The sequence below is a fragment of the Bacillus sp. 3255 genome, from assembly GCF_031456485.1.
Taxonomy (GTDB): Bacteria; Bacillota; Bacilli; order Paenibacillales; family NBRC-103111; genus Paenibacillus_E.
Genome location: NZ_JAVDUS010000035.1, coordinates 1 through 48998, shown reverse-complemented (window position 1 = coordinate 48998; position 48998 = coordinate 1). Strand labels below are relative to the sequence as shown.

The following is a 48998-nucleotide window of genomic DNA, read 5'->3' as shown; positions in this document are numbered from 1 at the left end:
GCTCGCTCAAGTTTACTCACTCGTTGTTCAGTTTTCAAAGATCAATGTCTTTCGTACACTGCCGCGTTTCCGAAGCAGCGAGAAGTAATATACCACAGCTCGTCCGTCCATTGCAAGAACTTTTTTCTCATCAATTTCTGGCGCGAAGTTCATACTATCATATGTTGCCGTTCCAAAGCAAGTCCGCTTGATTACTCAAGTTGTTCGCCGTTCAAAGCAACGAGGTATAATGTAACATGCCTTCAGACCAATTACAACCCCTTTAGAAATGTTCCGCAATTTCAATTGTTTCGAATGTTCTCGCAGGCACGGGAATACAATCCCTTAATGAAGAAGTTTATTTATGCATCGGGCTAAACGCAATCTTGGGCCCAGCCCGCTCACGGACACAGCGGCCCTTATTCAATGAATGGGCACGTCTTGGAATATCAAACGGACACCAGCGCCGTTATTTCGCCGATTCCAGCGGTACTTCGCCTCGAAATCAACAAGTTAACGTTCCATGTGTCCGTTAAAAGTGTAACGTCCTGGTATCCGCCGATCTAACGGCTGTGCAGTCCGTTAGCTTCCGGATGACAGAGGCGATTCGCCTGCATTGTCCCACGGCTTGCAAGGCTGCCCCGAATGAGGCACAACGCCAGCACCTATGCAGCAGCTCTCGCCTCAGCATCGAAGCGCTCACCGTCCATGCGCGCAACGGCACCTATATGCCCGGAAACTTAACGGGTTGACTGAAAGAACTCGATCCGCTCGCCATCCAGCCCATTGAAGAAAAAGTATCTGGAACCGTTAGGCAGCGTAGTAATTTCTTCGTCCAACTGCTCGACGGAAAGTCCCTTGATTCTCGCAAACTCAGCTTCAACATCATCTACGGTGAAAGCCAAATGATGCACTTTCCCCTCTTGCGGCAAACCGGCGTTATAGCCCTCAATCAGCTCGACTTCCGTCTCGTTCGCCGCTTCAAAGCCTAGGAACGCGAGCCGGATAACACCGTTCGTATGAAGCAAGCTGCCTTTATGCTTAAGACCGATAACCTCTTCATAGAAACGAATTGACGCTTCCAAATTTGCTACCATGACACCGACGTGCTCCATTTTCATAACTGCCATATATAGAAACCTCCTTCTCTCAACTGCCTATAATTGTAGCGGAAAGAAGAAGGGAGAGCCATATACAGTTTAGCTGTTTAAACTGCGACAGGGATACAAGACTTAACCCCAGCAGATCGTCTCAATCTCCCCGTCCAAAGAAAAGAGCGTAACTTCTTTATTCGTAATATTGACCAGACCCAGGTCATCGAAAATTTTCCGCACCTTGGCATTAGATAAGTGGCTCAGGATCGTCTCGACCGCTCTTTGCAAATAGGCCTGATGCCCGGACTCATAGAACATAAGGACCTCTTTGTCATTCACCCATAATTTCGTGTAATTCATGCCATATACCACCCCCAGCTCATATTAAATTAATTGTATATATTGGAAACTAGGAAAGTGTGAAGACATTATTAGATATCTGTTAGGAACGCAAAATTTGCCCACAAGGGCCCCAATCGTTGTATACTATGGCTAAGAATGTTAGACGGGAGGGTACAAACATGAGATTGTTAAAGCTTTTGCAAATCTATGAGGTGGATGGGATTACGCCCAAGCATCAGTCAGAACGGTTCAATTTTGACGAGATTCAAGGGCAAACTTTCCGTGAAATGAACCCAACGGAAGTCGGTTCCCCGATGATTCTATCCGGCATACATCGATATTTTCCATTCAAAACTACTAGAGTTCAAGCGATAGACCGGGATGGCGTGGATTTCCGGGTACTTACGCGTAATACAATCTATCATTTCGAGGTATACAAAGACCGCAAAGCCACTTAGCCTTGGAAGGCTGGCGGCTTTTTTTGTTCCTTTTTATAATAATAATTTCTTTACTTCTCAAAAACTACCAATCCCCTTTATACTAATAGATGGGTTATTAACCGACGTTCTATTATTATGGAGGAGGATTTCTTTACATGAAAAAAACTTTGACGACGCGTCTCACCGCACTCGCTCTTGTGGCCGCACTTACAAGCTCATTTGGAGGCAGTCTGGCTTTCGCGGAAAGCGCGGGAACAACCGCTGCAGCACCTGCATCGGCGCTGAAATCGGACATGCGGCTTGCCATTGAGAACGGCGCAGTAGAAGGTTATGGAGATAACAACTACCGGGAAGCCAACCCAGCAACTAGAGCGGAAGTCGTGACGATGATCAACCGGGCGGCCAAGCTGAAGAACGCTGATCTTACCTCCTTCGCATTCCCCGATCTGGCGAATTGGCAGAAACAAGCTGTCGCCAACGCCGTTGCAGCGAAACTGATCAGCGGCTTCGCGGACGGAACCTTCCATCCGGATGCAGTGGTAACCCGTCAAGAGTTGGCCGAGCTCATTGTGAAGACGGTTACAGGCGGACAGCTTCCGAACGTCAATGAGAAGGTATTGAACTATTTCAAAGACGCCTCTTCCATCGCTGAGCAATCCCGTCCTTATGTCGCCTATGCGGTGATTAGCGGTATTTTCTCCCCAACGCTCGATGGAAATTTCAATCCGACCGCCCCGGTAACGCGCGATGAAGTCGCCAAGGCGCTTAAGCCGATTCTGTTCAAAGTCGTCGACATTCTAACAACCAATGACATCCACGGCAAAATCGAAGTCGGCTTCGATAAGAAAAGGAATCAAGGGCAAGGCGGGATCGAAACGTTAGGCGGCATCGTGAACGATTTCCGCGCCGTGAATCCCGATGGCACTGTCGTCGTTGACGGCGGGGATGCTTGGCAGGGGACGCTGATCTCCAATACAACGAACGGTCAATCGGTTATGGATACGATGGCTCAAGTTCAATATGACGCCGCAGCTATCGGCAACCATGAATTCGATTTCGGTCGCGATGTGCTGATCTCCAATATTAAGAATGCCAAATTCCCTATTCTCGGCGCCAACATTATCGATGACAAAACAGGCAAACGCGTCGATTGGACACAGCCTTACACAGTGGTCGAGAAAGACGGTCTGAAGATCGGCATCATCGGCTTCGCTACTCCGCAAACGACGACGACAACCAAGTCAACGAACATCGAAGGCCTTTCCTTCGTGAATCCGGTGCCGTTAGCCAAAGATTTGTCCGAGGAGCTGCGCGCGAAAGGCGTTGACATCATCATGGTGACGTCCCACCTGCCTGGTGAACAAGATCAAAAGTCCAATGAGATCATCAGCGAGCTGGCGGACTTGGCCAAAGGAACTGGAAACGGCACATTGGATGCCATCGTTGGCGGCCACTCCCATATGCGCGTTTCCGGCATCGTGAACGGCATCCCGGTTGTAGAAGCGCAAAGCTGGCTGTACGCAGTCGGTCATATTCAGCTTTTCGTCGACAAAACAACGAAGCAAGTCGTATCTTCCAACGCAAGTCTGCTAGAAACATATACAAACCTGACGACAGCCGACGAGAGCATTCATAAAACCGTTCAGGATTACAAATCGAAGATTTCCGCGAAATCCGGCGAAGTCGAAGTCATCGTCGCAGAGCCGCTCACGCGCAAATCGTTCCGTTTCGCAACGAATGGCGGTGTAGACCGGGATGGTGCTTCGCAATTAGGCAACAGCATCACTGACGCTATGCGCGCTTCCGAGAAATCCGACATCGCCTTCACCAATATCGGCGGTATTCGCGCGGATGTAGATAAAGGCGAGCTGACCTACGGCGAGATGTTCGAAGTATTCCCGTTCGGCAACTACAATGTAACGGGCACCATGACCGCCGAACAAATCAAGAAGGCGCTCGAAGTGACGGATAAGTACTCCAACCTTCCGGCCATCCAATTCTCCGGTCTGAAGGTAGAATGGGATGCTACCAAGCCGGCAGGCGAGAAATATTCTAAAATTACACTCGTTGACGGGACGCCGGTCTACGTTGACGGCAAGTTCAATAAAGACCGTACGTTCAAAGTGACGACCAACGATTTCATGGCTACCGGCAGCGGCGACGGCTTCACCGTATTCGGCGAGGTGAAGGATTGGAAAGATGGAGCGATTATGCTTGATGCATGGGTCAATTACGCCAACTCCTTGAAAACGGCCGGCAAAGAGCTGTCTGTTGTTGACGATGGTCGCGATGTCCGTTTGGATCTGAAGAAATAGCACTTATCCCTAATTCATAGCTCAAAAACAAATAAAAAAAGCCTTTGCCTCTCCACCAGAGAGCCAAAGGCTTTTTCGATTATGCCAGCCAAACCCGCATCAGGGACAACAGCTGATTTAAGTTAAGCGGCTTGCTGATATAGTCGCTAGCCCCCGCCTGTAAGCAGATGTCCCGGTCCTGCTTCATCGCCTTAGCCGTGATCGCTATGATCGGCACCTGCGCATAGCGGGGATTCCTGCGGATCGTCCGCATCGCATCATAACCGTCCATGATTGGCATCATCATATCCATCAGGATCAGATCGATCTGCGGCTCCCGCTGCAAAATAGCGAGACATTCCTGTCCGTCATGGGCGACGCTGACGTTCATCCCTTCATTCTCAAAAGCGTTGGTTAACACGAATACGTTGCGGACGTCGTCGTCGACGATCAGCACGCTCCGCCCCTGCAAGAAGCAGGCATCAGTGAACGGCGCTGCCTGCTCCTCAAGAAGCGCATGCTCATGGCCTGCCGCCGCTTGCAGATGCGCACTCTTGATCTCGCTGACAGCAGGCTCCAATGACGGGATATACACTGTAAATGTGCTCCCGATCCCTATCTCGCTGCGCATTTCGATGCTGCCGCCCAGCAGCCCGGCGAGCTCCCGGGATATGGAAAGGCCTAGGCCCGTCCCGCCATACTTGCGATTCGTCGTGCCGTCCGCTTGCCGGAAGGGCTCGAAAATGAGCGTTTGCATATCCGGCGGGATGCCGATTCCCGTATCCGCAACGGTAATGGCCAGCACATGCACGTTCTTGGCATCGGGAAGCAGAGCTGCCGCTTTATCCGCATCGCACAAGCTTATATGAACCTCCACCCTGCCTTCATGTGTGAATTTAAACGCATTGGAAAGCAAGTTCTTAATAATTTGGCCGAGCCGCTGCTCATCCGTATAGAAAACTTCAGGTACTTGGGCATCCAATTCAACATTGAACAAAAGATTACGCTGCTCGGCTACCTTGGCAAACTGGCTGCGAATGAGCTTCGGAAGCTCTTGCACACGGAACTCCCCGATATGAATATCAAGCTTGCCCGCTTCCACTTTGGACAAGTCCAGGATATCATCAATGAGCAGCAGCAGATCTGTGCCCGATGATTGAATCACTCGGGCATATTCCAGCTCGTCGGGGCTTAAGTTCCCCCGGCTATTCTCCTGCAGCATCTGGGACAGAATGAGCACGCTGTTCAGCGGCGTGCGGAACTCGTGGGACATATTGGCCAGAAACTCGGATTTGTACTTCGAGCTTAACTGCAGCTGGACGGCTTGCTCCTCCAGGGTGGCTTTGATGCGCTCCAGCTCCCTAGACCTTTCCTCCGCAAAACGGCTATGTTCCTCCAGCTGTTCGTTCGTCATGTGCAGCTCCTCCTGCTGGCTTTGGAGCTCCTCGGTTTGAATTTGCAGCTCTTCGGTCATCAGCTGGTACTCCCGCAGCAGCCGTTCCACTTCCGCACGCGTTTGAACGCTATGGACTATCGTTCCCAGCACTTCCAGAATATCCTCCAACAACTCTAGCTGCTGCCCCGTGAATTTGTTCATGCTGGCCAGCTCCATAACGGCGATGACCTCATGATGATGTTTGATCGGTACGACGAGCACGCTCTGCGCTTTCACGGCACCGAGTCCGGACGTTATTCTGACGTAGTGGTCGGGAACGTTCATGAAATGGAACATCCGCTTCTCCAGCGCACATTGCCCGATCAGACCCTCACCAATTTGAAAGCGCCTAGTACCGATTTCGTCTTGGTCCTGCATCATGGCATAAGATGCTATTCGTTCCATCGTATCTTTGCCTTGATGAGCGGTTCTGAGGTAGAACAGCCCGAAGGATGCGCCGAAAAGCTCCGCCGCTTTGCTGATGAAAGTGGAACCGAGCGTCTCGAGATCGGATATGCCCTGCAGCATATGGATCACTTCGGCCAGCTTACGCTGCTGCCACTCGATCTCCGCCTGACTCTCCAGCAGCATATTGGTCGCCTCGGCAAGGTCCTTCACCTCATCGTTCATGGTGACATCGATGCGCTGCGAATAATCTCTTTTGAAGGAGCTCAGTTTCAGTATGCTTTTGGTCACCTGCTTGATCGTCCCGACAATCGAATGCGAAATGACAAGTGCAGCCGCCAACGAGAAAATCAGCAGAATCGTCAACATAACGAATAAAGAGTTCGTAAACATGCGATTTTGCTCATCCAGCAGCTTCGCTCTATCCTTCGTGAACCCAATCTCCATATTCCGGAAACGATCCAGTTGGGCGCGGATATCCTCGACGTTTTGCTTCCCGAGATAGAAATCATACGGATTGACCAAGCCGGCCCCGGCATCTACATTTCTCTTCATCATAGGTCCCGTCGGCCCGCCCAGCAGCATAATCCAGGATTCGATCGCCTCCTTAATGGCCCGGAGGCTTTGGACCTGCACCTCGTTCTCTTTGGTAAGCCCGACTAACCTCACGTAGGACTCCCGCCATTCCGTCTCCCCTTTATGATAAGGTACGAGATAGGACGGATCGCCGGTCAACAGATACCCGCGCTGTCCGCTTTCCATATCCATCACATACCTCTCGATTGCGTTGATTTCACTGTGGACGGCAAAGTCATGCTCGATAATGTAATTTCTATCCGTTTGCATAGACGTCACCTGATTGATCACTAACGTAAGTACAATTGAAATACAAGCGATATTGAATATGTAACCAAGCATGATTTTGGATCGGATACCGAATCTCTTCATTTTCCCCATCCCCGCTGAGTCCACTCCTTATGTCGAATCGAGCATTCTTTTGTATTATACTACGCTCCCAAAAGTTGGGATATGGGCTTTTTTTGCTTTACTACGTTACTGAGTTAATGTATTATTTAACTAAAGCATTTATTAAGACTAAGGAGTGATCCCTTTGAGCGATCGAATATCCGAGAACATTCGCCCACGCAGCGTTCTGACCCGTATGAAGCCCTATTCCCCCGGCAAACCCATCTGGGAGGTTCAGCGGGAATTAGGCATTGAGACTGTAACGAAGCTGGCCTCCAATGAAAATCCGATCGGCCCGTCACCGTTAGCTGTCGCAGCCATCCAAGCCTATCTGACCGACATTCACCGCTATCCCGATGCGGATACGGCCGACCTGAACCGTGCTATTGCCGGCAAGCTAGGCGTGGAACCGGATCAGGTGCTCGTTACGAACGGTGCCGACGAGCTTATTACGCTTCTCTCCGAAACGTTCCTGGAGCCCGGCGATGAGATCATCGTTCCCTCCCCGACCTTCAGCGAGTATGAATTCGGTGCTAACCTGATGGGAGCGGCGGTTGTCGAAGTCCCGCTTCGCGAAGATTACAGCTATGCGATCGGCGGCATTCTTGCGGCCGTAACCGAGCGAACGAAGCTGCTGTATATTTGCTCGCCTAATAATCCAACAGGCACCTACATGAGCAAACAAGATTTATATGCGCTTATGGATAAGCTGCCGCCGCATGTGCTCGTCATTTTCGACGGGGCCTACAGCCATTTCGTAACCGCGGAGGACTACTGCGACGGGATCGAGCTCGTTCGCCAGGGCTACCCCCTCATCGTGACGCAAACTTTCTCCAAAATCTATGGCTTGGCCGGCATTCGCGTCGGCTACGGCATCGCATCCGCAGCAGTCATACGCAGCATTCGTCAAGTGAAGGAGCCTTTCAATGTGAATGCGTTGGCTCAGGTCGGTGCGGCCGCGGCCATTCAGGACGATGCGCATCTTATGGCGACCCGGGACATGAATACACGCGGAAGAGAGCGTCTGTATGAAGCCCTGCAGGAGCTGGACTTGAGATTCACTCGCAGCATGAGCAACTTCGTGCTCGTCGAGCTCGGTCCGGATGCCAAAGCCATCTATGACGGCTTGATGCGCAGAGGCGTGATTCTCCGGTATGCGGGGGCATGGAATCTGCCTCATCATGTGCGGATCTCGATCGGCACCCCGGAAGAAATGGACGTGTTGATCCATGCGCTTAGCGCTGAGCTGCTCGTTTCGAAGAGCCAATAAGCTCTTCAAGCCCATCAGGGGTAAATTTTCGGCAAGCCGTCCGACTCATTGTTTGCCTGTGGCGAAATATGCTACAATGCACTAAATTGCAGTTTGTTGGAGGTTCGCTATGCTAAAGGAATTTAAAGATTTTGCTTTCAAAGGGAATATGGTCGATTTGGCTGTAGGGGTTATCATCGGAGGCGCTTTCGGGAAAGTCATTACATCGATCGTCAATGACGTCATCATGCCGCCAATCGGTTTATTGCTGGGCAGAGTGAACTTTAACGAGCTGTTCATCTCCCTGAACGGCAAACATTACAATACACTCGCTGAAGCCGCTGCCGATAAAGGTGCGCCGGTGTTGAAGTACGGTGTATTCATTTCCACGTTTTTGGACTTTTTGATCGTTTCAGCCGTCATTTTCATCGTTATTCGACAATTGGCCAAGTTCCGCAAGAAGGACGAGCCGAAGGAAAAGGCCCCGGCCACCAAGGAATGCCCGCACTGTTTGTCCGACATTCCGGCCAAAGCTACCCGCTGCAAATTTTGCACCTCGGAGCTGGCTTCCGCACCATCGGTTTCCGGCAGCATCCAATGAAGACCACAAAAGAGTTAAGCGCATAGCGCTTAACTCTTTTTATTTGGTGCGCAGATCGGCGATCTCTCCCTGCGCGAAAGCCCCCGCCTGCAGCAGGTCCAGCAGCCGCTTCGCCGCGCTCTCTGGCGGTTGCAGCTCGCCGTCCGCATGCAGCTTCACGAACCGGCTCAGCTGCGGGAAGTCCTCTTCGGATGCAGCGCGAATCTCCCGCTGCATATCCGTGTCCACCACACCCGGGGCTACGGAGTAAGCCTCCACCGGGTAGGGCTGGTTCGTCTGCTCGACGCCGATACAGCGCGTCAGCATATCGAGCCCGGCTTTGGCGGTGCAGTAGGCACCCCAGCCGGGGTAGGGCTTCTTGCCCGCGCCCGAGGAGATCTGGACGACACGCTTCACGACGGGCAGCGACTGCGTCTGCCGGATGAAGCTGTTCGTCAGCAGCGAGGGCGCGACGAGATTGACCTGCAGGTTCAGCTGCAGGTCCTCCTGGCCGGCTCGGCCGATGAGCGTCATCGGCTCGAGCTGGCCCGCGTTGTTGATGAGCGTGATGGCATCCGCTCGATCTACAGCGCCAAGGATTCGATCCAGGCGGTCCGTTTGCGCCAAGTCGCAAGCATGAAAGGTGTAGGCACCTTGCATGCTTGCCGCCGCTTGGCGGAGGGTTGCGTTATCGCTGCGGGACACACCGTGAACCGCTGCGCCCTGCGCTAGAAGCTGCCGAACCAACTCGGCGCCGAGCCCTCTGGAGCTGCCTGTGATGATATAAGTGGGCATGGGTTTGACTCCTTCTGTCTTCACTTAACGGGGACAACTTACGGAACCTTCACGACAAAAGGCACTGCGAACACTTGGCCGTCTCGCTGAAATTCGCCCCAAATTTTGTAGATGCCGCTTTGCGGAAAGGTCGTCATGAACTTGGCCGACGGCCCCGTCGATTTCTCATCCGTCGGATGAACATGCAAGTATTGCTCAGCGGCCGCATCGAGAATAACGACATGGCCGACAGCCCCTAAGTACGGCTGCAGATTCTGAACCGGAGCTTTCGTCGCAGCGTCCTTGAACGTATACGTCAAGTTCGCCTCTGCCCCTGCCTTCAGCCCGTCGATCGCTAATGCAACCTCGGTGCCGTTCACGGTTGCGGTCAGCTTGGCGTCCGGCTTCAAGCCGGCCGGCGAAGCGGCGTTCCCCTGCACCGTCAGCGCATGGCTGAGCACGGATTTCTCTTTCCCGCTCGGCGCGAAATCAGCGAACAGCTTATAGTCCCCGCCGGCCGGAAAGCGCGTCGTTACCGTGAATAACCCTTTCCCTTGATATTCCGGATGAATGTGATTGAAGTAGGAGAGATCTTTGCTAACGACGATCAAATGCATCATTTTCTCATGATTGAGATCGAACTCGTTAACCGGCTTGCCTGCGGCGTCTTGAATTTGGATGGTCAGAGGGGTGTCGTCCTGGGCCTTGGCGGCCGTCTGCCCTCCTGACGATTTCACGCCGAATACCGCCTGTACCTGCTCCTTGCCCCCCGCTTCATGGCTGCCGCCGTGCGCCCCGTGTTCGGCCGGCTGGGATTTGGCGCAGCCGCTCAGCAGCAGCGCTGCCGATAAGAGAAGAATACTCGCTATTCTCATTGCACGACATCATATCCTTGCTCTTCAATCGCTTCCTTGATCGCTTGCTCGCTCAGCTTGCTCTCATCGTACTCCACTTCGACCCGCTTGCCGGCGAGATCTACTTTCCCTTGGGCGCCAAGCTCTTTCATCGCCTTCTCGATGGTATTCACACAGTGGTTGCAAGACATTCCTTCTACTTTCAAAATCAAATTGGACATTTGCATTCTCTCCTTTACTTGTAGACAATTTCTTATTTCATCAAGGTGTTCATCGTTTTGAGCAGCTCGTCGACAACGTCCATGTCGCCCTCTTGAATGCGCTCGACCACACAGCTCTTGAGATGTCCGGCGAGCAGCAGCTTGCCGACGCCGTTGAGCGCCGACTGAATCGCCGCGATCTGGTGAAGCACGTCGTCACAATACGTATCCTTCTCGATCAGACCCTTAACTCCGCGGACTTGACCTTCAATGCGGTTCAACCGCTTCGTCAAATCGGCTTTGAGCTTATCGGAATGGTGGCTTTTGCGCTCATTCACATCCAAGCTGCAATGGCTCACTTCCATATCTTGTTCATTATTCATGGCGGTATTCTCCTTTGGGGGCAATTAAGTATTATCATTATCATACCCCCATCCCCTATATTGTCAATCATTTCGGATCCTCACTCCTAAAGTTTAACCCGCTGCAGCCTCAAGGCATTCAGTACGACTGAAACAGAGCTTAACGCCATCGCCGCACCTGCCACCCAAGGCTCCAACAAGCCTAATGCAGCGATTGGAATGCCGATCGTATTGTAGCCGAGAGCCCAGAATAAATTTTGCTTAATGTTCCGCATCGTTCTGCGGCTCATCTCCATGCTGTCCGCGATGGAGGTCAGCTCGCCGCGCATCAGCGTCACATCCGCGGCCTCCATCGCAATGTCGCTGCCTGTGCCCATGGCCATGCCGACATCCGCCATCGCCAGCGCCGGCGCATCGTTGATGCCGTCGCCGACCATCGCAACGCGCAAGCCTTGAGCTTGCAGCTTCTTCACCTCGGCCGCCTTGCCTTCGGGCAGCACTTCCGCCAGCACCTGCCGGATACCGGCTTGCCGGGCTATAGCTTCGGCGGTTCGCGTATTGTCGCCCGTAATCATCATGACCTTGATGCCCATCGCTTCCAAACGGGCTACCGCTTCCTGCGACGTTTCTTTGATCGTATCCGCTACGGCTACATACCCCGCATACGCACCGTCTACGGCGGCCAGCATAACCGTCTTGCCCTCGCTTTCCAAACGCTCCATATCTGACAGAGCTTCGGAAATGTTAATCGTATGCTGCGTGAGCAGGCGGCGTGTTCCTATCACCACAAGCTTCCCTTCCACTACGGCTTCTACGCCGAAGCCGGGGATCGCCTTGAAGCTGGAAGCTTCGGGCAAGGACGCAACCAGCGGCAGAATGCCCTGAACGATCGACTCGGCCAGCGGATGCTCCGAACTGCGTTCGGTGCCGCCGACGAGGCGAAGAAAGAGTGTTTCCTCCAGCTTCGTCCGATAGTCGGTGAGCTGCGGCTTGCCTTTCGTGACCGTCCCCGTCTTATCCAGGACGACGGCATCGATGCGGTGAGCGGCCTCCAGATGTTCTCCGCCTTTGAACAGTACGCCTAGCTCAGCCGCTCGGCCGGACCCCGCCATAATCGAAGTTGGTGTCGCCAAGCCCAGTGCACAAGGGCAGGCGATAACGAGAATGGCGATCGTCTTCTCCAGTGCCCCGGCGAAATCACCCGGGTCGAACCAGAAGTACCAGAGGACGAAGGCGACAAGCGCAATGCCCACGACGATCGGAACGAAAATACCCGATATGACGTCCGCCACCCGCTGAATCGGCGCCTTGGATCCTTGCGCTTCTTCTACGACTTTGATGATCTGGGCCAGCACGGTATCGCGGCCGACCTTGGTAGCCTCCATTCGGAGAACACCGTTCTGATTCTGCGTCGCACCGATCACCCGGTCCCCTTCCTGCTTGTGAACGGGCAAGCTTTCGCCGGTCAGCATGGACTCATCCACGGAGGAGCTGCCTTGCATGACGATACCGTCCACGGGTATCTTCTCGCCGGGCTTCACGATGATGAGGTCGCCGGTGACCACATCCTCCAACGGGATGCTGAGCTCTTCGCCGCCGCGAATGACCGTGGCCCTCTTGGCCTGCAAGCCCATCAACGATTTGATCGCTTCGGAGGTGCGTCCTTTGGCCAGAACTTCGAACCATTTGCCTAGAATGACTAACGTAATGAGAATAGCGCTTGTTTCGAAATAGAGCTCGGGCATATGGCTGTGACCGCCCTGACTGCTCTGTCCCGCCCATTGGATCGTTAAGATTAGGCTGTAAAAGTAAGCCGCCGACGTCCCCAGCGCAACGAGCACATCCATGTTGGCGCTCTTGTTGCTTAGCGCTTTGTACGCTCCGACGTAGAATTGGCGCCCGATGATGAATTGAACGGGGGTGGCCAGAGCCAGCTGGACCCACGGGTTCATCAACACTTCCGGCAGCCAAATCCATGAGGTAAAGGTAAAATGACTAACCATCGCCCATAGCAAGGGGAAGGACAAGATCGCGGACACCCACAGTTTCAGCTTCATCCTGCGAATTTCTTTCGCTCTATGCTCGCTTGTTTGAGCTTTTTCTCTTTTCAGCGCGGCCTCATACCCCAGCTTGGCGACCTTGGCTTGCATATCGTCAGGCGTTACTTCCGAGGGTTGGTAGACAATGCGCGCGGTTTCCATGGCCAAATTGACGGATGCTTGCGCGACGCCGGGCATTTTGTTCAACCCTTTCTCGATGCGGGTTGCGCAGGCGGCGCAGGTCATTCCGGTAATATCAAAATCAACCGTTGCAGTCGGTTGGCCCTCTGACTGCTTCAAGACGGAATCAGTGCTCATAGGAATTTCACCTCTCATGAATAGTTACATCGTTCATGTTTATATAGTATACCCCCCTACCCTATATTGTCAAGCGGAGGGAACATCATTTTTCCAAAAAAGTTCTTACTTGCTCCACGAGAGATCGGCAGCCAACTGCTATCACAGCGTCATAAACGCAAAAAAAGAAGAGGCGCCCCTCTCCTTTTCTTTACTGCCGCTTGCCGAACAGGCTCTCCATCTTTTTAAAAAACCACCTGTAGTACCCGTAGGAAATCAGCAGAGTGAACAAGATCGACAGGAAGCTCATAAACCAGTTCCAATTCAAATACGCAATGAGGTCGGTATGCGTCTCGAGCCATACTTCGCCTGCCGTCAGTACGGTAGGGAAGATTAGGGGGTACGCGATTTTCACCGGCCATGACTTCTCTTTAGGAAAATGAACGTTAAAGATGGCGCTGACTGCCGGATACACGAAAAATTCATAAGTAAAGCTAGCTTTATACACCATGCTCAGAAAACCGACCGGGTACTCGATAAGCCCGCCCTTCACGGCAAGCGATCTCAGCAACCAAGTCGGGACCTGCATGAACATGAAGCTTAACTGTGCTCTGATGTGGTGCCGTCTGCCAATGAAGACGATCAAGAGAAGAGCGGTAATGATCCAGACGCCATATAAGATTATCGTGTCCACGCGTGGCCAAGTCCTTCTTAGTTGTTTGATACCACCATTATGTTCAATGGGGCGTTTTTTTTAGTCTGTCTGCATCCCCATATCTCGGAACTCCGCTTCCATCTCCCGCCGCAGCAATAACTTCTCGCTTTCCTCCATAAAAGCAGCCTCCACCCCGTTCATAACAAGCCTTATCAGTTCAGGTTCCGTAAAGCCGAAACGGTCCGATAACACCCGGTACTCGTTCGTAATGTCCGTTCCCGACACACTTGGATTGTCCGTGTTAATTGTCACCAGAAGCCCTTGCTCCAAATACTCGCGAATCGGATAGGACTCCCAGCCAGGCACAGCCTTGGTTTGGATGTTGCTGATCGGGCACATCTCCAGCGGAATGCGGCGGTCTTTCACCATCGCCATAATCTCGCCGTCCTCCTTCAATCTGACGCCATGGCCGATGCGCACGGCACCGAGATTCGCTACAGCTTCATAGACATTCATCGCTCCCGCGGCCTCCCCGGCATGAATTGTCACTGGAATGCCGAGCCTTCGCGATTCGGCGAATACGTCCCTGAACCATTCCGGCGGGTAATTGGCTTCGTCTCCGGCCAAATCGACGGCAACTACGCCTCTGCCCACATACCCGGCAGCCGCGCGGATCACTTCCAGATTGGCTTCGCGGGAATGATTCCGCATGCAGATCGCGATGACGCCGGCCTTCACGCCGAAATCCCGTTGTCCGCGCTTCATCCCCTCTACGACATGGTAAATCGTTTCTTCGACGGTCAACCCGTTGGCACGGTGCAGTTGGGGCGCGAACCGAACCTCCACATACTTGCAATTATGCTCGGCCGATTGCTCCGCCACCTCATAGGCAACCCGCTCCAAAGCTTCTCCGTTTTGCAGAAACCGGGTCGTGAAATCGAATTTACTCAAATATTCGACGAGGCTGCCGCATTCCTCGCCTACACGCATATGCGGAATTAATCCTTCTGTATCATACACGGGAAGATCTAAGCCTTGGCGGAGAGCAAGCTCCAGAATCGTTTCCGGCTTCACACTCCCGTCCAAGTGCAGGTGAAGATCAACTTTAGGCAGCCGCGTCAGCCAATCCTGCGTCCGATTATGTTTCATCTTCCATCATCCCTTCTCATGTTTTTAATCTGAGGGGTGTTGTGTGCCCCCATGAATAATTTTAATTACTTTAAATCAATGTTATTTATATGTCAATATATATGACAAATTATTTTAATTATTATCATATGCGTTAGTTTTTGTGACGTGAACGGCACCAATGCAGCCGTAACGTAAAAAAGGCTGCCCCTGAAGCCATGTAAATGGCTGGGACAAGCCTTTTTGTGCGCGGCTTTTCTCCGTTGGCCGTGTCTTAGGCTTAATGCGTCTAACCGACTCCACGGCCTCAATGCCGCCGACCTTACCAACTGCCGACCGTCTGCCGCAAGCCCCCGCACCGCCAGCCGGGGAATAGCAGCGAGACTACTCGTCCCCGCTCTTCCGCTGAATAACCTTCAGCGCTTCCCTCACGCTAAGCGGCGACAGCTTCGTCTCAGCGACGAACGCTTGCACGGCGCCGGCGTCCGTCTTCGAGTATTCGCGCAGCGCCCAGCCGATCGCCTTGCGGATGAAAAATTCATCGGAATCCGCCATCCGCCGGATACAGCTAAACAGCAGCGGCACATCCGTGTGCCGCTTATATTTGAGCTGAAAGAGGATCGCCGTCCGCTGCAGCCACATATGGCCCGAAGCCAGCCATTTTTCGACGTGAGCCGGGATGAGCTCCGGATACTTCTGCATATGGAAGCCGATCAAATGGTCAGCAATCGTATCGACCGAATCCCACCAGGCATTCGTCACGACCAAATGCTCCAACAGCGCAATGCGTTCCTTCTCCGCCTCTTTGCGCAGTTGGATGAGCAGCAGCAGCGCCGTATAATGAAACTCCCGCTCAGGCAGTGCCCAGAGCTCTTCCGCCGCCTTCACGCCCTCGGCTCCTTTGGGCATCCCGTGCTCCTTCCAGAACTGCTTCGTTAGCGCCACGCGCTGCGGATTGCGAATGCCCAAGAAAGGGAAATGGCCGCGCATATAAGCGGCCATCGCCGCTGCGTCGGCCTCACTGGCGTGGGCTCTGAGCAGGTCCTCCAGCTTTTTTGTATAAGATGATGACATGGCCATGCGCCTCCTTCGTATCCTTTTATTCTAGCAATTCCACCCTGTTTCGGGTATGCTTATAGCAGAATTTTTGCATAGATCACCTATCGGAACGGAGAGGAACACATGACTTATAAGTTAGTAGCAACGGATTTAGACGATACGCTTCTGCGCGATGATTTGACGATATCGCAAGCAACGATCGAGGCCATGCACCAGGCGGTTGCGCAAGGTGTGACGGTGACGATCGCTACAGGGAGAAGCTTCCCGTCCGCAGCGAAAATCGCCAACCAAATCGGGCTGAACGTGCCGATCATTACGTATCAGGGCGCACTCATCAAAAACCTCCTCGATGAAGAGGTCTTATACGAGCGCACCGTTCCTGTGGATAGCGCCCGCTACCTGCTTGATTACTGCGAGCAGAGAAATCTCCATCTCCAGCTTTACCATGGCGACGAGCTTTATGCAGGCGAAGATAACGATAAAATCAAAAACTATGTACGCTTATCCAAAACCCCGTATATCATTGGCGACCTGCGCCAATGGATCGACATTCCGCAGCCCAAAATGCTGATCGTTGATAAACCGGAGGTTTGCGACCAAATCCGCGAGGAGCTGCTCCCGATTCTTGGCGATAAGCTGCATATTACGAAATCCAAGCCTCACTACTTGGAATTCATGCACAAAGAAGGCACCAAAGGCCACGCGATTGCATTCCTGGCGAGCCATATCGGCTGCACGCTCGAGGAAGTCATCGCACTTGGCGATGCGTGGAACGATCGCGAGATGCTCGAAGTCGCCGGTCTTGGCGTGGCGATGGACAATGCGCTGCCGGAACTGAAAGAGCTGGCGAATTATGTGACCCGAAGCAATAATGAAGACGGTGTAAGACATGTTCTGGAGAAGTTTATTTTGAACGTGTAGATCGTGAAATAGATCCCCTGCATGCTCTGGCATGCTGCGGGATTTTTTTGCGTTGCACGGTCTTCGGCGAAGAGCTGGCCTGGGTCGGCGTCACACTGGCGATGACCGCAGGTGCAGCCGTGATGGCCGGATCCTCGGACCTGGCTGATCAAACCGCGAACCCCTGCGTGCTGCACAGCTAGCGGAACAAAAATGGAGCCGCCGCTTTCTTTACAGCCATCTGGTTGTGTGAGAACATGGAAGTATATTCGCTGCCGTTGGCCGCGGGGTGTGCATTTGAGAGCTGCTGCTGCGCTGACGAACAAGCACCTTAAGAATGTAAGCGCTATCTTCGCCTTTAAGCCGAAGCTCCCCGTAACTTATTTTAAGGAGGCTGTACCGTTATGCACTTCTCCGAATTGGAAGGATACCGTTATTTTACCCCTACGAAGGTTCGTTTCTGCGAAACCGATGCCAACGGGCATCTGAGTCATCTTTCCTCGGTCATTTATATGGAACAGGCACGATGCGAGTACATGAACGGGTTAGGACTGTTTTTCATCGATGGCGCTCCAGCCGACAAAACGTTTTTTCTTGTGAACCAGCGTGTTGAATATAAGTCCCAGGCACATTTTAATGACGAACTGCTGATATATATGAAAATAAACCGGATTGGCAAGTCGTCCGTCGAAGCGCATTACGCGATTGTGCAGCGTGATACGCAGCAAGTCGTCAGCGTAGGGGCCAGTACAGGGGTGTATATCGATGTGCGGACGCAAAAAAGCACACCGCTGCCGGAGGATCTGGCCGGCCGGATCGAGCGATTCGAGGCTGCGTTCGCAGCAGCTGCAAATCAATGATGAAGGGCGAGGATGCTTATGTTCGATTCAGCCTTATTGCAGGATAAAGTCATTCTCATTACCGGCGGAGGCACGGGATTGGGCCGGGCTATGGCCGAGCGCTTCTTGGAGCTGGGCGCGCGTCTGGCGATTACCTCCCGGCGCGAAGAGGTGCTTGCGCAAGCGGCCGCCGAAATGGGCGGCAGCGTCTTCTACAAGAGCTGCGATGTGCGCGATCCGCAGCAAATTGCAGAGATGGTATCGGCTGTGGAGCAGCATTACGGCCGAATCGACGTACTGATTAATAATGCGGCCGGCAATTTCGCCAGTCCGACGGAGAAACTGTCTCCGCGTGCGGTAGACGCCGTACTGAACATCGTTCTGCACGGCACGTTCTACACCACGCTGGAGGTGGGCAAACGATGGATCGAGCAGGGCTCCGGCGGGACGATGCTGAACATCGTCACCTCGTACGCCTTCACCGGCTCGGGCTTCGTCGTGCCGTCGGCGGCCGCCAAAGCCGGCGTGCTGGCGCTGACGCGCTCGTTAGCCGTCGAGTGGGCGCGCCACGGCATCCGGCAGGTCGCCATCGCGCCGGGGCTGTTCCCGACCGACGGCGCGTGGAGCCGCTTGGCTCCGACGCCCGAGCTGTCGGAGAAGCTGCTGAACCGCGTGCCGCTGCGGCGGGTCGGGGAAAAGGATGAGCTCGCGAACCTCGCGGCTTATCTGATCTCGGACTACGCCGGATATATCAACGGCGAGGTTGTCACGATTGACGGCGGCGAGTGGCTGCAGGGCGCCGGGCAGTTCAACGACCTGCTCGAGGTGACCGAGGAGCAGTGGGCCTCGCTTGCGGAGATGACGCGCAAGGGGAAGTGACCGGCTAACTAACGGTCACAGCGGCTCTTATTCGGCGAATTGCAGCCGAATTGCAATTGTAACGGACACGGGTGCCGTTATTTCTCTCTTTTCGGGCGTGTTTCGCCTCGAAATCGGGAAATAGGGGCAACGGTGTCCGTTAGATTTGAGGCGCGTCGGTTTTCGCGGCAATAGCGTCTGCTGTGTCCGTTAGCCAACACTTGGACCGACGGACGTGGCCGTCCAGTAGGCATAACTGGAATTTCTCCCGCTAATTCCAGGCAAAATCGCCCCCGTACCGGTTTCACCGCCAAAATAACGGGAGATTTTCCTTTTAATCAATCCAAAAGCACAGAAGTCGCCAGAATAACTGGAGAAATTCCATTTATCACCCGCCGTGCCGCCGCGCCCCCGCTCCACCCGCTCCATCTCCTACACCCCCTCCAACAAGACAAAAAAGGCGCCCCACCGGTAACATGCTACCGGCAAGACGCCCCCACAACCTCACACGCGGAACCGCGCGATCAAAGCCTGCAAATCCCCCGCCATCATGCTGAGCACGGCAGCCGAGGAGACGATCTCCTCCATGCTCGCGTACTGCCCCTCGATGTTCGTCGAAACGTTCCGCGCGCCCGCCGCCGTCTGCCCCGCGACTTCGTCGATCGCGCGAATCACATCGACGGCTGCGCGCGTCTTCTCCGAGATGGCGGCCGAGCTCTCCGCCACCTCGCCAATCTGGCGCGCAACGTCGTCCATCGCCGTGCGAATGCGGCCGAACGTCACCTGCGCGACGCCGACCACGTCAAGACCCGTCTCCACCTCCCGGCTTCCCGCCTCAGTGGAGACCATAACCATCCTCGTTTCGTCCTGAATGCCCGCAACGAGCTCCCTTACCTCTTCCGCCGCTGCGCCCGTCTGCATAGACAGCTTGCGGACTTCCTCCGCGACGACCGCGAAGCCTTTGCCGGCCGCTCCCGCTCGTGCCGCTTCGATGGAAGCGTTGAGCGCGAGCATATTCGTCTGCCGCGCTATCCCGGCAATCATCGCATTGGCTTCCACGATTTGCGCAGACCGCACACCCAAACGCTCGACAGAAGCAGCCAGCTCCTTCATCTTCAGATGAATGGCGCGCATCTGTGCGATCGCCGTCTCCACGGCCTCATGGCCGGAGCCTGCCGCTTCCTGAGCAAGCGATGAATGCTCATGTGCCATCTGCGTAACACCTGCAATCTGCGTGACCGCCGCCGACATTTCCTCCATGATGGAGACGCCTTGATGCACGCATTGCACCTGCGCATCCGTCCCCATCGATATGTCCTGCACCGTGAACGTGATGCGCTCCGAAGACTCGCTAACCTGTTCGCTGTTGTAGCTTAACGCTTCCGAGGCCGCCGCTACATGCTGCGCGCTGCTTCCTACCTGACTGATGATGCTGTGCAGATTGGCTTTCATCGCATTGAAAGCCGTCGCCAAAACTCTCAGTTCATCTCTATTGCTTACCTGGATATCGGCCGTCGTCAAATCGCAGGCCGCGATGCGTTCCGCCGCCCGAACCATGGATCGGATAGGCTGTACAATGGCTCGCGAGAGCAGCAGACCGATGGCCAGCGCGAAGAGGAAGGCAGCTACGCTAACCCAGATCAACGTTCTAACGGTCGAAGTGACGACATCATGATTGCGGGCAATTGCTTCCTCCTGAACGCTCCGCTCCAGCTCCTCGATCTTCGCTGCGGCCTGCGTCAGCGTATCTGTCGTAGGAATCGCCCATTGCATCGCTTCCGCCTTGGCCAGCGGGACGTTGCCCTTGTCCGCGTATTCCGCCACTTTTTTGACCAGACGCGCAAACGTCTGATTGGAGTCCACCATGGATTGAATGGCGCTCTGCTCTTCCTCGCTATGAGACAGCTCCCCCATCTGCGCAATGATCGAAGTCAGCGTCCCATTCATATCGTTCAGCAGCTTCTCCTTCTCTGGCGTCGGATCAAGCACATAGCCGAACAGCATGCTATTCTGCATTTGCGTTTTCTCTTTGATATCGGCAACATTGCGCAGAATTGAAACATTATCACTCAAAAGCTTGGTGTAGGAGTTGTCCACCTTATGCAAGTATGTATAGGACATACCACTCGTCACTGCAACGAGTAATGAAACGATAGCGAAGGCACCTACAATTTTGCCCCGCAGAGAGACTGAAAGCATATTCTTGATGTTCATTTAGGGACCCCCTCCCATAATTTGGGTAAACGCTTTCACAAATTGACAAAACAACAGGCTGCCCTCCGTTGTGACAGCCTGCTGCATGATTATTTGGAATTCATATATTTACGCATATCGAACGCCACTGCTGCAACGATAATGACACCTTTGATAATCAATTGCCAGTAAGGGCTGATACCAATGAATGTCAAACCATAGTTGATAACGCTGAAGATCAATACCCCTGCCAGAACGCCCGGTACCGTTCCGATACCGCCGGATGTAGATACGCCGCCGACTACGCAAGCCGCAATCGCATCGAGCTCATACATATTTCCGTAGTTGTTCGTTGCGCCGCCTGTTCTTGCCGCTTCCAATACCCCTGCCAGACCATACAATGCGCCTGCAATGGAGTAAATGTAGATCAGGTAACGGTTCACGTTAATACCGGAAACGACTGCTGCGTGAATATTGCCGCCAATCGCGTACATGTACTTGCCAAGCTTGGTTTTATTGAACACAATCCATACAATGACTGATACGACAATAGCAATAATGACGATATAAGGAATGGAGTAAGTGGAGCTTGAACCGATCGCTCCTGTACCGAGTGTACTGAAGTCCGGACGCAACCCGCCGATCGGCTGGGACTGATTCGGTTTCATATCGAAATACAAGGAGTTAGCTCCGTACACGGCAACCATCGTTCCGAGCGTCGCAATGAACGGCGGAACCTTGAGTTTAGCTACGATCAGACCGTTAATGAGACCTACCAGAAGACCTGCGGCAATCGCGATCAAGATAGGTACAAGCAGCGGCAGGTGCGGAAGATCCGGGAAAAATCTGCGGCCGTAGTCCTGCGTTTGCAGCATCGAGGCCGAGATAACGGCGGTCAATCCGACGATCCGTCCTGTCGAGAGGTCCGTTCCTCCCGTGATCAGGATGAACGCTGCGCCGAGCGCGATGATTACGCGTGTGGATGACTGCAGCAGAATGTCGCGTAAAATGCTGACGGATAAAAAGCGGGGATCATAAATCGCAATCCCGATAACGAGCACGACAAGCACGATGTAGATTGCGTATTTGGTCACGAATCCGCTAAAGTCTCTGGATTTCACTGTTTCTGTTTTTGTACTCATTGGTTTCTTGGCCCCCCATTATGCCATATGCTGTGCAGCAAGGCGCATGATCTCTTCTTCTGTTGCTTTCTTTCCATCTACGATCCCCGTCAGGCGTCCTTCGCACATGACCATGATTCGGTCCGACATCCCAAGCAGCTCGGGCATCTCAGACGAGATCATGATGATACTTTTCCCCTGCTTCGCAAGGTCGGCAATGATGGAGTAAATCTCGAATTTGGCGCCGACGTCGATCCCGCGCGTCGGTTCGTCCAGCAAGAGCACGTCCGGCTCGGTCAGAAGCCATCTGGCAAGCAGCACCTTCTGCTGGTTACCGCCCGACAGGTTTTTGATCAGAGCATGCATGTTCGGCGTCTTCACCCGAAGCATCTCGATGCTCTTCTCCACTTCCGCTTTCCGCTTCGCTTCTTGAATGAACCCGAGCGGATTCATATAGCGGGACAGATTCGCAATTACCGTATTCTCAAGCACGGATAATACCGGGAAAATCCCCGTAACCCGGCGTTCTTCCGTGAGCAGCGCGATTTTGTGCTTAATGGCATCGATCGGCGATTTGAGCTTCACCTGTTTGCCATGCATCGATATGCTGCCGGATACAACGCTTCTCAGTCCGAACAAGGCTTCAATCAGCTCTGTCCGTTGAGCGCCGACCAATCCGCCTACGCCAAGAATTTCACCTTTGCGCAGCTCGAAGGATACGTTCTTGAACGATCTTGGAATGACCGAAGTCAGTCCTTCGACACTCATCAAAACCCCGTTCGGTACGTTGCTTCTCTCAGGGAACCGCTCTTTCAGATCCCGTCCGACCATTTTGGAAATAATCATATCGGTGGTCAGCTCGGAAGATGCCCACGTGCCAATCTTCGAACCATCGCGCATAATGGTAACTTCATCCGAGATCTCCAAAATTTCTTCCATTTTATGTGAAATATAGATGATCGAGACGCCGCGGCTTTTCAGGTCGCGAATAATGCGAAACAGCTGCTCAACCTCATTGCCGGTCAGCGACGAAGTCGGCTCATCCATAACAATGACTTTCGAATTAAAGGAAACGGCTTTGGCAATTTCAATGGATTGTACTTTGGAAACGGACAAATTGCCGACCAGCGTATCCGGTTGAATATCCATCTGAAGCTGCCGGAACAAGTTTTCTGTATCTTTACGCATTTTCTTGTGATCCACTAATTTCAACGGTCCGATCCCTTTCAGCGGGAAGCGGCCCAACCAAATGTTCTCCATCACGTTGCGATGAGGAACCGGGTGCAGTTCCTGGTGAATCATGGAGATGCCGTTAGCCAAAGCATCTTTGGAATTCGTAATGCTCGCGGTCTCGCCGTTCAATTTGATCTCTCCGCCGTCCGGCTTATAAATACCGAACAAGCATTTCATGAGCGTCGACTTCCCCGCTCCGTTCTCTCCCATCAGCGCATGTACGCTTCCCGGACGGACCTTCAGGGTCACGTTGTCCAGCGCTTTTACGCCGGGGAATTCTTTGGAGATTTGATTCATTTCAAGTACATACTCGTGTAATGTCATGGTAACTCCCCCTACAAGCTCGCGATAATCCCCACCAATGTGCAGCCTTTTTTCGAAGCTCTTTTTCTCTTTGCCTTTGTACGGTTTCCAAATAAGGAGGGCAAGAGCGGAAAGCTCTTGCCCGCTCTATGGCGATTATTTCGCTTCGTTCATGTTAGCTTTTGTAATCTTTTTGTAGGAAATCCACACATATTTGCCGTCTGTGATGTCATAGCCTGTGTTTTCTTTGCTTGGCGTCAAGCCGTTAGCCAATGCCGTAGCTACGCTCGTAGTCGCAGCACCTTGGTTTTTCGCATCGTTCAGAACCGTTCCGAGCAAAGTACCGTCGCTAAGAGCTTGCAGAGCAGGAGCCGTAGCGTCTACGCCGACAACCGGCAGGTATTTGCCGTCTTTGAAGTAACCCTTTGCTTTCAACGCTTCGATCGCACCTAGCGCCATATCGTCGTTGTTAGCAAGTACCGCTTCGATTTTGCTCTCGCTGGATGCCAGGAAAGCAGCCATTTTCTCTTGACCTTTGACACGATCCCACATAGCTGTATCTTCAGCTACTTTCTCTACGCCCAGACCTGCATCCGTAATCGCTTGGATGGAGAACTTCGTACGAAGCTCGGCATCTTGGTGGCCCGGCTCGCCTTTCAACATGACGTATTGGATTTTACCGTCTTTATTTTTGTCCGCTTCAGGGTGAGCTTTGAAGTAGTCAACAAGCAGTTGGCCTTCCATCGTACCGGATTGCTCCGCTTTCGCGCCTACGTAGTAAACTTTATCCCATTTCTTCATATCGTCAGCAAGCGGCTCGCGGTTCAAGAAGACGACCGGCACGTTCGCTGTTTTCGCTTTGTCGATGATAACGCCGGCCGCTGTGCGGTCTACTGCGTTAATCGCTAGAGCGTTTACTTTTTTGGTGATGAAAAGGTCTACTTTATCGTTTTGCGTCGGTTGCGAGTTTTGGCTGTCTACGATATCCACAACAGCTTTGTCTTTGGCAGCGTCAGCGATCGCAGCGCGAACACCGGACATGAACGTATCGTCAAATTTATAGATCGCTACACCGATCGTTGGTTTTTTACCGTCAGTTTTAGCAGGAGCCGCTGTTGCCGCTGCACCTGCGCTAGCTGCTGGAGCTGTAGATGCCGCTGGAGTTTGTGCTTTATTGCCACAGCCAGCTACGGTTGCTACCAAAGCGCTCGCTACTGCAAGGGTAATTAGTTTTTTCAAGGTAAGACCCTCCCTAAAAGGTTGTGTTGTTTATTTACATGTCTAAATATACGGCATGGCGATAAGGAAACAAATGCAATATCCTCATGTCTTCTATCGAAATTCTCATCACTTTATGAACGGGAATAGCAATTTCTGATTATCGGACCAGAACATATTGCTCAGATCGATCGCCTTGGTACCGGTATCCACACGATCCGGAATCTTCTTCCCGTTCGAGGCTTCCACCGCATTCTTGACGCCCAGATAACCGATGCTGAACGGGTTCTGGATAATGGTCGCCTGGATCACGCCCTCCTGAAGCAGCTCCAACTCCTCGGACGTGCTGTCGAAGGTGATGAGCTTCACCCTGTCCTGCAGGTTCAACCGTTGGATAGCGTCCGCCACGCCGACCGAGGACATTTCGTTCAACGCGACAATCCCGTCGAGGTGCGGATATTTCTCGATGATGCCCTGCGTAAGCTGGTCGGCCGTCCCCCGGTCTGTGAGCGTATACACTTTGGCAATAACCTGAATGCCGGGATACTTCGAAATTTCTTGAAGCAGCCCTTGCTCCCGAAGCTCCGCATTGCGCTCACCCTGCTTGAAGCTGACGATCGCGATATTGCCTTTGGTTCCGGCAAGTTTGACCAGCTGTCGTCCGGCCAATTGCCCGGCTTCGTAGTTATTGGCTCCTATGAAGCTCTTCGCCTTGCGCGTGCTGACCTCCGAGTCGATGGTCACGACCGGAATGCCTCGCTCCGCTGCGCTGTCGACGACGGGACTCAGCTCCTTATAGTCGTTCGCAGCCAGCACGATACCGTCGGGGCCGCTGCCGATCGACTGCTCCATGAGAGCGATTTGTCCTTTCACATCCGCTTCATCGCCCGGCGCGCGGAAATCGAGCGTCACGTCGAATTCCTTCGCGGCGACCTCCGCACCCATTTTCACCGTCTTCCAATAATCGCCTTCCTGGCTTCTCAGCACGACTTCCAAATGCTTCTTCTTCTGGGTCGGGATCGTTTCGCTTTCTTTCATGCAGGAGGATAAGGAGAGAATTGCGGCCAGGACGGCAAATATGAGAGGGCTCCATTTCATTGTTTTATCCATCGCTTCTCCTTCCTATTCATCTTCCAGAATGGCTGGTATCGTAATCTTCACGACGGTGCCTTCCTCCAGCTCGCTTTCCACCTTCACACCGTATTCGGGACCGAAATACAGCTGAATCCGCTCATGAACATTGCGCAGGCCGACGCCTGAGCCTTTCTCGCTTTTGACGGAACCGTTCATAATGTTCTTGAGCGTTTCTTCGGACATGCCGACCCCGTTGTCCCGAACCTGAAGCACGATGGTATCCTTGAATTTCCTTGCGGAAATGTGAATATGCCCCTCGTCCACCATGTATTCGATGCCATGATAGAGCGCATTCTCGACGAACGGCTGAAGAATGAGCTTCAGCGTCTTGTAAGCCAGCACTTCTTCGTCGGCCTCGATGCTGTAATCGAACTTGTCCTTATACCTCATCTTCTGGATGATCAAATAGTTCCGGATATGCTCGATCTCATCCCCGATGGTAATGATGCTCTTGCCCTTGCTGAGCGAAATCCGAAAAAACTTCGATAACGAAGTAATCGTCGTGACGACTTCATCATTCTTCCCGGTACCGACCATCCGGACCACCGAATTGAGCGTGTTGTACAGGAAGTGCGGATTGATTTGAGACTGCAGCACCTCGAGCTCGTTCTTCCGCTTGATCTCCTGCTCTTGAATGTTCTGGTCCATCAGCTCGCGCACCCGGGACACCATGAGATTGAAGCGGCGTGACAGCTGCTCCACTTCATCGGCGCCGCGAACATGGATGTACGTGTCGAAGTGGCCCTTCTCGACCATTTCCATCGATTTCTTGAGCCGTTTGATAGGCTGGGAGATGCGGGCCGACATGAAGGAGGAGATGAGCAAAATGAAAATAAGAACAATGACGAGCAGCCAAATCATGAACGTGCTGATTTCTTTGCGCGTCGTGATCATCTCATCGAGGTAGGACACGCCGATAATTTTCCACCCGATATTGTTCACGGTTCGAACGACATTCAGCCGGGACTCGCCTTCGCTCACGTCCATATATTTGCCGTAGGAGAATTTGAGCGCCTGCTCCACATTCTCATATTTCAGGCCGATATAGATCAGCTGCTGCTGCGGATGGTACACAATATTGCCGGCGGAGTCGTCGATAATATAGACATAGCCTTTCTTGCCCAGCGACACCGTGCGGAAGACGTCATCCAGCGTTTTGAAATTGACGTCGACGAGCAGCACCGCATCCTGCCATGTGCCGTTCCTTTCGATCGATACCCCTTTGCTCATGGAGACGACCCAGCGGTACGGGTCCTTGAACAAGTTCTGAATATGCGGCAGCGAGAAGGAAAGATGATTCGGGTTATCGAGTGCGGACCTGAACCAGGATTGCTCTAGCAGCCGTGTGTTTTTCCGCATTTCGGCGTTATGAATGCCCGTAATCATCGTGCCGTCAGCCGCAAACAAGTTAATGGACACGATGTCTTCACGCGTGCTGGCGATCGTCTCCAGCTGCTCGCTCAGCTTGTCCGACGGCACGCCATGGCTGTTCGCGATTTTGGCGTCGACGACCTCGAAGGTATCCGCCATGCCCTTGATGTAATTTTCCAGGTTAAACTGCACCTGTTCGACGATTTGTTGTGTATTCAGAAACGCGCTTTCTTCCGCCGTACGGGAGAATTTGTTGTACAGGACCAGCGAGATGATGAGCATGACGGTCACGGTAATGAAAATAAAAGACATCGTAATCGCGAACTGGATGCTCTTCACTCTCATCGTGTCCAGCAGCACAACATACAAGGACCTGAACAGCGCTTTCACTTTTCGTATCAAACTGACACCCCCGTTCCATTCCTGCGCTACCCTTTGGTGCTGTTATTGCGGTATTCCTTCGGAGAGACGCCGACATTCTTACGGAAGGAGAAGCTGAAATAGTTGGCGTCGGCGTAGCCCACCTTCTCGGCAATTTCCAGCGCCTTCATATCTGTCGTGCGCAGCAGCTCTTTGGCCGCCTCCATCCGGATATGGTTCAAATAGTTCACGAACGTCATCTTCGTCTCTTTCTTGAAAATCGAGCTGAAATACCCGGCGCTGATATGCAAGTGCCCGCACACCTTGTTAATCGTAATATCGCCCTCATGATAGTGAGCTTTCGTATAATCCTTGGCCATCTCCACGAGATTTCTATATGTGCTTTGGCGGTCCGTAGCAATATGATTCATCATGGAGAGACACAGCTCGGCAAGCCAGTGCTTGGCCTCCTCAAGCGAGGTGAATTTGTTGATCTCCGTGAATGGAATGAAGTTGTCGCCGAACACCTCGTCCACGTTCAGGTTGGAGTCCTTCGCCGCCTTCAAGATGCAGGTGAGAATTTCAAGCAAATAGATCTGATAATCCTTCACGGAGCCGGCTCCTTCAATCCCGTGGAAAAGCTCGTCGATCGTCTCGCGAATCTCCACATTCGTCCCGACCTTAATGCAGCGGGTCAAGGCATGCTCTTTCACATCGTCGAACCGGATCTTCTCAATGCTGCGCTTCTCCACGTCATCGATCGATATGATCCGGTTGTTGCCCAGAATCAGCCGGTAATCCAGCGCCAGCACGGCATCCTCATACGAATAGCTGATCTTGGAGATATCCTGCATCACCGTTCCGATGCCGACCGTCAACGTGAGCTTCAAATATTTCTCGACGTTCAACCGGATTTCTTCCAGCACCTTCATCGTTTCCTGCAGGGCCTTCTCCCGCTCGCTGCTCTCCCTCACGGCCAATACGACCACTTGGTCATTATGCATGAAAACGAGCCCAAGCCCGCGCTTCTCGGCGATCTCCTCCGTAATGTTTAACAGGGCGAAATATTTCAGCGCCTGATCCTCCGAGTATTGCAGCGAGACGGATTTGGACAGCTCGCCCCGGTTCTCCGGATCCACCTCGGGGATCAGCACGGCGTCAATGCTCATCACCGCAGCGACATAGCAGTTCCCGTTCAATTCGATCCCGTAATTGGCCGCTTTCTCATACACTTCATCGCGCGGAAGCTTCCGGTTCATGAGCGTAGCCAAGAAATTCTCCTTCAGCACAGGCATGCTCTTCCGGTAATGCTCCATCAGCAGTTGAACGTTCTTCCGGTGCTCGACTTCCTCCTGAATGTGGCCTTTCACTTTCAGCAGCGCGTTAATCAGCTCTTGCGCGGAGAACGGCTTTAGCACATATTCGTCAATGTGCAGCTTGATCGCTCGCTGCGCGTATTCGAACTCGTCGTGCCCGGTGAGGATGATCAGCTTGATCGTCGGGTACCGTTCACGGACCGCTTCAGCCAGCTGAAGGCCGTTCATGAACGGCATCTGGATGTCCGTCACGACCACATCCGGGAGCAGCCGCTCCACAAGCTCCAGCGCTTCCCTGCCGTTCTCCGCTTTGTCGATCACCTCGAAGCCGATGGCTTCCCAATCCACTTCGCGGACGACACCTTCTCTGACATCCTCTTCGTCATCCACCAACAGCAACTTATACATGGAAATCCCCCTTATTTATTTACAAATAAAACACTTACTTGTCAGTCTGCAAGGTATTCAACCACATTGTACTCACTGCCTATCGAATACACAACAGCAGCCGAGGTTATCGAAGGAAGTCGTGGTAAATTTACCCTAGGGTCTGTTAAAATGAGAAGGGACAGCCATTATGTATTCTTTGACATATTAGTTAACGACATTAATCGTTTGGGAGGAACCGCCGTTGGATTTCGCACAGCTGGGACGCATGGCTTCACGAATCAAGGAGAATGTAGGCAAAGTCATTGTAGGGAAAGACGATACGATCGAGCTGATGGTCATCGCGCTCATCGCTTCCGGCCATGTGCTGCTGGAGGACGTGCCCGGCACCGGCAAAACACAGCTCGCCAAGGCGCTGGCCCGTTCGCTCGACGGCACGATGAAGCGCATTCAATTCACGCCCGATCTGCTGCCTTCGGATGTTAGCGGCATTAACTTTTACAACCAGAAGCTGGCGGAGTTCGAATTCCGCCCGGGCCCGCTGTTCGCCCACATCGTGCTCGCCGATGAGATAAACCGGGCGACGCCGCGTACGCAATCCGCGCTGCTGGAATCCATGGAGGAGCGCCAGGTAAGCATCGACGGGGAAACGCACGCGCTCGAAGCGCCGTTCCTCGTGATCGCGACACAGAACCCCGTCGAGAATCACGGGACGTTCCCGCTCCCGGAAGCGCAGCTCGACCGCTTCCTGATGAAGCTCTCCCTCGGCTACCCGGCCGCCGCCGAGCAGGTCCAGATCTTGAAGCGCTACCGGCAGCAGGACCCGCTCGAGGCGCTGCAGCCGGCCGTCAGCCGCGCGGAGCTGCTGGAAGCGCAGCGCTTGTTCCCGCAGGTGCGCGTCAACGACGAGCTGCTGCAGTACATCGTGCAGCTCGCGGAAGCGACGCGCACGCATGCCGATGCGGCGCTCGGCGTCTCGCCGCGCGGCATCCGCGCCTTGATGAAATCGGCGCAGGTACTCGCCGCGCTGCGCGGCCGCGATTACGTGCTGCCGGACGACATCAAGGCGCTGGCGCAGCCCGTCTGGGCGCACCGCATCTTGCTGCGGACGCGGTCGCGGCAGCAGGATCAGCAGGTGCAAGCACTGCTGGCAGGCGTTCTCGCCGCGACCCCCGTGCCTACGGAAGTGAAGCTGGGGTAAGCCCATGAGCATCGCATGGATTGTGCTCATTGCCGCCCTCCTCTTCCTTGTGCAGCATGCAGTCTTCGCTCGTTTGGGGTTCCGCGGCCTTACGATCGGGCGAACATTCAGCCAGAAGCACGCACATGCCGGGGACCGCATCGAAATGATTGAAACGATCGTGAACCGCAAGCTGGCCCCGATCCCGTGGCTGCGCTTGGAGTCCACCATCCACGCCGGTCTGCATTTCGCGAGAATGAGCAATCTCGCGGTCAGCAGCGGCGAGATTTTCCAGAATCACCGCAACCTCTTCTCGTTGATGCCCTATACCCGCATCGTCAGGCGGCACCAGGTCGTCTGCGGGAAGCGAGGCTGGTATAAACTTGAAACCGTTTCCGCCTCCATCGGAGATCTAGCCGGCGTTCAAGCCGCCACGAAGAGCCAGCGGGTAGCGCTGGAGCTTCTCGTCTACCCCCGTCTCGTCAGCCGGGAGGAGATCCCGCTGCCGTCCAGCCGCTGGCAGGGAGACGTTACCGTGAAGCGCTGGATCATGCCCGACCCGTTCCTCGTCTCCGGTGTGCGGGAGTACCGTTATGGGGATACGATGAACAGCATCCATTGGAAAGCGACCGCACGCAGCCAGCGGCTCCAGGTGTACAATCGGGAGTTCACGGCGGACCCGAGGCTGCTTATCGTCGTGAATACGCAGATTACGCCGACCATGTGGGATGCGGTCAGCGATCCGGAGCTCGTCGAGAAAGGCTTGTCCTACGCCGCCACGCTGGCGGAATACGCGGTAAGCCAAGGCGTGCCCGCAGGCTTCGGCTACAACGGCTCGCTGCAAGGCCAGCCCGGCGTGCCCGTGTATGTAGCACCGGCGGGCGGGCATCCGCATCTGGCCTACATCTTTGAAACGATGGCTAAGGCTGCGGTCTCCTGCACCCGCTCTTGCGCCGACTACCTCGACGGGTGGGTCGAGCGGGAAGGAAGCGCCATGGACATCGTTCTGCTGACGGCTTTCGTATCGGAGGCCATCGAAGCCAGCATCCAGCAGCTGGAGGCCTCGGGACATTCCGTCTTCATCGTTCCCTTGCAGCATGAGCTGCTAAACTTGCACGACACGGAGGGAGGTTCCCGGGATGACGGCACCGCTTCAAGAGCAAGCACGGCAGGCTAGCCTGGAGACATGGCTGCGCGCTTTCGGGTTATCATGGCTGTTCGCCTTCATCGAGCTGATCTTATTCGCGCCGCTGGTCGTGCTTGCGCACGCCTATTTGTCCGAGACGTCCATCTGGCTGTTCGCTCTGCAGCTTCTGCTATGCTATGTAGCAGGACGCTTGCTTGGGCGCATTCGCTGGCTTTCCCGCACGCTCTATGAGCTTACCGGAAGCCTATTAACCGGATGGGCTGCGGCCTCGCTCTTCCAAGGCAGCGGTTGGCACAGCTGGGCATGCGCCGCTATCGGGCTGCTTCTCGCCTTTCGCGGGTTACGCTGCTCGAAGTTCGGCTGGAACGCTTTATTCCCTCCCGCCGGATATTTGACGGCCGGCTTGCTGTATGTCATCGCTGTTCCGGTGATGGGACGTCTCACCTTATTTCATCCGTATATGGGCTGGTTGAACGGACTTGGCTTCGTCTCGATGGTCATCTTCTTCTGCGCTACGCATCATGCCCGGCTGCTCGCAGCGACATTAGCCGGAGACGAACAGACAGCCGCGTCATCGCTATCCCGGACCGTGAAACGCTCCAGCCGCATATGGTTAATGACCTTACTTATGATCATCGCTTTCGTCGGGTACTTCCAGCAGGTTCGTCATGCTCTAGGTTCCTGGCTGCGGGCTGCGATCGCATGGGTACTCGGTCTGCTGCAGTCCGATCCGCCGCCGGATGCGCCGCCCGAGCCTAACCCTACGGCGATGCCGCCGCTGCTGCCGCCCGCTTCCCCGAAGGAACCGAGCTGGCTTGATACGCTGTTCCACTATGTGCAAGTGGTGTTCGGGTACCTCATTGTGATAGCCGTCGTCCTGCTTGCCGTCTATCTCATTGTCTCGAAACTGGCACCTGCCCTGCGTAAGCTTCTCATGCGTCTGATGAAACGATCGGTCGGCAGCGGACATCCGGATGGCTCCGATGGTTACATCGATGAGAAGGAAGCACTGGTGGATTGGAGAGAGCTGCCGCGTTACTGGCTGCGCAATAGGAAGCTCGGCCGGGAACGGGGACAGGCGAAGAAATGGTCGCATCTGCCGAACAACCGGGAGCGCGTCCGTTACTTGTACCGGCTGCTCATTGAACGGGCCGCGCAAAGCGGATATTCGTACAATCGCGCCTTAACGCCGAACGAAACGGAACAAGATCTCGCCGGCCGACAGCTGCCGGCCGACACCGTTCACGCCATCACGTCTGCCTATAACGAGGTTCGGTACGGGGAATCCGATATCACTGACCGTAAGCTCGATGAAGTGCTGCAGTCGATCGAGCCTAAACTTCGCAATCACCTCAAATAGGCGCTTTGTAAACCACGAAGAGGCTGTGCAGCACCCGACTGCATGGCCTCTTGCACTTTTTTATGAGAAATCGTCACATTTCGTCCCGCCGCCGCATATGCATAATTGTTTGAATACAATTGATGAGGTGGTTTTGAGATGTTAGCATTAAAAACTAGCTGTGAAAGACAAGAAGTCGTTCAAACCCTGAATGACATGGGCTTGGATCAAATCGCAAGATGGATCATGGTACTGCCAGAAGACCGTTGGGAAAGCATGTTTCTATCGACATGGCCAACACTTGCGAAAAAATGCGGCTACAACAGGTAGGCTGCTTTTACATAAACATATGACACGACCTACTTGGCCTTTCGTCTCTTTGCGCTTCATGCAAAGAGCGTTTTTTTTATTTATTTTGCAGATTGGCGGTGGACCATCTGTGCATAATTGTAACGGAATTATGACAGCATTTACGCTTAAATCGTATTTGGAGTGTCGTTCAAACGCTTTCATGCAGGATTATCGCAATATGCGGGCGAAATACAAGGAAATTGCATGTTCACGAAGGAGGGACAGGTTGTGAAGCACGTCACTGTCAAAGATCTAGTCGAGCGCTTCTCGCTCGAAGTCCTGGCCGGACATTCCGAGCTGCATCGCCCGATTACCAAAACCAAAGCGCATCGCCCTGGCCTGGAGTTCGTCGGTTATTTCGAATATTTCCCGCAAGCTCACGTCCAGCTGCTCGGCCGCAAAGAAATTACGTATTTGCATAAATTGAGCGAAAATGAACGCAATCTGCATATCGGCAATATTGTCAAATATCATCCGCCTTGCTTCGTCGTCACCAGAAATCAAGAAGGCTTGAAATATTTAACGAAATATTGCGAGGAAGAGCGCATTCCGCTTCTGCGCACAGCTGCCGCCACAAGCAAATTTCAGGATCTGGTCGATTTGTTCTTGAGCAAGTCGCTCGCCCAGGAAATCGCAGTTCACGGTGTTTGCGTCAACGTTTCGGGCATCGGCATTTTGCTGCGCGGGAAGTCCGGGGTCGGCAAGAGCGAAACCGCCCACACGCTGATTCGCCGAGGGCACCGTTTGGTAGCCGATGATATTGTCGTTTTGAAAAAAATCAGCCCGGAGACGCTGCTCGGCACGCATAACGGGAAAACGAAGGAATTCCTGGCGCTTCGCAGCATCGGGTTGATTAACGTCTCGCGCCTCTACGGGCGCAAAGCGTTCCAGGACGAAACGCGCATTGTGCTCGACATCGAGCTGACCAAATGGCAGGAACATGCGCTTAATAACGATTTGGAGCTGGAGCCTTCTTATACCGAGTATATGGATATCAAAATTCCGCATATCGAAATCCAGCTGCAGCCGGGACGGGATGTGGCCGGATTGGTTGAGGCGGCGGCCAACTCTTGGTATTTGCGCCAGCAGGGCTATAGTGCGGCAGAGGAATTCATGCAGCGCTTGCAGAGCGATTAGCTGGGCGGGCTTAGAGCTCAACGCTCGCGTATGCTGAGCAATGCGTTGCTGCGCCGGCGGCTCAGGGCAGCCTTGGGGCGGGGCTTCGGCTGGACGCCTCTTATCGGCACTCTCCCGTCGGCTCAGGGCCGGCTGGTCCCCGCTTATCCGCACTCTCCCGTCGGCTCAGAACGTGTCGCCACTATCAATGAAAAAAGCAGCCTAGCGGCTGCTTCTTTCATTTCGCTTTCTCCCTTGTCCCCCAAGTCGGTGTGCTGATCCGAATCGTAAGCTCTTCGCCATCCTCTTCCTCCAGCTTCCGATAGGCTCTTTCTTGCCATAGCTGGTATAGGTACAGCATGAACGAAAGCCCCGTCATGATCAGAAAGATGTGGTACTGCTTTGCATTCACCATCCCCCATATGCCCATGCGTTCTGCAATCGGAATCCCGACATAAGAAAAAAACAAGTCTAGCGCAAGATTAATAACGACATACAACCAGACTCGTCCAAATGTAAAGTGACACACCCACATCATACCAACCATGAAAACACCAAAGGTAAATGACACACCTGTCACATACCCCCATGGGACAATCGAAGTTTTGATTTCCCACCATTTATACCTGTAAGCAATCTCAGAAACAATCGTCAGCAAAAGCGCCGCGAGAATAGATACAGGCATGTATCTGTAGATGCTGTTCCGCTTCATGACAAACAAGGATAACCACGGCAGAACGAGCGCTATCCACCCTAACCACTTGTTGAGCAAGCGATTTCCTCCTTCCGGGTTTAACTTTGTTTCTACCTTAACCCATTACCTAACCGATTATGCATGGCTCCATACGAACATACCCATCCCTCATACCGTCTCAAAACAACCTTCTTGACCGAAAGCTGTTAATGGAGGTGTTTCACATGTTAATGCGCAAAAAATTGCCCTTTTTCATCGTCACCGTTACGCTGATCGCTTTAGCGCTATGCGGCTGGACAGCCTATGCGGCAACTTCACCCGACTCTCCCCTTTCAACTTCGGTCAAAGGCACTCTCAAATCCTTGAACTCGGATGCCGTCACCGTGATTACTGAAAATGGAGATCAAACGGTTCCTTTGGCTAAATCAGTTTGGGTTTATCGCAATGACCAGAAGGCTCAGCTGTCCGATTTGAAAGCAGGAGACCAGATTGAAATAATAGTCAACAGCAAGCATCAGGCGGCTTATGTCAAAGCGGCGTCTGCCGCTGCGGTGGCCGTACCGTCGCCGTCTCCATCGGCCGCGCCTGCATCTGCGCAGCCTGAGCCGACTCCAACGCCCGTGCCTTCTCCGCAAGCCTCGGCGCAACCGTCGGCAGCAGCGCAACCGTCGGCAGCGCCATCGCCGAAACCGGCTCAACTTCCGGGTACCGCCCTTATTCCCGGTTTGGAGGACATCGACTTGAATGTCGACGGGAAGCATTTCAAGCTCCATATCAAACAATCCAAGGAACCGGGCGGCACGACGTACGATCTCAACGTGAAGCCTGACGGTGCGGGGATGATTCATCTCAAAGGCGAAGAAGCCGCGCAATGGATTCAGATGCTTCTCGCTTCCATCGATCTTCGTTCGGAAGGAGCCGAGTCGCGGATTGCCGCTCTGCTTGCGCAGCAGTACAACCTGGATGCCACCAAGCTGAATGTCCATATGAAAACCAAATGGGGGCAGCAGCAGCAACAGCAGGTTCAGCAGCAAGTTCAACAGCAGGCTCCAAAGCACGATGACGATGATGAGGATGACAACGATCAAGACCGCAATAGCGAGCAGAAGGTAGAAGCGAAAGAGGCGCAGTCTGGGCCCAAAAACGGTAAAGACCACAACGCCAATAAACAGCGCGGCAACGACGATCACAAAGCAAACGAGAAAGCGCGCGGTAACGACCGCGATTAAAAAAATGCAGCTCCCTAGCCATGAAAATGGCTTGGGAACTGCATTTTTTTTGTTCCTTTGCTCGCGCGCAGCACAGCTAACGGACATCACGTCCGTTATTCCTGCCAAAACCGCCCCGTTATCGCTCTAACGGACACACGGGACCCTATTTTGCCGTTTCCACGGCAAAATCACCCTCCCACCGGCGAATAGCGGCACCTGTGTCCGTTACATTTCCGCAGCGGCCGATATTCGCCGAATAAGTGCCGCTGTGTCCGTTAGCCGGCGGTCCGGCCCCTCGCCGAGCCATCCGGCCAGCAACTGCAAGGCCGATGCTTCCGTTCGCCGGCAGCGAGCCTCTTCTCGCGCCGCCTCGCCTCTCAGTCGCGCAGCGCCACCTGAGCCTCACCGCACAGCCCGCTCACGCCACGCCCGCGCGCAGCGACTAGCACTAGTCGTCCTTCTTACCTTTGCCGCGCCCTGGCTTCGCGCCCTTCTCGGGTTTCGCCTCTTTGTCCCCCTTCTCCGGCTTCTTAGGGTCCTCCGAGGAGATGGACGAGGCTGCTTCACGCCCTACAATCGGCATATCGAACGGCACAACCGGAGCTTGCGCCAGCGCCCGACTCATCATCTCCCGGAACAGAACGGCCGGCACCGCACCTCCGGAAGTCGTCAAATAATGCTCCTTGTCGGTACGGTCATACCCGACCCACACGGCCGCCGTCAGCTCCGGCGTATAGCCTACGAACCAGGCATCCTTCGCACTCCCGCTGCTGATGCCCTCGAATTCCTTCGTCTGCGGCAGCTGCGTGGTGCCTGATTTCCCCGCAACCGGACGATTCATCGCCGCATTCTTCCCTGTTCCCTGCTGCACCGCCACTTGCAGCATGGAGGTCATGGCATAGGCCGTCTCAGGCTTCATGACCGGGACACTCGCCGGAGCGGCTTGGACGAGCAAGTGCCCGTCGCCGGTCTCGATTTTCGAGATCGTATGCGCTTCGTGGAGATTGCCCTTGGCGGCAAAAGCACTGAACGCCTGCGCCATCTGCAGCGGCGACACGCCCTCGGACAAGCCGCCCAGCGCGATGCCGAGCTGCCGGTCTTGAGCGGGCAGCTGGATGCCCAGCGACTTGGCAAATTGGAGGCCCTGATCGATGCCGATTTCATGTAGGAGCCATACGGCCGGGACGTTCCACGACGACACGACGGCTTCCTGCATCGTCACCTGCCCCCGCGTCTGATGATCCCAATCCTGAGGCTGGTATCCCTCAATGTTGAGCGGTCCGTCATACAAAGTCGAGAACGGCGTGTAACCTCGCTCCAGAGCGGGACCATAGACGGCAATCGGCTTAAAGGAAGAGCCGGGCTGACGCTTCAACTGCGTCGCGTGGCTGAATCCGCGGAACACGCTCTCCCCTCTTCCGCCGGCCAAAGCGCGGATCCCGCCGGTTCGCTGATCGACGACCGCCGCTCCGCTTTGAATGAGCTGATCCGGCTTGCTTGCAGGGAACAAGCTGTCGTCCTTATACACCTCCGTTACCGCGTTCTGCACGGCGGGATCGAGCTCGGTCGTAATGCGCAAGCCGCCCGTGAGCAGCTGTTCTTCCGTAAAGCCATACAAGCGAACGGCTTCACTAATAACCGCATCCACATAAGCGGGATATCTGCCCTTGAGGTCGTCCGTCTTATCCGACCTGACAACGCCTAGCGGGCTCGCCTTGGCTTGTTCGTAAGCCTCCGGCGTAATTTTGCCCTCGTCGCGCATCAGCACAAGCACGGTGTTCCTGCGCTCCAGCGCCTGCGCTTCGTCTTGGAATGGGGAGTACCGGCTCGGCGCCTTCGGTAATGCGGCAAGCACGGCGGCTTCGGGCAGGGTCAGATCCTGTACATTTTTATGAAAATACGTCTTGGACGCCCCCTGCACCCCCCAACTGCCTTCCCCGAAATAAATGCTGTTGAGGTACATCTCCAAGATTTCGTCTTTGCTATACGACGTATCGATTCTGATCGCATAAGCGGCTTCACGCAGCTTGCGGCTGAGCGTTTTATCGGCGTTAAGAAAAAGGTTCTTGGCCAGCTGCTGCGTAATCGTGCTCGCACCCTCCGAGTAGCCGCCCCGCACCACATCGCGTGCCACTGCGCGCATAATGGATTGGAGGTCGATGCCTGTATGCGAATAAAACCGCCGGTCCTCCACCGCCACAATGGCATCTGTCAATACCTTCGGCATCTGGGATATCGGGACGGGATCGACCTTCGAAGAGGAGAGCTGCGCCGCCGCTTTGCCGTTCTTGTCGAGCACGAGCGTAGCCTCCGGGAGCGGCTGATTTAATTTGGATACGTCAAGTCCGCGAATATACGAGTAGCAGGACGCCACTACGACTATTCCCCCGGCAAGCAGCGTGCCACAAGAGACCAGCCAGAACTTTTTGTTTCTCCATAAACGTTTAACCATCTAAACTTCCCCCTTACATTCGCTTATAGGTATTCGTTGAATGCCAGGAGTAAGTGACGCATGGGGAGAGCCATTTCATGTCAATTTTGTGAGGCTGATAAAAAAATAAAAAACACCTCCCCCTAAGGGAAGGTGTCTTGCACAAATTAAGCGATCGACGTCGGAGCTCCGAACACGGACGTATAGCCGCTGATTCCGCTCAGGATTCGCTCGGCCTCCTCATTCGTCATCGAGCCATACCGCTCCACCGCCTCGACGATTTTGGGGAACAAATGAATATCCCCCGCACTGGCGAACCCGCTGAGCCCCGGGAACGACAAAACAAAATGCACGCAAGCATCAATGACCTGCTGTTGATCGAACGGCTCGTACCACGTTGCGTACGTACGATCCTGTCCCTCCGCCCACGGCGCCTTCGCGATCGCCTTAATGACGCGAACCGCCGCCTGCTGCTTGCCCGCCTCTTCCATCAAGGCGTCGAACGCTTCTCGGTACTCCGGCAAGCTGTACATATAGTAATTCAGCGGCAGCAGAACCGTAGCGAACGGATAGCGGCGCAGCGCCTCCAAATGAACGGCCGGTGCATCATGCCCATGGCCGGTAATGCCGATTTCCTTCACGATGCCTTCCGCCTTCGCTTCCAAAGCGGCTTCCAGAGCGCCGCCTTTCTCCGTACAACGGTCCAGCTCCTCCATCGAGCCTACGGCATGAAGCTGAAGCAAGTCGACCGAGCTCACCTGCATGCGCTCCAAGGAGCGGTAGATCTCTTCTTTCGCAGCCTGCTTCGATCTAAGTCCTGTCTTCGTAGCGAGGAAAATATCGTCCCTCACCCGGCTGATCGTCGGTCCCATACGCAGTTCGGCATCGCCGTAGGAGGCCGCTGTGTCAAAATGGTTCACACCATGCTGCAGCGCATAAGCGATGGAGGCGTCGGCCTCTTCCTGTGTCACATTCCCAAGACTTGCTGCGCCAAACATAACGACTGAGCTTTCGTAATTCAAACGACCTATGGTACGTTGTAACATGAATGAATCGCTCCTTCCGTATGGTTCTTGCACCCTTTTACCATATCACTTCAGGAACCCGTGTACAATCTCCTCCCCTCCTATGCATAAAAAAAAGCCCTTGGTTGCCGGCCAGCCGGCTGGCGCCCAAGAGTCTAATAGGGATTAATAGGTTGCTCCCTGCAGAAACTTCACTCGTTCCCCCATAGGTGGAATCTCATTTCCGTCTACAATCACTTCAACGACAACCGGACCTCCGTGAGCCAGCCATTCTTGCACGTTCTGAGGTTGAAGCTCGTCCAGCGATGTAATCTCTACACTACGCAGACCGAGCGAGCTCGCAATCCCTGCGATGCTAATCCGCTGCTGCGAGAAGTCATCCAGGCACCGTTTGTACTGCAGCATATGTCCATGGTATACCATGCCCAAGCGGGCGTTGTTGATGACGACGAAAACAATCGGAAGCTGATACTCCTTAGCCGTCAATACTTCCATCCCGTGCATGAAAAAGCATCCGTCGCCCGTTATGCAAATCGTAGGCCTGTCCGGCTCGGCCAGCTTCGCCCCGATCACTCCGCCCAGGCCTGAGCCCATACCGCCGAAATTGATGTCGATATCGAATTGTTGGCCGCTCTCGATGAGCAGGTTCTGGATGGAGTACGTCATGAACTCGCCGATATCAAGGAAGAACCGCGCATTCTTCGGTGCGGCAGCGCCAAGCCCGCGAATAGCCGCCCGCGTGTTCCATTTCTCCTCGACCGCTGCGCCCGCCGCAGCTTCGGCTAACCCGGCATAAGCATCGCTGACAGCTGCTTCATCCTTCTGTCCTTCGTCCGACAGCTGTTCAAGCAGCTCCGCGATGACCGCCTTGATTTCCCCATGAACCGGGTAATGAGTCTCATACACTTTGCCCAGCTCACGGCTATCGTAATCGATGTGCACGAGCTCGCGATTCGCGGTCAAACGCGGCTCCCAATTGCTCGTCGCCAGCTCGCCCAAGCTCGAGCCAATGATCAGCAGCACTTCGTGATTGCCGCCATTTAAATATTCGCTCGCCTTAATATTCGCGGAGAGTCCGTATACCCCCAAGGACAGCGGATGCTCCTCCGGGAAAGCGCCCTTGCCCCTCGGTGTCGTCGCTACGCCCCAGCCTAACGCCTCAGCGAACGGCACGACCAAGTCCGCCGCTGCTTTAGCCCCGCTGCCGAGCAGAATAGCTCCGGACGAACCTGCCGCCTTCAACCGCTGCACAGCCGCGCTGACTGCAGCCCAATCCGTCGCCCGCTGCTCGATTTGTGGTAGCACCGGCAGCTCTCTTGCGCCGATCTCCGTCATCTGAATATCTATCGGAATCGCCAAATGCACCGGTCCCGGCACACCGCTAATGGCCGTATGGAACGCCTCCGCCATAATCTCAGGCAGCGCCTCAGGATTCAGAACGGTACGGCTCATCTTCGTAATCGAAGCGAAGATCGGCTCCGCATACAGCTCCTGCGCGCCTCCCTTGCCCAGCTTCGTAGAAGGCACCGAGCCTGTGATGAAAATAACAGGCAGCTTCTGTTTCCAAGCGTTGGCCGCCGGCGTCACCAAATTCGTCGCTCCCGGACCGCTGGAAGCTACGCACAAGGAAGGAATGCCGGTAATGCGTGTGTAGGCCCCTGCCATGTACCCGGAGCTGTTCTCATGCTTGGCTACGATCGGCTTAAGCTCAGGAATATCCAGAAGGGCATCATAAATAGCATTGATAGAGCCCGCCGGAATACCGAATACATATTTCACACCCTGCTGTACTAGAAATCTCAATGCTAGTTCAATTGCCCGCATTCTCGTTACTCCTTTCCCGTAGGTAAAGTAAATTTAAATACCGAACCTTGGCCTTCGCTGCTGTCGAACCAGATGCGGCCGCCGTGCAGCTCGATGAGCTGTTTGGAAATGGCCAGCCCTAAGCCGGTGCCGTTGATTTGATTATTAGCCTGATAAAATTTCGTGAAAATGTTCTTCTGCTTCTCGAACGGAATGCCGATCCCGTTATCGTGCACTTCGACCGTGAGCAGGTTGTCCTCGAACTTCGTTTTGATGGTAATGACGCCTAGCGGCGGCGTAAACTTGATCGCGTTCGAGAGGAGGTTCAACAGGATCTGCAGAATGCGCTGCTTATCGACTTGGACGACACTGTCCGTATCCGCATCCGTTTCTACAATGAGAACGAGCTTCTTCTTGTTAATGAGCGACTGCACGATCTCGACGGACTCCTTCACAATATCATTGAAGTCCGCCTCCGTGTACATCAGCTCGAACTTGCCGTTCTCCATTTTCGCGAAATCGAGAAGCTCGTTCACTTGATCGAGCAGACGGTCGATCGATTTGGCGGCTATATCCAACAGATCCTTCTGGGACTCATTGAGATCGCCGAGAATCCCTTTGCCCAGAATATCGACGGAACCCTTAACCGCTGTAATCGGCGTGCGAAGCTCATGGGACAGCGTTGCGATGAAGTCGCTCTTCAGCTCGTTCAGATGCTCCAGCTCCCGAACCAGCCCCTCCAGTTTGAAATTAGCATGCTGCAGCTCAATCGAACGCTCATGAACGGAATGATCCAGCTTCTCCGTATGCTGGGCGTTGGATAGGGCGGTTGCCGTCGCATCGGAGATCGATTGGCAGAATTCCAGAATGCTCGCTTCATATTTCCGCTGCTTGCCGATGGACGGAATTGCTACGACTCCGTATACCGAGCCTTTGGCCACGAGCGGGAAGACCATGATGCTTCTGATGTCAAAAGAGACGAAAGCCTTATGATTCGGCCGTGGATCCGCATAGACATCCTCGATAGCGGCTGCTTTTTTCTCCGTGATGACTTCATACAACAGCCGGTCGTTCTCAATCGTCAGCTTCACTTCGCGATGCTTCACTTTCCACTCGTCCATCGTGACATTCTCGGAAGAGAGCTGGTAAGGCTCGATCGTATGCTCTTTCTCATTGTACAAATGAATACCGATGTCTTTCGATCCGCTAGCTTTGCGCATGTAATGAAAGAAAGTGTTCAATACATCCTTAACGGATAGAGATTCCGATAACGCCTTCGTGGCGTCAAGCAGAAGCTGCTGCTTCTCCATGAGCAGTTGACGCTGCTCAAACATGCGAATATTGCGAATCGCGACACTGGCCATGTTCACGAACGCTTCCGTCACTTCCATCTGCTCTTGCGTAATATTCATCGGCTTACCGAAATCGTGAACGAACACGAGACCGAACACCTCATTATCGACAATGACCGGAATACCGAGAATCGATTTAATCTTAAGCAGCTGCCGCTTCGACTGATCCAGTCTCAAATCCACACTCGTATCTGAAATATAGTCGCTGGCCTGATTGCGCAAAATGTCTCGGACAAACTCATCTTCCTTCGGATCAATCAGCAATTCCGTGATATCGACAGGCAGCTTATTGCCTTTATCCCCCTTGAACGTGCCATCGGGCTGTTTGAGGAAGAAGCCGACCAGATCGGCCTGGGTGATTTCCCCGGCTATGGCGTCTACGAATACCTGCAAGATTTCTGACAGCTCAAACTGCGAATTGATGACCTTCGTCATCTGAAACAACTTCTGAAAGCTCATAAGTTCCATGACCATGTTTCACCCATTCTCCTTTAATTAGCGTATCTTTATTTGATGTCTTCCGCTGTTTTTCGCTCCGAGAAGTGCTGAATCCGCTTGTGTGATCATTTGCTCAAAACAGGTAGGATCGAAATTGTTCGCAAGTCCTATGCTGACCGAAAATTCTTGGGATTTACTAGGCGCAAGACTGACCTTCAAGCAATCGACCTCTTTCACGATGCTGTCAGCAATCTCCATCGCGTTCGAATCTTTGTGCAAGAGCACCAAAAACTCGTCCCCGCCGTATCGAAAAGCCAGGTCGTGCTCGCTGGAAATCTTAGCCTGTATGATCGAGGCAACCTCACGCAGCACCTGATCGCCGACCAAGTGGCCCAAATTATCGTTAATGTCCTTGAAATAGTCCATATCGACCATCATCGCAGCGTGGAATTGCTTCTTCCCTTCCCTCATCATGGCGATTGTCATATCCAAGTAAGCCCGGTTGTATAGACCAGTCAGCGCATCCACATAGACCAGCTTGGCGAGCTGCTTATTGTCTTTCTTGAGGTTCTTCACCTGGGCCTTCTGGTGCAGGGCGATTTCAACTTTGCGTTCCAACACATCAAGGTCGAAGGGCTTCGTCAAATAATCGACGGCACCGAGCCGCAAGCCATGCAAAATATCTTCTTTCTGGGCGTTCGCCGATAAGAAGATGATCGGTATGTCGAAATCCGCTTCCGCCATTAACTGCCGGCAAATTTCAAAGCCTGTAATCTCCGGCATCATCACATCGAGCAAAATCAAATCCGGCATTAGATCTCTGACCATCGATAGCGCTTCTTTGCCGTCTTCAACCGTGAAAATTTCGTAGTGCAGCGAATTTAGAAAGATACGAAGAATATTAAGATTATGCGGCTCATCATCGATGATCAGAATACGTCCGTTCATTGATTATCCCATCTTTCATTTCAATAATAGTTGTTTGGAAAACTAATCATTCATTTGCATTTGCTCATCGATGATGCTCAGAAATATCCGCACTAGATCCTCGTCAAACTGTTTGCCCGCATGAATGAGCAGTTGCTCTCTTACCTCATGAACATGAAGCGAATTCCGATACACTCTCGTCGATGTCATCGCATCGAACGCATCCGCGATACACACAATCCGCACGAGATAAGGAATATCCTCCCCAACCAATTGGTCCGGATAGCCACGGCCATCCATGCGTTCGTGATGCCACCTGACCATCGGCAGAAGATGCTCGACCTCCGGCAGTTCCTTCAGCAGCTCATGTCCGATTACGGGATGCTGGCGGATTACGCGAAACTCATCGTCTGAAAGGCGGCCCGGCTTCATCAGGATGTGATCGGGAATGGCCAGCTTCCCAATATCGTGGAGCAGCGCTCCCAGCTTCAATGTTTCCAGTTCCACCTCGCTGACGCCGGCCTTGGCTCCTAGCAGCGTAGAATAGAAAGCCACATTGTAGCAGTGGTCCACTGTAAAACTATCTTTGACCCTAAGCGTGTTGAAAAGGCTCTCGTAGGCTTGCTGCTTCAGCACTTGCTTGCGGAACTGAATCTTCTTGATCAATTGCTCCATATGCAGCCTGATCAGATTGCACAGATGCAATTGCTCGTCTTTCAACATCGTATTCGAAGGAAAGGAGAACAAGAGAGCGCCGTAAGAAGAACCGTGTTTTATATGAAATCCATATATGCAGGCATATCTGGATTGAAGAAGATGTTCCTTCATTGTCCCGCTCGCCTCATCCATTGACAATCGCATTCCGTCGGGCGACAGGGAAAAAAACTGCGTTTGGAGAACTATGTATTTAAGATGCTCCATGACCGCTGTACTAATATTCACCGAATAAGCCGCTGGGGTAAGCTGATACTTATCATCCATTAGAAAAAGAGAGATATGTTCACAGCCAATTGATTTCTTGGCGATATCATTCAGTTGGCCGATCGATTCGAAGATGGAATCAGAATTGATTACATTCTTGAAAAACAATGAATTCTGCATAGATGTACCTCTTATTCTTATCAAGTAGACTACCCCAACTATTTAATTAGTACTAGTTCTTCTTATTAAGGACAATCTCCTCTATTATACTTAATAATTTCCAATATTTTAATATTTTTTTACTTTAATAGTTATAATTACACATAAACTCCGTCTTTTCGCGCGCCGTTCCCGTCGATTCGTGTCAACGCGTTTCATTCGCCCGATTTCCGGGATAAATATCGCCCGACACAATCTGACATCATCCTCTTATTTTATAATTAAACAGGTATAGTGTGAAAGTCATCTTAGTATGGTAATGTATGGCTATACGATAGAAAAGAAGGTAGTGGCATATATGAAGATTTATATCGCTTTCATTCGAGGTATTAACGTTGGCGGCAAAAACATCATTAAAATGGCGGATTTGCGGAAAGCTCTGGAGCAGACTGGCCTGCAGCGCGTTCAGACCTATATTCAAAGCGGCAATGTCCTGTTCGCATCTGCCGAGGATGAAGACCAACTGCGTAAGAAGATCGAAGACACGATCAACGCAGCCTTTCACATCCCTGCAGCCGTCATGCTAAGAACCGCCGATGAGCTGAGAACCAGCTTCGCGAATTGTCCGTTCTCCGAGTCGGAGATTGCCGAAGCGGAGTCCTTGTCCGACGCCGAGAGCCTCTATATCGCTTTCATGCCTGATGAGCCTTCAAGCGCAAGCTTGGCGAAGCTGGAAGCGTACCGAACGGACAACGACCAGTTCCGCGTTCAAGGCCGAGAGCTCGTCCTGCTGTATCGACACAGCGTCCTGAAATCCAAGCTCGCCAATAATCTGACGAAGCTGGATGTGCCTGTAACCGTGCGAAATTGGCGAACGTTAACGAAACTCGTAGCGTTAGCCAATGCCATGGAGGAACCGGAAAAATAAAAAAAAGCGTAATCTGTCAGTATCTCTACTGATCGGATTATGCTTCTTGTCGATCGGGACGACACGATTTGAACATGCGACCCCCTGCTCCCAAAGCAGGTGCTCTACCAAGCTGAGCTACGTCCCGGAACTGCTATGTATAAGTGCAAAACATAAATGGCGCGCTCTGAGAGATTCGAACTCCCGACCTTTTGATTCGTAGTCAAATGCTCTATCCAGCTGAGCTAAGAGCGCTAATTCATGGAGCGGAAGACGGGGATCGAACCCGCGACCCTCGCCTTGGCAAGGCGATGCTCTACCGCTGAGCCACTTCCGCATACGTTCCCGAAGTTGTTACCGGGCGGCGTTTGGTTCCGCTCGTTTTAGGGACAAGTAGTAATATAACAGGATTCTTTACAAAAAGCAAATCATTTTGGCACTTTTTTTTCACCAATTTTTTCCCTGATTGATTCGATAGTTGCCCATTGGAGGAGTTGACTGCATTGCCCCCCTTTTTCGATCCTAGCATCCCGCGGGAGTTCATTATCGAGGAACGGCTGGCCGTTTATACGCAGCATGATTTTCATACGCATGTCTCTCTTGAGATCAGCATTGCTCTCGACAGCTCGATGAAATACCCGATGGGCGATCAATGGTACTATGCGGATCCCGGCGATGTGTTTCTGCTCCGCCCTTTTGAGCCGCACTGGAATTTAATCCGGGAAGAGGGTAAGCCCGGCCGTTGGATCATGCTGCTCTTCTCACCGGAGTACATTTCCTTCATGCCCAAGGGAGACAGCCTGCTTGTTCCCTTCTATACGAAGAACGCCTCTCAGGTCATTCCTGCTGCCTCACCGTACGCCAGATGCATCGTGCGGCTGGCCCAGGAAGCACTGCTGGAGAAGGAGCACGCACAGCCAGGCTGGGACATCCAGTTGAAGACGCTCTTAATTCAGATTTTAGTTCAAATCCAACGGTACTATGCAGCCGTTTCCCTGGAACAATCGTCGGAATCAGGAGCGCTAACAGGGATCATTGCCGCTATCGAACATATCATGACCCATTGGGCGGAGGAGCTGGACATGGATGATCTCATCGAGCGGGCCGCGTTGAAGAAAACCTGGTTCTACACCAAGTTCAGAGAAGTAACCGGAATGTCTCCTCACGAATTTATCATCAGTCTCCGCCTTCAATACGCGGCACATATGCTGCTGTATACACAGGATACCATTACAGATATTGCCCTGCACTGCGGATTCGGCTCCTCCAGCTATTTCAATAAAGTGTTCAAAGAAAACCGAGGTCTGACGCCTAGTACGTACCGGAAGTCAAAGCCGTTAAGCTAACGCCGCCAGTCTAACCCCGCTTATAACCCGACAAGAGAACGCGATCCTCAAGCAGCTTGCCTGTTTGCGCATACCGGCAGTTCGCCGCTGCCGCTTGGAACGCATAGGCGCGCCTAGGCTTATCCGTATGATTCTTCTTGCTGTGGTGAAGCGTCTCCCGGTGAAAGAATACCGCGTCGCCAGGCGCAAGCGGCAGGCACGGAGCGCCATTCTCGGGCTCTGAGGCGCGTCTATGGCCCGGTTCCGTATTCATGTTGGGTAATCGGCCTAACAGATGCGAGCCGGGAGCCAGCCATAAGCCCGCGTTGTCCTGCGTGATCTCATCCAGTGCAACGAATCCGTTGAGCATGTGACCCAGAATATGCGTGTACTGATTATCCTGATGCCATTCCAGCCCGTTGCCTTGGGGAGCCACAACCGCGTACATGCCCATCCATAGCTTCACTTGGTCCCCTAGAATTTGCTCTAACACGCTGACAATCGCCGGATTCGTCAAGAAGGCCGTCGTCTCCGGGTACACCTCCTGCTCCTTAGCGATATCGATGATGCTTCTGCTCTTCCACTCGCCGGTTCCGCCTTCATTGGCAAACGCGGCATTCTCCCTGTTGATAGCCTCCACTGCCGCTTGATTCAGAAAACCTCGAGCATAAAAGTAACCTTCCCGATAAAATTGCTCAATCATCTCTTGGGTTAGTACGAAATTCGTCATCTCCGTTGTCATCGCGCTCAGCCTCCCTACCGTTTCGATTTCATTGTACTTGGAACGGTGCCGAGCGGGCTTGCATTTCGCTGTGCCATTATTAGCAATTTTGTTCACTAGTGCAAAATAGAAAAAGAGCAGCAACGATATAATCGTTACTGCTCCTAATAAGATGCGCGTAGAGGGACTTGAACCCCCACGGTCGCCCGCTAGATCCTAAGTCTAGTGCGTCTGCCAATTCCGCCATACGCGCTTATGAAAGACAAAAATGGTGAGTCATGTAGGATTCGAACCTACGACACCCTGATTAAAAGTCAGGTGCTCTACCAACTGAGCTAATGACTCGCAATCATTGGTTGCGGGGGCAGGATTTGAACCTGCGGCCTTCGGGTTATGAGCCCGACGAGCTACCGGGCTGCTCCACCCCGCGTCATTGTAGGCTAATACTCTCTATAAACACCCCAAATGGGGTCTGCTTGGCGACGTTCTACTCTCCCAGAACCCTGCGGTTCAAGTACCATCGACGCTGGAGGGCTTAACGGTCGTGTTCGAGATGGGAACGCGTG

The 48998-nt window shown here is 53.4% G+C and carries 44 protein-coding genes, 6 tRNA genes and 1 rRNA gene; 16 read left to right on the top strand and 35 right to left on the bottom strand.

Annotation, left to right across the window (positions count from 1 at the left end; genetic code table 11):
• Positions 1–420 precede the first annotated feature (420 nt).
• Entirely contained in the window at positions 421–546 is a 126-nt protein-coding gene (locus tag J2X61_RS35350; protein ID WP_310195072.1) for a hypothetical protein, read from the top strand.
• 173 nt (positions 547–719) lie between these two features.
• Here J2X61_RS35350 and J2X61_RS35345 read toward each other — a convergent pair whose 3' ends face one another.
• Both J2X61_RS35345 and J2X61_RS35340 read right to left on the bottom strand, forming a co-directional pair.
• Entirely contained in the window at positions 720–1109 is a 390-nt protein-coding gene (locus J2X61_RS35345) for a VOC family protein (RefSeq protein WP_274473370.1), read from the bottom strand.
• Between the two features lie 102 nt (positions 1110–1211).
• Positions 1212–1433 (bottom strand): hypothetical protein, encoded by a 222-nt coding sequence (locus J2X61_RS35340; RefSeq protein WP_274473369.1) that lies wholly within the window; start codon positions 1431–1433, stop codon positions 1212–1214.
• A 161-nt stretch (positions 1434–1594) separates the two neighbouring features.
• Between J2X61_RS35340 and J2X61_RS35335 the strand changes: the two genes are divergently transcribed.
• A complete protein-coding gene (locus J2X61_RS35335) occupies positions 1595–1873 on the top strand; it encodes a hypothetical protein (protein WP_274473368.1) in 279 nt (92 codons plus the stop codon).
• Between the two features lie 137 nt (positions 1874–2010).
• Positions 2011–4170 carry a 5'-nucleotidase C-terminal domain-containing protein gene (locus tag J2X61_RS35330; protein WP_274473367.1) on the top strand — a complete coding sequence of 720 codons (2160 nt, stop codon included), beginning with the start codon at positions 2011–2013 and terminating at the stop codon, positions 4168–4170.
• Between the two features lie 79 nt (positions 4171–4249).
• Here J2X61_RS35330 and J2X61_RS35325 read toward each other — a convergent pair whose 3' ends face one another.
• Positions 4250–6946: a response regulator gene (locus J2X61_RS35325; protein ID WP_310195066.1), complete on the bottom strand. Its 2697-nt coding sequence runs from the start codon at positions 6944–6946 to the stop codon at positions 4250–4252.
• 154 nt (positions 6947–7100) lie between these two features.
• Between J2X61_RS35325 and hisC the strand changes: the two genes are divergently transcribed.
• On the top strand, positions 7101–8225 hold the full coding sequence (gene hisC, locus J2X61_RS35320) for a histidinol-phosphate transaminase (protein ID WP_310195063.1): 1125 nt from the start codon (positions 7101–7103) through the stop codon (positions 8223–8225).
• A gap of 109 nt (positions 8226–8334) precedes the next feature.
• A complete protein-coding gene (gene mscL, locus J2X61_RS35315; protein WP_274473363.1) occupies positions 8335–8805 on the top strand; it encodes a large conductance mechanosensitive channel protein MscL in 471 nt (156 codons plus the stop codon).
• 39 nt (positions 8806–8844) lie between these two features.
• Here the strand turns inward: mscL and J2X61_RS35310 are convergent, their stop codons facing one another.
• The 8 genes from J2X61_RS35310 to J2X61_RS35275 form a co-directional block, all read right to left on the bottom strand.
• Positions 8845–9579: a (S)-benzoin forming benzil reductase gene (locus J2X61_RS35310; RefSeq protein WP_310195060.1), complete on the bottom strand. Its 735-nt coding sequence runs from the start codon at positions 9577–9579 to the stop codon at positions 8845–8847.
• Positions 9580–9617: 38 nt separating this feature from the next.
• On the bottom strand, positions 9618–10433 hold the full coding sequence (locus tag J2X61_RS35305; RefSeq protein ID WP_274473360.1) for a hypothetical protein: 816 nt from the start codon (positions 10431–10433) through the stop codon (positions 9618–9620).
• Entirely contained in the window at positions 10430–10633 is a 204-nt protein-coding gene (locus J2X61_RS35300; RefSeq protein ID WP_274473354.1) for a copper ion binding protein, read from the bottom strand. The genes J2X61_RS35305 and J2X61_RS35300 overlap by 4 nt, the downstream gene beginning before the upstream one ends.
• 32 nt (positions 10634–10665) lie before the next feature.
• Positions 10666–10995, bottom strand: coding sequence for a metal-sensitive transcriptional regulator (locus tag J2X61_RS35295; protein ID WP_274473352.1), 330 nt, complete (start codon positions 10993–10995; stop codon positions 10666–10668).
• A gap of 86 nt (positions 10996–11081) precedes the next feature.
• Positions 11082–13331 carry a heavy metal translocating P-type ATPase gene (locus J2X61_RS35290; RefSeq protein ID WP_310195057.1) on the bottom strand — a complete coding sequence of 750 codons (2250 nt, stop codon included), beginning with the start codon at positions 13329–13331 and terminating at the stop codon, positions 11082–11084.
• Between the two features lie 190 nt (positions 13332–13521).
• Positions 13522–14004: a CBO0543 family protein gene (locus tag J2X61_RS35285; RefSeq protein WP_310195054.1), complete on the bottom strand. Its 483-nt coding sequence runs from the start codon at positions 14002–14004 to the stop codon at positions 13522–13524.
• A gap of 60 nt (positions 14005–14064) precedes the next feature.
• Complete coding sequence (gene add / locus J2X61_RS35280; RefSeq protein WP_274473349.1) at positions 14065–15114, bottom strand: adenosine deaminase; 1050 nt, start codon at positions 15112–15114, stop codon at positions 14065–14067.
• A 363-nt stretch (positions 15115–15477) separates the two neighbouring features.
• Positions 15478–16167, bottom strand: coding sequence for a DNA alkylation repair protein (locus J2X61_RS35275; protein ID WP_310195051.1), 690 nt, complete (start codon positions 16165–16167; stop codon positions 15478–15480).
• Positions 16168–16275: 108 nt separating this feature from the next.
• On the opposite strand from J2X61_RS35275, the gene J2X61_RS35270 reads away from it, so the two are divergent.
• From J2X61_RS35270 to J2X61_RS35260, 3 genes are all read left to right on the top strand, one after another.
• Entirely contained in the window at positions 16276–17073 is a 798-nt protein-coding gene (locus tag J2X61_RS35270; RefSeq protein ID WP_274473346.1) for a Cof-type HAD-IIB family hydrolase, read from the top strand.
• A 383-nt stretch (positions 17074–17456) separates the two neighbouring features.
• On the top strand, positions 17457–17912 hold the full coding sequence (locus J2X61_RS35265) for an acyl-CoA thioesterase (RefSeq protein ID WP_274473345.1): 456 nt from the start codon (positions 17457–17459) through the stop codon (positions 17910–17912).
• Positions 17913–17930: 18 nt separating this feature from the next.
• Positions 17931–18770, top strand: a complete 840-nt coding sequence (locus J2X61_RS35260; protein WP_310195047.1) for an SDR family oxidoreductase — start codon at positions 17931–17933, stop codon at positions 18768–18770.
• Between the two features lie 189 nt (positions 18771–18959).
• On the opposite strand, the gene J2X61_RS35255 is transcribed toward J2X61_RS35260, so the two are convergent.
• The 8 genes from J2X61_RS35255 to J2X61_RS35220 form a co-directional block, all read right to left on the bottom strand.
• Entirely contained in the window at positions 18960–19178 is a 219-nt protein-coding gene (locus J2X61_RS35255) for a hypothetical protein (RefSeq protein WP_310195043.1), read from the bottom strand.
• 75 nt (positions 19179–19253) lie between these two features.
• Positions 19254–20963, bottom strand: a complete 1710-nt coding sequence (locus J2X61_RS35250; protein WP_310195040.1) for a methyl-accepting chemotaxis protein — start codon at positions 20961–20963, stop codon at positions 19254–19256.
• Positions 20964–21052: 89 nt separating this feature from the next.
• Positions 21053–22084, bottom strand: a complete 1032-nt coding sequence (gene mglC / locus J2X61_RS35245) for a galactose/methyl galactoside ABC transporter permease MglC (protein WP_274473342.1) — start codon at positions 22082–22084, stop codon at positions 21053–21055.
• A gap of 18 nt (positions 22085–22102) precedes the next feature.
• Positions 22103–23620, bottom strand: a complete 1518-nt coding sequence (locus J2X61_RS35240) for a sugar ABC transporter ATP-binding protein (protein ID WP_310195035.1) — start codon at positions 23618–23620, stop codon at positions 22103–22105.
• Positions 23621–23755: 135 nt separating this feature from the next.
• Positions 23756–24802, bottom strand: a complete 1047-nt coding sequence (locus J2X61_RS35235; protein WP_396135537.1) for a galactose ABC transporter substrate-binding protein — start codon at positions 24800–24802, stop codon at positions 23756–23758.
• Between the two features lie 144 nt (positions 24803–24946).
• Complete coding sequence (locus tag J2X61_RS35230) at positions 24947–25927, bottom strand: substrate-binding domain-containing protein (RefSeq protein WP_274473339.1); 981 nt, start codon at positions 25925–25927, stop codon at positions 24947–24949.
• Positions 25928–25939: 12 nt separating this feature from the next.
• Positions 25940–27667 carry a cache domain-containing sensor histidine kinase gene (locus J2X61_RS35225; RefSeq protein WP_274473373.1) on the bottom strand — a complete coding sequence of 576 codons (1728 nt, stop codon included), beginning with the start codon at positions 27665–27667 and terminating at the stop codon, positions 25940–25942.
• 83 nt (positions 27668–27750) lie between these two features.
• The gene (locus tag J2X61_RS35220) at positions 27751–29406 is read right to left on the bottom strand and encodes a response regulator (RefSeq protein ID WP_274473338.1); all 1656 of its coding nucleotides are present in this window, start codon (positions 29404–29406) and stop codon (positions 27751–27753) included.
• 223 nt (positions 29407–29629) lie between these two features.
• Here J2X61_RS35220 and J2X61_RS35215 point away from each other — a divergent pair, with 223 nt between their 5' ends.
• The 5 genes from J2X61_RS35215 (at position 29630) to hprK (ending at position 34539) form a co-directional block, all read left to right on the top strand.
• On the top strand, positions 29630–30586 hold the full coding sequence (locus tag J2X61_RS35215) for an AAA family ATPase (RefSeq protein ID WP_310195027.1): 957 nt from the start codon (positions 29630–29632) through the stop codon (positions 30584–30586).
• A gap of 4 nt (positions 30587–30590) precedes the next feature.
• Positions 30591–31742, top strand: coding sequence for a DUF58 domain-containing protein (locus J2X61_RS35210; RefSeq protein ID WP_310195025.1), 1152 nt, complete (start codon positions 30591–30593; stop codon positions 31740–31742).
• The gene (locus tag J2X61_RS35205) at positions 31705–33072 is read left to right on the top strand and encodes a DUF4129 domain-containing protein (RefSeq protein WP_310195023.1); all 1368 of its coding nucleotides are present in this window, start codon (positions 31705–31707) and stop codon (positions 33070–33072) included. Before J2X61_RS35210 ends, J2X61_RS35205 begins: the two co-directional genes overlap by 38 nt.
• Before the next feature lie 138 nt (positions 33073–33210).
• Positions 33211–33381 carry a hypothetical protein gene (locus J2X61_RS35200; RefSeq protein ID WP_274473334.1) on the top strand — a complete coding sequence of 57 codons (171 nt, stop codon included), beginning with the start codon at positions 33211–33213 and terminating at the stop codon, positions 33379–33381.
• A gap of 249 nt (positions 33382–33630) precedes the next feature.
• Positions 33631–34539: an HPr(Ser) kinase/phosphatase gene (hprK, locus tag J2X61_RS35195; protein ID WP_274473333.1), complete on the top strand. Its 909-nt coding sequence runs from the start codon at positions 33631–33633 to the stop codon at positions 34537–34539.
• Between the two features lie 217 nt (positions 34540–34756).
• Here hprK and J2X61_RS35190 read toward each other — a convergent pair whose 3' ends face one another.
• The gene (locus tag J2X61_RS35190) at positions 34757–35290 is read right to left on the bottom strand and encodes a hypothetical protein (protein WP_310195020.1); all 534 of its coding nucleotides are present in this window, start codon (positions 35288–35290) and stop codon (positions 34757–34759) included.
• Between the two features lie 146 nt (positions 35291–35436).
• Here J2X61_RS35190 and J2X61_RS35185 point away from each other — a divergent pair, with 146 nt between their 5' ends.
• Positions 35437–36441 (top strand): hypothetical protein, encoded by a 1005-nt coding sequence (locus tag J2X61_RS35185; RefSeq protein WP_310195019.1) that lies wholly within the window; start codon positions 35437–35439, stop codon positions 36439–36441.
• 145 nt (positions 36442–36586) lie between these two features.
• Here J2X61_RS35185 and J2X61_RS35180 read toward each other — a convergent pair whose 3' ends face one another.
• From J2X61_RS35180 to J2X61_RS35150, 7 genes are all read right to left on the bottom strand, one after another.
• Positions 36587–36829: a hypothetical protein gene (locus J2X61_RS35180; RefSeq protein WP_274473329.1), complete on the bottom strand. Its 243-nt coding sequence runs from the start codon at positions 36827–36829 to the stop codon at positions 36587–36589.
• Positions 36830–36871: 42 nt separating this feature from the next.
• A complete protein-coding gene (locus tag J2X61_RS35175; RefSeq protein ID WP_310195015.1) occupies positions 36872–38875 on the bottom strand; it encodes a transglycosylase domain-containing protein in 2004 nt (667 codons plus the stop codon).
• A gap of 146 nt (positions 38876–39021) precedes the next feature.
• On the bottom strand, positions 39022–39900 hold the full coding sequence (locus J2X61_RS35170) for an aldo/keto reductase (protein WP_274473327.1): 879 nt from the start codon (positions 39898–39900) through the stop codon (positions 39022–39024).
• Between the two features lie 144 nt (positions 39901–40044).
• The gene (locus tag J2X61_RS35165) at positions 40045–41703 is read right to left on the bottom strand and encodes a thiamine pyrophosphate-binding protein (RefSeq protein ID WP_310195012.1); all 1659 of its coding nucleotides are present in this window, start codon (positions 41701–41703) and stop codon (positions 40045–40047) included.
• Positions 41704–41708: 5 nt separating this feature from the next.
• The gene (locus J2X61_RS35160) at positions 41709–43508 is read right to left on the bottom strand and encodes a GAF domain-containing sensor histidine kinase (RefSeq protein WP_310195009.1); all 1800 of its coding nucleotides are present in this window, start codon (positions 43506–43508) and stop codon (positions 41709–41711) included.
• A 21-nt stretch (positions 43509–43529) separates the two neighbouring features.
• Positions 43530–44420, bottom strand: a complete 891-nt coding sequence (locus tag J2X61_RS35155) for a GGDEF domain-containing response regulator (protein ID WP_274473324.1) — start codon at positions 44418–44420, stop codon at positions 43530–43532.
• 42 nt (positions 44421–44462) lie between these two features.
• A complete protein-coding gene (locus J2X61_RS35150; protein WP_274473323.1) occupies positions 44463–45500 on the bottom strand; it encodes an HD-GYP domain-containing protein in 1038 nt (345 codons plus the stop codon).
• 337 nt (positions 45501–45837) lie between these two features.
• Between J2X61_RS35150 and J2X61_RS35145 the strand changes: the two genes are divergently transcribed.
• Positions 45838–46407, top strand: coding sequence for a DUF1697 domain-containing protein (locus J2X61_RS35145; RefSeq protein WP_274473322.1), 570 nt, complete (start codon positions 45838–45840; stop codon positions 46405–46407).
• A 53-nt stretch (positions 46408–46460) separates the two neighbouring features.
• On the opposite strand, the gene J2X61_RS35140 is transcribed toward J2X61_RS35145, so the two are convergent.
• From J2X61_RS35140 to J2X61_RS35130, 3 genes are all read right to left on the bottom strand, one after another.
• A tRNA-Pro gene (locus J2X61_RS35140) sits at positions 46461–46534 on the bottom strand.
• Positions 46535–46564: 30 nt separating this feature from the next.
• Positions 46565–46641 (bottom strand) — tRNA-Arg (locus tag J2X61_RS35135).
• A gap of 7 nt (positions 46642–46648) precedes the next feature.
• A tRNA-Gly gene (locus tag J2X61_RS35130) sits at positions 46649–46723 on the bottom strand.
• A gap of 166 nt (positions 46724–46889) precedes the next feature.
• Between J2X61_RS35130 and J2X61_RS35125 the strand changes: the two genes are divergently transcribed.
• The gene (locus J2X61_RS35125) at positions 46890–47732 is read left to right on the top strand and encodes an AraC family transcriptional regulator (protein ID WP_274473321.1); all 843 of its coding nucleotides are present in this window, start codon (positions 46890–46892) and stop codon (positions 47730–47732) included.
• A 10-nt stretch (positions 47733–47742) separates the two neighbouring features.
• Here J2X61_RS35125 and J2X61_RS35120 read toward each other — a convergent pair whose 3' ends face one another.
• The 5 genes from J2X61_RS35120 to rrf all read right to left on the bottom strand — a co-directional run.
• Positions 47743–48453, bottom strand: coding sequence for a phytanoyl-CoA dioxygenase family protein (locus tag J2X61_RS35120; protein ID WP_274473320.1), 711 nt, complete (start codon positions 48451–48453; stop codon positions 47743–47745).
• A 152-nt stretch (positions 48454–48605) separates the two neighbouring features.
• Positions 48606–48685: transfer RNA gene (locus tag J2X61_RS35115), tRNA-Leu, on the bottom strand.
• Positions 48686–48701: 16 nt separating this feature from the next.
• Positions 48702–48777 (bottom strand) — tRNA-Lys (locus J2X61_RS35110).
• Positions 48778–48785: 8 nt separating this feature from the next.
• Positions 48786–48862: transfer RNA gene (locus tag J2X61_RS35105), tRNA-Met, on the bottom strand.
• Positions 48863–48906: 44 nt separating this feature from the next.
• Positions 48907–48998 (bottom strand): 5S ribosomal RNA (gene rrf / locus J2X61_RS35100); the annotation flags it as partial.

What these genes read in the sequence shown, in the direction of transcription:
- J2X61_RS35200 (WP_274473334.1), top strand. Translation starts at nt 33,211, where the DNA reads ATGTTAGCATTAAAAACTAGCTGTGAAAGACAAGAAGTCGTTCAAACC.
- add (WP_274473349.1), bottom strand. Translation starts at nt 15,114, where the DNA reads ATGAAACATAATCGGACGCAGGATTGGCTGACGCGGCTGCCTAAAGTT.
- J2X61_RS35175 (WP_310195015.1), bottom strand. Translation starts at nt 38,875, where the DNA reads ATGGTTAAACGTTTATGGAGAAACAAAAAGTTCTGGCTGGTCTCTTGT.
- J2X61_RS35210 (WP_310195025.1), top strand. Translation starts at nt 30,591, where the DNA reads ATGAGCATCGCATGGATTGTGCTCATTGCCGCCCTCCTCTTCCTTGTG.
- J2X61_RS35290 (WP_310195057.1), bottom strand. Translation starts at nt 13,331, where the DNA reads ATGAGCACTGATTCCGTCTTGAAGCAGTCAGAGGGCCAACCGACTGCA.
- J2X61_RS35230 (WP_274473339.1), bottom strand. Translation starts at nt 25,927, where the DNA reads ATGGATAAAACAATGAAATGGAGCCCTCTCATATTTGCCGTCCTGGCC.
- J2X61_RS35305 (WP_274473360.1), bottom strand. Translation starts at nt 10,433, where the DNA reads ATGAGAATAGCGAGTATTCTTCTCTTATCGGCAGCGCTGCTGCTGAGC.
- J2X61_RS35240 (WP_310195035.1), bottom strand. Translation starts at nt 23,620, where the DNA reads ATGACATTACACGAGTATGTACTTGAAATGAATCAAATCTCCAAAGAA.
- J2X61_RS35250 (WP_310195040.1), bottom strand. Translation starts at nt 20,963, where the DNA reads ATGAACATCAAGAATATGCTTTCAGTCTCTCTGCGGGGCAAAATTGTA.
- J2X61_RS35310 (WP_310195060.1), bottom strand. Translation starts at nt 9,579, where the DNA reads ATGCCCACTTATATCATCACAGGCAGCTCCAGAGGGCTCGGCGCCGAG.
- J2X61_RS35265 (WP_274473345.1), top strand. Translation starts at nt 17,457, where the DNA reads ATGCACTTCTCCGAATTGGAAGGATACCGTTATTTTACCCCTACGAAG.
- J2X61_RS35255 (WP_310195043.1), bottom strand. Translation starts at nt 19,178, where the DNA reads ATGGAGCGGGTGGAGCGGGGGCGCGGCGGCACGGCGGGTGATAAATGG.
- J2X61_RS35150 (WP_274473323.1), bottom strand. Translation starts at nt 45,500, where the DNA reads ATGCAGAATTCATTGTTTTTCAAGAATGTAATCAATTCTGATTCCATC.
- J2X61_RS35275 (WP_310195051.1), bottom strand. Translation starts at nt 16,167, where the DNA reads ATGTCATCATCTTATACAAAAAAGCTGGAGGACCTGCTCAGAGCCCAC.
- J2X61_RS35205 (WP_310195023.1), top strand. Translation starts at nt 31,705, where the DNA reads ATGACGGCACCGCTTCAAGAGCAAGCACGGCAGGCTAGCCTGGAGACA.
- J2X61_RS35345 (WP_274473370.1), bottom strand. Translation starts at nt 1,109, where the DNA reads ATGGCAGTTATGAAAATGGAGCACGTCGGTGTCATGGTAGCAAATTTG.
- J2X61_RS35300 (WP_274473354.1), bottom strand. Translation starts at nt 10,633, where the DNA reads ATGTCCAATTTGATTTTGAAAGTAGAAGGAATGTCTTGCAACCACTGT.
- J2X61_RS35145 (WP_274473322.1), top strand. Translation starts at nt 45,838, where the DNA reads ATGAAGATTTATATCGCTTTCATTCGAGGTATTAACGTTGGCGGCAAA.
- J2X61_RS35170 (WP_274473327.1), bottom strand. Translation starts at nt 39,900, where the DNA reads ATGTTACAACGTACCATAGGTCGTTTGAATTACGAAAGCTCAGTCGTT.
- J2X61_RS35260 (WP_310195047.1), top strand. Translation starts at nt 17,931, where the DNA reads ATGTTCGATTCAGCCTTATTGCAGGATAAAGTCATTCTCATTACCGGC.
- J2X61_RS35220 (WP_274473338.1), bottom strand. Translation starts at nt 29,406, where the DNA reads ATGTATAAGTTGCTGTTGGTGGATGACGAAGAGGATGTCAGAGAAGGT.
- J2X61_RS35330 (WP_274473367.1), top strand. Translation starts at nt 2,011, where the DNA reads ATGAAAAAAACTTTGACGACGCGTCTCACCGCACTCGCTCTTGTGGCC.
- J2X61_RS35160 (WP_310195009.1), bottom strand. Translation starts at nt 43,508, where the DNA reads ATGGTCATGGAACTTATGAGCTTTCAGAAGTTGTTTCAGATGACGAAG.
- J2X61_RS35155 (WP_274473324.1), bottom strand. Translation starts at nt 44,420, where the DNA reads ATGAACGGACGTATTCTGATCATCGATGATGAGCCGCATAATCTTAAT.
- J2X61_RS35185 (WP_310195019.1), top strand. Translation starts at nt 35,437, where the DNA reads ATGTTAATGCGCAAAAAATTGCCCTTTTTCATCGTCACCGTTACGCTG.
- J2X61_RS35270 (WP_274473346.1), top strand. Translation starts at nt 16,276, where the DNA reads ATGACTTATAAGTTAGTAGCAACGGATTTAGACGATACGCTTCTGCGC.
- J2X61_RS35335 (WP_274473368.1), top strand. Translation starts at nt 1,595, where the DNA reads ATGAGATTGTTAAAGCTTTTGCAAATCTATGAGGTGGATGGGATTACG.
- J2X61_RS35165 (WP_310195012.1), bottom strand. Translation starts at nt 41,703, where the DNA reads ATGCGGGCAATTGAACTAGCATTGAGATTTCTAGTACAGCAGGGTGTG.
- J2X61_RS35325 (WP_310195066.1), bottom strand. Translation starts at nt 6,946, where the DNA reads ATGGGGAAAATGAAGAGATTCGGTATCCGATCCAAAATCATGCTTGGT.
- J2X61_RS35295 (WP_274473352.1), bottom strand. Translation starts at nt 10,995, where the DNA reads ATGAATAATGAACAAGATATGGAAGTGAGCCATTGCAGCTTGGATGTG.
- J2X61_RS35225 (WP_274473373.1), bottom strand. Translation starts at nt 27,667, where the DNA reads ATGAGAGTGAAGAGCATCCAGTTCGCGATTACGATGTCTTTTATTTTC.
- J2X61_RS35120 (WP_274473320.1), bottom strand. Translation starts at nt 48,453, where the DNA reads ATGACAACGGAGATGACGAATTTCGTACTAACCCAAGAGATGATTGAG.
- mscL (WP_274473363.1), top strand. Translation starts at nt 8,335, where the DNA reads ATGCTAAAGGAATTTAAAGATTTTGCTTTCAAAGGGAATATGGTCGAT.
- J2X61_RS35340 (WP_274473369.1), bottom strand. Translation starts at nt 1,433, where the DNA reads ATGAATTACACGAAATTATGGGTGAATGACAAAGAGGTCCTTATGTTC.
- mglC (WP_274473342.1), bottom strand. Translation starts at nt 22,084, where the DNA reads ATGAGTACAAAAACAGAAACAGTGAAATCCAGAGACTTTAGCGGATTC.